This window comes from Avibacterium volantium, assembly GCF_049366555.1.
Lineage (GTDB): Bacteria > Pseudomonadota > Gammaproteobacteria > Enterobacterales > Pasteurellaceae > Avibacterium > Avibacterium volantium_A.
Map to the genome: position 1 here is coordinate 1 of NZ_JBMMGT010000016.1, position 53,140 is coordinate 53,140.

Sequence of the window (53,140 nt, forward strand, 5' to 3'; positions counted from 1 at the left end):
AATCATACTCCCCTTTTATCTTTCAATAATTTTATCGACAAATTGTTTTTTTCAACATTTCTGAATTTTTTGCAATATTTTGTGTTGCCACTTGTTTACCGTATTTATTTTCTTCATCTTGCACTTGCTGGGCAAGTTTTTCATCTTGAATGTTAAATACCGGCGCATATTGCACATTTTCTGGCGCATTTTTAGAATAAATTGTTGCGCCTGCGATGCTTGCATAATATTCATTATTGGCTTGATCAATGTAATAAGTACGAGAATCTGTCAGATCCACGCCATAATGCGATTTAAACCCACGACAAATCCCAGCGCCCGATTTAAATACCGTGTGAGCAACACGATTTTCGCCAACTTCATACACTTCAAACTCAATGCTTTTCGCTAGCTTTTCCGCATCGCTCATTTTCTTTGGATTAAGTTGTTTTGATTCTTCCTTGCTCACATAAGTTTGATTTTCTGGCTCACTTTCAGAAAAACGAAAAACTTCCACATAACCAGAAGGCTCTGCCGTTTCTTCAACAGCCATAATAGTATGGCTAAAAAAGCTAAGGAAGATAGCCGTTGCTATATTTAACTTTTTCATTTTGTTACCAAATATTTTATTCAATTTCATATAGTTCCAAAGGCAAACCATCAGGATCTTGAAAAAAGGTAAATTGTTTACCCGTTAATTCGTCCACTCTGATAGGTTCACAAAAAATGTTATGTTGGGCTAAATATGCCACAACTTGATTAATATTTTTTACTTTAAATGCCAAATGGCGTAAACCGCAAGCCTCTGGTCTTGTTGGTCTGGCTGGCGGATTTGGAAAGGAAAACAGCTCAATTTGACTGCCATCGGGCAAGGCGAGATCCAACTTATAGCTTTGTCGCTCCGCCCGATAGGTTTCTTGAAGCACCTTTGCCTGCAAAATCTGCGTGTAAAAATGTTTAGATTTCGCATAGTCTGACGCAATAATTGCAATATGATGAAAACCTAAAAATAATGAATTCATTTTTCACACAAAATTAAAAGTCTAAAATTTGCAAGCCAATGAATTATTTTGTTTTTAAACTTTTTTCTAAGGTCACAGCAAGTAGCACGCACAGTGCTGCCATAATACCAAGCCCGATTGTAAATGCCATTTACTCCTCCTTTTCCATTATCAATTTCTCTAAATTCTTACGCATAAAATCTGCACTGAATAAACAAGCATAGGCAGAAATAACGAGAAATAGACAATTTAGTACTTTATAGCCTATCACATTCTCTCCATATAGTACTACAGGGGCGGCTAAAATCGCAACTTTTGCAATATCATCAAGGATTTTGCACCAAGATTGTAAACTTTCTTTATTTACTGGTCTTTTAAAAATATTAAACATTACTCGCCCTTTTAGTTACACATTAATCTTAAGTAAACAAGATTATTTTTTCTGCTCCGCCTTTTCCTTTTCTTCTTGTGCATCGCGTGCGGCGCGGATACTTTTTTCAAGAAGTGCGACTCTTGGATCGTTTTCGGGGATTAGGCGTAACATCATCGCCCAAGTTACTGCGGCCATTTTGTATTCTTCGCTTTCAAAATATTGAAATGCGAGTAAACCAAGGGCTTGTAGGTTGCTGTGATCTTTGCGCAGAACGCCTTTGAGCAAATCCATTCCTTTGTTTTTATCCGTTTGGTCATCGGAAAACATTAAAATGCGCGCATAAGAAAGCTGATATTCGATATTTTCAGGGTCTAATTTTACCGCACGGGCGTAGCTGTCATAGGCTAAACGTGCCTTATCCAGATTCATTGCGATTTGTCCAAGCGTCCACCAGTCCGCCGCGTTGTTGGGCTCTTTTTGCAATTTTAAGCGCAATGCGGTAGCGAATTGTTGCAATTCTTGATCGTTCATTGGATTGCTTTCTTCTTCCTTTAAACGTTCATAAAAGTGCGGCAGTTTTTGGTAGGTTTTTTCAAGCATAGCTTCTTGATGCCAAGCGCCTGCTTGCATATAGCCTAGCCCCGCTAAAATTGCTAAGGTTAAAAAGCCCGATACAAACCAAATTTTGCCATAGCGTTTGCCATCTTGCTGAAGTTGTTCATTTTCAGGAATATCTTGCAATAAGGTTTGCTGTAATTCCGTGCGTAACTGCGATGCGTTTTCAATTAAACCTTGCTGTTCATCTTCTTCAATTTCTTTCAAGCGATTGAAATAAAAGGCTTTATTTAGCTTGTTACGCTTGTTGCTGTCAAGCGCTTGTTTGCCTGAAAATAATAAGGGATAAAAACAAATTAGCGCCACAATAAGGGTGATCGCAAAACTGATGAGCCAAAAATTCATTGTTTATTCCTTATCCTTTAATAATTGTTGTAAACGTTGCTGTTCCACTTGGGTTAAATTTTCATCATTAATTTGCACCGCACTTTGTTTTGCCTGTGGTTGTTTTTTCGGTTTACGGCGTAACACTAAAATGCCGCCGAACAGCACAAGGCAAACTGGCACAGCCCAAAGTAACATCGTTGCGGGCGTGAGCGGTGGGTTGTAGGTAACAAAATTGCCGTAACGTTGTACCATATAATCCACCACTTGCTGTTTGCTTTGCCCTTGGCTGAGCAATTCATACACTTTCTCGCGCATATCCACGGCAATGGTGGCGTTGGAATCGGCAATATTATTGTTCTGACATTGCGGGCAACGTAGCTCTTGGGTTAGGCTTTGGTAATCCTGTTCCTGCTGCGCTGAAGCAAAATTTCGCACTTCAATGGCTGCCTTTGCCGTGATGGCACAAAATAAAAGTGCAGTGAAAAAATAAGGAATTTTTCGCATTATTTTTGTTCCATTAATTTTTGATAAATCGGCTGCAAGGTGCTTTGCCATACTTTTTCGTTCACGTCCCCTGCATAGCGATAATGAATGATACCTTTGCCATCAATAATGAAGGTTTCTGGCGCGCCATATACACCTAAATCCAATCCGAAAGATCCTTTTTCATCTTTAATCACAAGCTGATAAGGATTGCCCAAATCTTTCAACCATTTAATGGCTTTGTCCGTTTTGTCTTTGTAATCCACACCGATAATGGTTACCCCTTGTGAATGGAGCTGATTCAAATATTGATGCTCTGCATAGCAAGTGGGACACCACGTTGCCCATACATTCAATAAAATCGGTTTACCTTGTTGGAAAATGCCTTGATCGTGCGTTTTATTCTCAAACAGATCTTGAAAAGTTGCTGCTGGCACGGGCTTGCCCACTAAAGCACTTTCCAAGGCTTTAGGATCATCACCGTTAGAATTCCGTTGTAATTGCACGAAAAAGGCGGTGGTTAGCGCTAAAAATAAAATCAAAGGAATAGCATATTTTTTATTCATCACGACCTTCTTATTCTGTTTGAGCTTTGGTTAATAACTGTTTGAAACGGTAGCGTCTGTCAAGCATACAGAGCAAGCCACCTAACGCCATAAATACGCCGCCGAACCAAATCCAACGGATAAACGGTTTGTAGTATAAACGCAATGCCCACGCGCCATTGCCAAGGCTTTCGCCTAATGCCACATAAAGATCGCGGCTAAAGCCCCAGTCAATCGCGGCTTCTGTCATTGACATTTTACTCACGGTATAAAAACGTTTTTCAGCATACAACGTGGTTTCGTATTTGCCGTTTTTGCTGATTTCAATTTCCGCTTTGCCGCCGAGATAATTCGGGCCATTGGCATCACTAATGCCTTGGAATTTGAAATCATAGCCTGCAATATCAATGCTGTCGCCTACGTTCATTCGCACATCACGTTCAATGCTGTAGTTTTGGCTAAAGGCAATGCCCCAAACGGTCATCGCTACGCCAAGATGCGCCAACACCATTCCCCAGTGGGAACGCGAAAGTTTACTTAGCCCCACAAAGAAATTGTGGCGGTACGTAGCGCGCTGTTGTAATTCATATAATGCCAATACAGTGATAATCACCGACATCATTACGCCAAGCACGGAGGTTGCGGTGATGCGATCTTGTAACCAGTAAGGTAGCACAAAACCAGCAATTAACATCAAAATTAGGCTGATAATCACTGACGTTCTAATGGCAGAAAATTGATCTCTGCGCCATTTCACCAAAGGCCCAATGCCAAGTAATAAGGCAAAAGGGATCATAATGTATAGGAACATTTGATCGAAGAATGGCGCACCAATAGAAATACTGCCCAAGCCAAGTTGTTTATGCACCAAAGGCAATAATGTGCCTAAAAAGACCACTGCAAGTGCGGTCATTAATAAAATATTATTGAGCAATAACATGGTTTCACGGGAATAACGCTCTGCGTTATCTCTTGAGCGAATGCGGTTGCCTTTGTAAGCATACAGACTGAGTGAGCCGCCAATCACCACGATCAAATAAGCCAAAATATAAAGCCCACGAGTTGGATCGGACGCAAAAGCGTGAACAGAAACTAAAATGCCTGAGCGCACAAGGAATGTGCCGAGCAAGCAAAGGGAAAAGGCTAAAATCGCAAGCAATACTGTCCAAGCTTTAAACGAGCCGCGCTTTTCGGTTACCGCAAGAGAATGCAATAGCGCCGTTCCTGCCAACCAAGGCATTAATGACGCGTTTTCAACTGGGTCCCAGAACCACCAGCCGCCCCAGCCGAGTTCGTAATACGCCCACCAAGAGCCGAGAACAATCCCTAAGGTCAAGAAAACCCAAGCTGCCATTGTCCAAGGGCGCGACCATCTTGCCCAGGCGGTGTCTAGTTTGCCTGTCATTAATGAGGCAATGGAAAAGGCAAATGCCACAGAAAAGCCCACATAGCCCATATAAAGTAACGGCGGGTGGAAAATCAAGCCGACATCTTGCAACAGCGGATTTAACTCTCGCCCTTCCACAGGGAAATCAGGGAACGTGCGATCAAATGGATTGGAGGTGAATAAAACAAAAATTAAGAAACCAATAGTAATCACACCCATTACCCCTAGCACGCGCGCGACCGCTTCTTGCGGTAACGGCTTGCTGAAAAAGGCAACCGCTGCACTCCATAAGGTGAGCAACCAAATCCATAGCAATAGCGATCCTTCGTGCGAACCCCACACGGCGGATAAGCGGTAAGCCAACGGCAAGTTGGTATTGGAATTATTCACCACATATTGCACGGAAAAATCGTTAGTGGCGAATAAATAAAATAAACTGGCAAAGGCTAAGGTTAGGCTGAAAAATAGCCCATATGTCATTGGGCGCGCCAATGCCATTAGCTGCGCGTTATTTTTTTCTGCGCCATATAAAGGGAAAAACGCCAATAGCAGGGAAACGCCCAAACTCAAGGCTAACGCATAGTTTCCTAATTCTGCGATCATTATTTACCTTCTTGTTTTTCTTGACGATCACGCTCGCTTTCGCCCGTTAAATCTGAAATACCCATTGGTTTATGCACTTTTTTCATTTGCTCACCTAATTCTGGCGGCACATAATTTTCATCGTGTTTCGCTAACACTTCACTTGCTTCCAACAGCGTTGGTGTTTTTAGCACGCCTTGTGCCACAATGCCCTGCCCTTCACGGAATAAATCGGGCAAAATGCCTTCATATTCCACGGTGATCGAAGGCCCAATATCGTTGAGATCAAACACCACTTTCAGGCTTTTGTCATCACGTTTCACCGTGCCTGCCACAACCATTCCGCCAACACGGATACGTTGCCCTACTTTTGGTTTGGTTTCTGCATCGTCATTTTTACCGTAGATCACTTCCGTTGGAGTGTAAAATAAATCAATATTTTGACGCAACGCATACAGCACCAGTGATGACGCCACCGCCACGCCAATTAACACAAATAACACAATGGTTAAGCGCGATTTACGTCTTGGATTCATAGACTTTCTCCTGTTCTGCGGTTTTGTTCATATTGCGCGCGTTGTTGTTCGCGTTTAATTTCACTAATAAGTTTTTTCTTGCTCATTACCCCTTGCAAGATCAAACCTGCAATGACTAAGAAAGAAACGCCATAAGAAAGCCAAACGTAAAAACCGTAGCCCCCCATATTCAGAAAATCACTCACAGATTCAAAAAACATCATCTTATCCTTATAAAATTAAAAATTCTTGAAAAAACCACCGCACTTTATTTTTACGAAAACGAAAGTGCGGTGCAAATTGGTTAAATTTTTTGCTGACTGACTAACGTTTTCACCCAAGGGCGTTTTTTCTCATCATTTAATAACGCTAAACGGTAACGCACTAAGGTTAAGCAAATGGTTAAGGCCATAAAACCGAAAATCGATAAAATTAATGGAATTAACATTGGCGTGGCGATGGACGGCTTCTCAAATTTCGTGATACTCGCCCCTTGGTGCAAGGTGTTCCACCATTCCACTGAAAAGTGAATAATTGGAATATTGATCACACCGACAATGGATAAAATCGCAGCCGCTTTCATTCCCGTTGTGCGATCTTGGAAAGCGGAATACAGCGCAATCACGCCTAAGTATAAGAAAAATAAGATTAATGATGCGGTGAGCCGTGCATCCCACACCCACCAAGTTCCCCACATTGGCTTGCCCCAAATTGCACCTGTTGCCAAGGCGATAAAGGTGAACACCGTGCCGATTGGTGCCATTGCGATGATAGAAAGATGCGCTTGGCGAATTTGCCACACCAAACCAATCACGCCCGCAATCGCCATTGAAACATAAATGCTCATTGACCAAATCGCCGCTGGAACGTGGATATACATAATGCGAAAGCTGTTGCCTTGCTGATAATCTGCTGGCGCATAGGCCAAGCCCCAAACTAAGGCGGAGCCAATTAATAAGGTTGAAAGCACCACAAACCAAGGAATAAATTTTCCGCATAAATGGTATTGGGTTTCTGATTTGGCATAAGGGTGAAGCCATTTCCACATAATCAATCTTTCCTTTAATCAAAAAATAAAAACTTGTGCCTTATTCAAGGCTAATTCGTAATGCCCCCGCAATGGCAAAAGGCGATAAGGTCAGTGCCGCACATAACATTGCGCCCAAAATAGCAAGTTGCCCGTTATAAGGCAAGGCAAGCGCGGCTGCTTCAAGGACGGACGCAGAAAAAATCAACACTGGAATAAATAAGGGTAAAACCAATAAACTCAGCAACACGCCGCCTTTGCGCAACCCAACAGTGAGCGCCACGCCGATCGCGCCAAGGCAGCTTAAAATTGGCGTGCCGAGTAATAAAGTTAGCATCAACGCCCACCAAATATGGCTATCTAAAGAAAGCAATAACGCCGCAATGGGTGAAAGCAAAATGAGCGGCAAGCCGGTTAATAACCAATGCGCCACTACTTTTGCCAAGGCGGTTAAGGCTAAATGTTGAGAGCTGAGCATTAATTGCTCCAGCGAACCATCAATAAAATCATCGCGAAACAAACGTTCAAAAGAAAGCAAGGCAGAAAGCAGTGCTGCCACCCAAGCCACACCAGGGGCGATTTCTGCCAGCAATTTTGGTTCAGGGCCAATCACTAACGGAAACAGGGTGATAATAATCAAAAAGAACCATAACGGATTGAGAATCTCCGTTTGTTTTCGCATTGCAATGCGTAATTCCCGTTTGATGATTTGCGCAAATATCTGCATAAAAAATTCTCTAATTTTGCACCGCACTTTATCTATGATGAAGCTATTCGCGGTGTGAATAAAATTTATATTTCTCTAAATCCAGCACTTGTAATTGTTCGCTTGGAATTTCTTGGTGGCTAGTTAAAATCACCATTCCGCCTTTTTCCACTTGCTGTTCAAATAAACGCGTTAAAATGCGTACGCCATTTTTGTCAATGGCGGTAAAAGGCTCATCTAAAATCCATAATGGCGCTTGGGAAAGCCACAGACGCGCAAAGGCAATTCGCCGTTGTTGCCCCGCGGAAAGTTGCCCAGAAATAATGTCTTCTCGCCCAATCAACCCCACTTTTTCCAATGCCTGCCAAAGCGCTTCGTCCCCTTGCTGACATTGACTAATGGCTTGATAAAATTTCAAATTTTCCCAAGGGGTGAGTTCTGGCTTAATGCCTGCGTGATGGCCCAAATACAACAGTTGGTAATAATAATCTTCGCGGCATTGTTTGATCGCCCGCCCATTCCAACACACTTGCCCAGCCAAAGGTGGCGCAAGGCCAACTAAAATGCGTAACAAGCTGGTTTTGCCAATGCCGTTATGCCCTTCAATCTGCACAAAATCACCACTTTGCCAAGTGAGCGATAAATCCGTAAACAGGGTTTTATCGCCACGCTGGCAGGCAATTTGTTCGAGCTGTAATTGATTGATTATTGACATAAAATTCACCTATAAGGAAAAGTGCAGTGATTTTATCACAAGGGCGAAACGCCGCGTAGTTATTCGAGCAAAGAAAAACTAACTCTTTTGTAGTATTTATAGGTGGTTATTGATTTAACGCAAAAATTGCTTTTTGCCGTTTTGAGAAAAAAATGTAATAAATTTTATCCACGCCATTTCTAAAAAAGTGCGGTATAAAAAAGTAAACTTTTTACCCAACTCAAAATATTTATCTTTTTATTATCAAAATAATAGTGTATTAATCTAATTCAAATTCTTGCAAATCGTTTACTTTGGATAAAAATGCTAAAATTTTGTTTGACAGTTTATTTTTAACGAGTAAGATAAAACTCGTTTTCAAGAAGGATTATGTTTTATGTTTACTCGTGTTTTGCTCTCACTCCACCTGCTTCTCTCACAGTTTTTGTGCGGCTAGCTTGTGGATGAAAAACACCAAAGTAAAAACTTCCCAAATTTGACCCGCACTTTTAGGCGGGTTTTTTTATATCTTCAAAATGAAAGGACAGATTATGCAAGATCAAGTGATTATCTTTGACACCACCTTACGCGATGGTGAGCAGGCATTGAAAGCCAGTTTAACAGTAAAAGAAAAATTACAAATCGCTTTTGCCCTTGAGCGTCTTGGCGTGGACGTAATGGAAGTGGGTTTTCCTGTGTCTTCCGCGGGGGATTTTGAATCCGTCCGTACCATTGCGGAAAACATTAAAAATAGCCGAGTTTGTGCCTTATCACGCGCGGTAGATAAAGATATTGATGTGGCGGCAGAAGCGTTAAAAGTGGCAGAAGCCTTTCGTATTCATACTTTCATTGCCACTTCTGCCTTGCACGTTGAAGCTAAATTACGCCGCACCTTTGATGATGTGGTAGAAATGGCGATTAACGCCGTAAAACGTGCGCGCCGTTATACCGATGATGTGGAGTTTTCTTGCGAAGATGCAGGGCGTACAGGCATTGATAATATTTGTCGTATTGTGGAAGCTGCCATTAACGCTGGGGCGACCACGGTGAATATTCCTGATACGGTGGGTTATTGCTTGCCGATGGAATATGGCAATATTATCGCCAATGTAATGAACCGCGTGCCGAATATTGATAAAGCGGTGATTTCCGTGCATTGCCACAATGATTTGGGTATGGCAACAGCAAATTCATTAACTGCAGTGCAAAATGGCGCGCGACAAATTGAATGTACGGTAAATGGCATCGGTGAGCGTGCAGGTAATACCGCGTTGGAAGAAGTGGTGATGGCGATTAAAACGCGTCAAGCCTTGTTTGGCGTGGATACGCGCATTAATACGCAAGAAATCCACCGCGTCAGTCAAATGGTTAGCCAATTATGTAATATGCCAATTCAGCCAAATAAAGCCATTGTTGGATCGAATGCTTTCGCCCATTCTTCGGGTATTCACCAAGACGGTATGGTGAAAAATAAAAACACCTATGAAATTATGTCGCCAGAAACTATTGGCTTGAAGAAAGAAAAATTGAATTTGACTGCAAGATCTGGCCGTGCAGCGGTGAAAAATCATATGGATTCAATGGGTTACCAAGAAAACGAATATGATTTAGATAAATTATACGAAGCTTTCTTGAAACTTGCCGATAAGAAAGGACAAGTATTCGATTATGACTTAGAAGCCCTTGCCTTTATTGATATGCAACAAGGCGATGAAGATCGCTTAACCTTAGACGTAATTACTTCACAAATGATCAGCCATTTGCCTGCTTCCGCCTTTGTGCAAGTGGAGCTAGACGGCGAGAAATTAAGCCAAGTATCCAGCGGCGGTAATGGCCCTGTGGACGCGGTATTTAACGCTATCTTGAAAATCACCAATATTGATTTAAAAATGTTGAACTATAACTTAACCGCGAAAGGAGAAGGCGCAGAGGCGCTCGGTCAAGTGGATATTGTGGTGGAACATAAAGGACGCCGTTTCCACGGCGTGGGCTTGGCAACGGATATTGTGGAATCTTCAGCGCGTGCGCTTATCCACGCCATTAATGCGATCTACCGCTCGCATAAAGTAGAAAATTTAAAATTAAGCAAAAATGCAATCAATTAAGGAGTGATGTGATGAAAAATTATAATGTCGCCGTATTAAGTGGCGATGGCATTGGCCCAGAAATTATGGCTGAAGCCATTAAAGTACTTGATGCTGTACAGCAAAAATACGGTTTTCAACTTAACTTTCGCCATTTTGATGTGGGTGGTATCGCCATTGATAAACACGGCACGCCATTGCCAGCAGAAACCTTAAAAGGCTGCGAAGAAAGCGATGCGATTTTATTTGGTTCAGTGGGAGGGCCTAAATGGGAAAACTTACCGCCAAATCAACAACCTGAACGTGGCGCATTATTACCGTTGCGTAAACACTTTGCCCTATTCTGTAACTTACGCCCTGCAACCCTATACAAAGGCTTAGAAAAATTCTGCCCATTGCGTGCAGATATTGCGGCAAAAGGCTTTGATATGGTAACGGTACGTGAATTAACCGGCGGGATCTATTTCGGTCAGCCTAAAGGCCGTGAGGGCGAAGGAAAAAACGAAAAAGCATACGATACGGAAATCTATCACCGCTATGAAATTGAACGTATCGCCAAAGTGGCCTTTGAAACCGCAATGAAACGCACCAAACACGTTACTTCAGTGGATAAAGCCAACGTATTGATCAGCTCTACCCTATGGCGTGATGTGGTAGAAGAAGTGGCAAAAGGCTATCCTGAAGTGAAATTGGATCATATCTATATTGATAACGCCACAATGCAATTAATCAAACAACCTGAATTTTTTGATGTATTGCTCTGCTCAAATATTTTCGGCGACATTATTTCTGATGAATGTGCAATGATCACGGGATCAATGGGAATGCTTCCTTCCGCCAGTCTAAACGAACAAGGTTTCGGTTTATACGAACCCGCAGGCGGCTCAGCCCCTGACATCGCCGGCAAAGGCATCGCCAACCCTATCGCACAAATTCTTTCTGCCGCAATGATGCTGCGTTATAGCTTTAATCTCAATGACGCCGCCACCGCAATAGAAAGTGCGGTGAAAAAAGTGCTAGAAAATGGCTACCGCACGGCAGATCTTGCAGATGAAAATTCGCCTGTTTCAACAGAAGAAATGGGGGATCTAATTGTGGCTCAGATTTAAAAAATCTCCCCCTAACCCCCTCTTTATTAAAGAGGAGGAAAAATGGGGTACTCACTATCTTTTAATTTAACCAAAATAAGAATAGCGCACCTTCGGGTTCCCTTCTGTTTTGCCGGAGTGTGAATGAATTTTTAGGAAAATTTAGTTTGTTTGAGGCACAAAGTGCCGAGTTCTAAATTTTCCGTTAAGAAAATTCATTCTAAGCGAGGAAAAGCAAAACAGCAGGGTGTGCTTTTTTGCCTACTTTTTTGCACAAGCAAAAAAGTAGGTTCACAAAACGAGTAATAAATATGAAAAAAACCCTATACGACAAATTATTCGATGCTCACATCGTTTACGAATCAGAAGGCGAAACGCCGATTTTATACATCAATCGCCACTTAATTCACGAAGTAACCAGTCCACAAGCTTTTGACGGATTGCGTGTCGCCAATCGCCAAGTGCGTCAAGTAGGTAAAACCTTTGGTACAATGGATCACAGCATTTCAACACAAGTGCGTGATGTGAATAAATTAGAGGGACAAGCCAAAATCCAAGTATTAGAACTTGCTAAAAACTGTGCCAGTACAGGGATTGAATTGTTCGATATGAACACCAAGCAACAAGGTATCGTTCACGTTATGGGGCCAGAGCAAGGTTTAACCTTACCGGGAATGACTATCGTCTGTGGGGATTCCCACACCGCCACGCACGGTGCATTTGGCGCATTAGCGTTTGGGATTGGGACATCAGAAGTGGAACACGTTCTTGCTACCCAAACCTTAAAACAAAGCCGTGCCAAAAATATGAAAATTGAAGTGCGTGGCAAAGTTGCCCCAGGGATCACTGCAAAAGACATTGTGCTTGCCATTATCGGCAAAACCACAATGGCAGGTGGCACAGGACACGTTGTGGAATTTTGCGGTGAAGCCATTCGTGATCTTTCTATGGAAGGAAGAATGACCGTCTGCAATATGGCCATTGAACTTGGTGCAAAAGCAGGATTAATCGCACCAGATGAAACGACCTTTGAATACTTGAAAGGCCGCCCTTATGCGCCGAAAGGCAAAGATTGGGACGATGCGGTGGCTTATTGGAAAACTTTGAAAACCGATGAGGGCGCAGAATTTGACACGGTGATCGTATTAGACGCGAAAGATATTTCACCACAAGTAACTTGGGGAACTAACCCAGGGCAAGTGATCGGCATTGATCAAACCGTGCCAAATCCCGCTGAAATGAATGATCCTGTAGTACGCGCCTCTGCCGAGAAAGCCTTGGCTTATATTGGGTTAGAACCGAATGCAGATTTAACTCAAATCCCTGTTGATCAAGTCTTTATCGGCTCTTGTACTAACTCGCGTATTGAAGACTTACGCGCTGCCGCCGCGGTGATGAAAGGGCGTAAAGTTGCCGATAACGTAAAACGCGTGCTGGTGGTTCCGGGATCGGGTCTTGTAAAAGAGCAAGCAGAAAAAGAGGGCTTAGATAAAATCTTTATTGAAGCAGGGGCTGAATGGCGTAACCCCGGTTGTTCAATGTGTTTAGGAATGAATGATGACCAATTAGGCGAATGGGAACGTTGTGCTTCCACCAGCAACCGTAACTTTGAAGGTCGTCAAGGGCGTAATGGCCGCACTCATCTTGTGAGCCCAGCAATGGCTGCGGCAGCAGCGGTGTTTGGTAAATTTGTTGATATTCGCCAAGTGGAATTATATTAAGGAGAAATTATGGCAGGCTTTAAACAACATTCAGGCATTATTGTGCCATTAGATGTGGCAAATGTGGATACCGATGCCATTATTCCAAAACAATTTTTACAAGCCATCACGCGTGTTGGCTTTGGCAAACACTTATTCCACGAATGGCGTTATCTTGATGCTGAGGGCAAACAGCCCAATCCCGAATTTGTACTCAACTTCCCACAATATCAAGGGGCGAGCATTTTGCTCGCGCGTAAAAATTTAGGCTGCGGCTCATCTCGCGAACACGCTCCTTGGGCATTGGCAGATTATGGTTTCAAAGTGATGATTGCACCAAGTTTTGCAGATATTTTCTATAACAACAGCTTAAACAACCATATGTTACCAATCCGTTTAAGCGAAGAAGAAATCGAAGAAATCTTCCAATGGGTGTGGGCAAATCAAGATGCGACCATTGACGTAGACTTAGAAAAAATGACCGTAACCGTAGGCGAAAAAGTCTATCCCTTTGAACTAGACGAATTCCGCCGCCACTGCCTATTAAATGGCTTAGACAACATCGGACTCACCCTCCAACACGAAAACGCCATTGCAGAATATGAGAAAAATATTCCTGCGTTTTTGAGATAAACTTAAGGCTGACACAACGTCAGCCTAATTTTTATCACAGCACTAGCAATCTTAGCCATTTTCACGCATACTTAAATCCAGAATTTTTCATTTGGGTTATGATTTATGCTTAATAAACGTTATTCTTTTGGTTATTTATTTGTAAACACTGCTGTTTCAATTTATTTTTTATCAATATTTCTTTTTAAGCGTAGCTATAACATAGCACCCGCCTTGCTCATTTTAGCGGCACTTATCCTTTTTATAACAAGTAAAGAAAGAAAAAATATCTTTAAATTTAATAACGAACAAAAGACATTAGCGTTCAGTTATTTTTTCTACTTTGCAACACTTGCATTTTCTGTATTATTCCATCACGGAAAATTAAACGAATTAGATAATCCTAGTCGCATTTTGCTATTCTTACCAATCATTCCATTATTAGTTAATTACAAACTTAGCTTTCATATTTTAATAAAAGTTATTTCTTTCTCTGCCTTATTAGCTGGAATTATTGCACTTATTCAGCGTTTTTATCTTGGGCATGAACAAGCATATAACAATGTTATGCATATTCAAGGCGGTGATATGGCTATGAGTTTAGGTGTATTTTCAATTTGTATTAGCTTATATTTTTGGACAAATAAAAATAAGAAATTTGCCCTATTCGTATTATTTTGTGCCTTAATGGGAATGTTAGGAAGCATTTTATCTACCGCTCGTGGTGGCTGGATTGGTGTACCATTTATACTGGCTTTCACCTTATATATTTATCGAAAAAAATTGCCTAAATATTTCTTTCCTATCCTATTTTCTACAATTTCAACGTTTGTTGTTATTGTTTCACTTACCAATACAGGGGGCATTATTAATCGCATCAATGCCGCTAAAGCAGATATTACACAATATGTGAGCAGCGAAAACACTTCTACTTCTGTTGGTGCACGTTTCGATATGTGGAAAGCGTCTTGGATTGCCATTCAAGAAAAGCCAATTTTAGGCTGGGGAAAACAAGGTATTTACGACAAAAAACAAGAACTTGCAAAAGAAGGCATTATTAGTGAATATGCAGCAAGTTTCGTGCATAACCACAATCAATTTATTGATGATACAGTAAAAAAAGGATTAATTGGGCTTATAGCCTTATTATTTGTTTTTATTGTTCCTTTACGCTTTTTTATTAGTAACTTAAAAACAGATAATCCAGAACTATTATGCCTTTCTAGTTTGGGGATCATTCACGTTATATCTACAATATTTTATAATTTCTCACAAAGTTTCTTTAGCCATAACTCAGGAAATATTTTCTATTTCTTTTTGATTGTAATTTTTTATGCGGCCATTAAAGTGGTAAAGAATAAAAATTAAGACATAAAATAATGCCCTATCATAAGGGCATTTTTTAAAAGTGCGGTGTTTTTTTCTATTATTTTTTGCTTTATTTATTATCAACTAAATGCTTTTCATAAGCATACAACGTATTAAACATTAACATCGCAACGGTCATTGGGCCAACGCCGCCTGGCACTGGGGAGATGTAACCGGCTCTTTCTTTTGCTTTGTCAAATTCCACATCACCAGAAAGTTTGCCGTCCACACGGTTAATTCCTACATCAATCACCACTGCACCTTCTTTAATCCATTCGCCGGGGATAAATTGTGGCTTTCCTACGGCGACCACTAGAATATCCGCTTGTTTCACGTGGTGTTCTAAATCTTTTGTGAAACGATGCGTTACCGTAACAGTACAGCCTGCAAGTAATAGCTCTAATGCCATTGGACGCCCTACAATGTTGGACGCTCCCACAATCACGGCGTGCTGACCATAAAAATCAATGCCTGTAGTTTCTAACAGTTTAATGACACCGTAAGGAGTGCAAGCACGCAGTGTGGGAATACGCTGGCATAAACGCCCCACATTATATGGGTGGAAGCCATCTACATCTTTGTTCGGTGAAATGCGTTCAATAACAGAAGTGCTATTAATATGAGCAGGTAAAGGCAGCTGAACTAAAATACCATCTATTAGTGGATCTGCATTTAGCTCATCGATTAAAGCAAGCAATTCTTGTTCCGATGTACTTTCAGGCAAATCATAAGACTTAGAAAACATTCCTATTTCTTCGCAGCTTTTGCGTTTGCTTGCAACATAAACTTGTGAGGCAGGATCAGCGCCGACTAAAATCACTGCTAACCCTGGTGCGCGTTTGTCTTGTTGGGTATATTGTTGAATTTTTTCAGCAATTTCTGATTTGATTTCTTTAGAGAGAGCTGTGCCAGAGATGATTTGTGCCGTCATTACGTTTTCCTTAAAATGAAATACTGAGAAAGTAAACGTTTGCTATTTTCTCAAAAAAAACATTCCAATGTAAGCCTAATTGAGATAATTTTGAGCGATTAAATAAAAAATAGAAAAAATTCATTGACTGATAATGAAAGCTACTTATAATGCTACACATCTGTCGGCGAGTAGCGCAGCTTGGTAGCGCAACTGGTTTGGGACCAGTGGGTCGTAGGTTCAAATCCTATCTCGCCGACCACTTCTTTTTTATCTATATCCATTTGAAATGCGCCCTTAGCTCAGCTGGATAGAGCAACGGCCTTCTAAGCCGTAGGTCATTGGTTCGAATCCAATAGGGCGCGCCATTATAATCATTTCTTCTTAACAAACTTTTATTTATTCTTGTTTTATATTTATTTTTCTAAAAAATATCCGTACTTTTTGACAAAACAAGCATAACTCATTTTCTAACTTGTTCTTCTTTTATACTGATGATTTTTTTCTAATGTATTATTCCAATGATAAAAAAATCCCCGTAGCTAAAACTACGGGGAGTTGTGCAATAGAAATCTAAAAATCAGAAAAATTTCCACCGCACTTTAAAAATGAGGGTTTGGGACGAATTACATCATACCACCCATTCCACCCATACCGCCCATACCAGCGCCTAGGTCTGCTTTATCTTCTTTTGGAATTTCGGTTACCATCGCTTCAGTGGTAATCATTAATCCCGCGATAGAAGCCGCGAATTGAAGGGCTGAGCGGGTTACTTTTGTTGGGTCAAGGATACCCATTTCCAACATATCGCCGTATTGTTCAGTGCCTGCGTTGTAACCGAAGTTTCCTTCGCCAGATTTCACCGCACTTGCTACCACAGAGGCTTCTTCCCCAGCGTTGGTAACGATTTGGCGTAATGGCGCTTCCATTGCACGCAAGGCAAGTTTGATACCCACATTTTGCTCTTCGTTATCGCCTTTTAAGCTTGCTGCAACTTTGGTTGCTGCACGGATTAAGGCAACACCACCACCAGCTACGATACCTTCTTCCACAGCTGCACGAGTTGCGTGTAAGGCATCTTCAACGCGGTCTTTTTTCTCTTTCATTTCCACTTCAGTTGCCGCACCCACTTTAATTACAGCCACGCCGCCCGCTAATTTTGCCACGCGTTCTTGTAATTTTTCTTTGTCGTAATCGGAAGTACTTTCTTCGATTTGCTGACGAATTTGTGCCACACGACCTTTGATTTGTGCTTCTTCGCCCACACCGTCAATAATAGTGGTATTGTCTTTGTTGATGACCACGCGTTTTGCTTGACCTAAATCTTCTAAAGTCGCTTTTTCTAACTCCATACCGATTTCTTCAGAAATCACAGTACCGGCGGTTAAAATCGCAATATCTTGTAACATTGCTTTACGGCGATCACCAAAGCCCGGTGCTTTTACCGCAGCCACTTTCACGATACCACGCATTGTGTTTACTACAAGGGTAGCAAGGGCTTCGCCTTCCACATCTTCAGCGATGATTAACAATGGTTTGCCCGCTTTCGCAACGGCTTCTAACACTGGCAATAATTCACGAATGTTAGAGATTTTTTTGTCCACTAAAAGAATGAATGGGTTGTCAAATTCTACGGTTGCAGATTCTGGTTTGTTGATGAAATAAGGTGAAAGGTAACCACGATCGAATTGCATACCTTCAACCACTGCCAATTCATCTTCTAAACCTGTGCCGTCTTCTACGGTGATCACGCCTTCTTTGCCCACTTTTTCCATTGCTTCGGCGATTAATTTACCCACAACGTTGTCTGAGTTGGCTGAAATTGTGCCGACTTGTTCGATTTCTTTTGAGCTTTCGCACGGTTTAGAGAGGGTTTTTAACTCCGCCACGACCGCACTTACGGCTTTGTCGATACCGCGTTTTAAATCCATTGGGTTCATACCGGCTGCAACCGCTTTCAAGCCCTCGTTTACGATAGCTTGGGCTAATACGGTTGCCGTTGTTGTACCGTCCCCTGCAGCGTCATTGGCTTTAGATGCCACTTCTTTCACCATTTGTGCGCCCATATTTTCGAATTTATCTTCTAATTCAATTTCACGCGCAACGGATACGCCGTCTTTCGTGATCGTTGGTGCGCCAAAGGCTTTGTCTAAAATCACATTACGCCCTTTTGGCCCAAGGGTTACTTTCACTGCGTCTGCAAGAATGTTTACGCCGTTAAGCATTTTTACGCGAGCATCATTGCCAAATTTAACGTCTTTTGCTGCCATTTTTTATTCCTTCTTAATAATTAATTTTGCTAAAAGTGCGGTGAAAAATAACCGCACTTTTTGATGATTGATTTGGGATTATTCTACGATCGCTAAAATATCGCTTTCAGAAATGATTAACACTTCTTCGCCATCAATTTTTTCTGCTTTCACGCCATAGCCATCATTGAAGATAATGGTGTCGCCAACTTTTACATCTAAAGGCAATACTGTGCCGTTCTCTAAAATGCGACCTTTGCCCACCGCAAGCACTTTTGCACGGGTTGATTTGGTTGCTGCTGAACCTGTTAAAACAATACCACCAGCGGAAAGGGTTTCCACTTCTTCACGTTTGATGATCACACGATCGTGTAATGGACGAATATTCATTGTAATTTCCTTCTTAGGTTGAGGGGTTAAAACAAAAAAGTATCTTCAATATGGGGCAGGATTTTTTCCTTTCAAGAGAATAACAAAAAATTTTTTGCAAAAACAGGTAAAAAAGCCCGCACTTTTGAGATAGAGATGAGAATAATTTTTATTTACTTGATGAGTTTTTTTCGGTAAAGTCAAGGCTAGCTAAAACGGAGCTTGGCTAAAAAGTTTCAGCTAAATTTAAAAAGCGTTTTTCACTGAATTAAACAGGAAACATTTCGTTTTCTACGCAAAGTGCGGTGCAAAAACGCGGAGATTTTAACCAATCACTCAACTTTAACCACGGAGAACGTGCAATGAAAAAAACATTATCTGCTTTGGCCTTATTAACCACGTTTGCAGCACCTGCTTTCGCCGCCAACGAAGTGAATGTATATTCTTATCGCCAACCTTATTTGATCGAACCTATCTTGAAACAATTTGAGCAAGAAACGGGCGTGAAAGTGAATTTTATTTTTGCCGATAAAGGCTTAGTTGAACGGGTAAAACGTGAAGGTGAGCTTAGCCCTGCAGATGTGCTATTAACCGTGGATATTAGCCGTGTGATGGAAATTGTTAATGCAGGGTTGGCTCAATCGATCCAATCTTCTGTATTAGAAAGTAATATTCCTGCAAAATTCCGTGATAGCCAAGGCAAATGGTTTGCGCTAACCAGCCGCGCGCGCGTGGTGTATTCATCGAAAGATCGAGTGGGTAAATTGCCAGCAAGCTTCACTTACTACGATTTAGCCAAACCTGAATTAAAAGGCAAAGTTTGTGTGCGTTCAGGCAAACATTCTTACAATGTTTCGTTAATTGCTTCAATGATTGCTCACGATGGCGTAGAAAAAGCCAAAGATTTCTTAACAGGATTAAAAGCGAACTTGGCACAAAAACCACAGGGCGGCGACCGTGATCAAGTGAAAGCCATTAAAGAAGGCGTATGCGATTATTCATTAGGCAATAGCTATTATTACGGCAAAATGCTTGAAGATGAAAAACAAAAAAGCTGGGCGGAAGCGGCTTACATCAACTATCCAAACCAAGAAACCGTGGGAACACATATGAACATCAGCGGTGTGGTAGTGGCAAAATATGCACCAAATAAAGACAATGCGGTGAAATTAGTGGAATTTTTAAGTGGCGATAAAGCACAGCATCTCTATGCAGAGCTAAACCACGAATACCCAGTAAAACCGTCTGTACAAAAATCTAAATTGGTGCAATCTTGGGGTGAATTTAAACAAGATAATCTGCCATTAGAAAAAATCGCAGAAAACTATGAAAATGCGTTGAAATTAATCGATGAAGTAAAATTTGATCTGTAATAGATCCAATCTATGCTAGCCTATACCCATCAGGGATAGGCTAGTTTTATTTTGATTATGGATAATTTCGCAAAACATAAAAATTTTTTCGCAAAAAGCACCGCACTTATCGCATTGTTGGCGGTATTGGGGTTCTTCTTGCTGCCGATTATCGCCTTGTTGCTTTCGGCGTTTGAAGGCTCATTACACAGTTTGCAACATTTATGGCAAACGGTGTTTACCGACTATTTATTGAACTCTCTAAGCTTGGTATTCGGCACAACTGCGCTCAGTTTATGCTTTGCCTTGCCCTGCGCATTTTTGGTGTCGCGCTATCATTTTATTGGCAAAACGCTGTTGCAATGGCTACTTTGCCTGCCCCTTGCCATTCCTGCGTATTTATCTGCCTATCTTTACACGGATTTTTTAGACTATCCCGGTATTGTGCAACAAAGTTTACGCATTTGGTTTGATTGGCAAAGCAAGCAAGATTATTGGTTTCCTTCCATTCGCAGTCTAGGCGGTGCTTGCTTTATTTTGGCGTTGTCGTTGTATCCTTATATTTTCTTATTAGTCAGAATGGCGTTGATGGAACAAGGCGACAATTTACAGCAAAGCGCAAAACTGTTGGGCGCAAGCCGTTGGCGTGTGTTTTACAAAATTACCTTTGCTCTTATACGCCCTGCTATTGCGGTGGGTTGTGCCTTGGTGGCAATGGAAACCCTGGGCGATTTTGGCACAGTGGCATTTTTTGCCATTCCTTCGCTCACCACGGCAATTTACGACACTTGGCTTGGCTTTGGCGATTTGCAAGCCGCAGCGCAGATTTCTCTGTTTATGCTCGGGTTGTTAGTGCTATTTATCAGCATTGAGCGTTATGCACGCCGCCAGCAGCGCTATTATCAACGTTCAGGACAGCGCCCTGCGCAAACCCAACGGCTCAATGGATTAGGCTGGGGATTACTGTTATTCAGCACGCTGTTAATTATTCTTGCCTTTTTTATCCCGCTCTTTCATCTGAGTTATTGGTCAATTATCTATTTTGAACAAGCGTGGACAGCGGATTTCTGGCAATATAGCCAAAACAGCTTGCTGGTTTCTGGGCTAGCAATGATCATCTGCGTATGCTTAGCGTTATTAATGCACTTTTGGGCAAGGTTACGTCCAACGCCTTTGGCTAAAATAGCCGTGCGCTTTTCTGCGCTAGGTTACGCTATTCCTGGAACAGTTTTGGCAATCGGCTTGTTAATCCCATTTACCTTTGCCGATCATCAACTTAACCGCTTGTTAAAATGGCTTGATTTGCCAATGCTTGGCTTGGTGTTTTCAGGCTCCATTTTCGCCTTGGTGTCCGCTTATGTAATCCGCTTTTCAGCAATGGCATTGGGCAGCTTAGAAACAAGCTTGAGTCAAATTCCGCCGTCTTTAGATATGGCAGGCAGAATGTTAGGCTATAAATCTTGGGGAATTTGGCGCAAAATCCACTTACCTCTAATGCGTAAAGGCATTTTCACTGCATTATTGCTGGTTTTTATTGAAAGTATGAAAGAACTCAATGCGTCTTTATTGTTGCGTCCGTTTAATTTTGATACGCTCGCCACCCACGTTTTCACCTTTACTTCAGATGAACAGCTTGAACGCGCCGCCTTGCCTGCCTTAGTGCTTATTTTAGTGGGGATTATTCCCGTGTTGATTTTAACTCGATCTTTACTGCAATCAGGGAAAAAAGCTTAATAATGAATACCTTAGATATTACCCGTTTAACCTGCTGCTATAACAATCAGCCCATTTTGCAAGATCTTAATTTATCCATTGAAAATGATGATATTGTGTGTTTGCTCGGCGCTAGTGGCTGCGGAAAAACCACCTTACTCAAAGCCATTGCTGGATTAATCCCACTGAGCGCAGGTAATATTCGTTTGCAAGACAAAGAAATTCAACATCTTGATGCGAATGAGCGAGAAATAGGGCTGATCTTTCAAGATTATGCCCTTTTTCCCCATTTAACCGTGGCAGAAAATATTCTATTTGGTTTGCATCAAATAAATAAAAGCGAGCAAGCAAAAACCTTACAAAAAATGACCGCACTTGTGCATTTGCAAGGGTTAGAAAAACGCTATCCCCACGAGCTTTCGGGCGGGCAACAACAGCGCGTTGCCATTGCCCGCGCGCTAGCTTGTCAGCCCAAATTATTATTGCTTGATGAGCCTTTTTCTAACATTGACAGCCAAGTTCGTCATCAAATGATCGAAGAAATTCGCTATATTCTCAAACAACAGCATATTCCCGCCATTTTCGTTACCCATAGCAAAGAAGAAGCCTTTCTCTTTGCGGATAAATTAGCGGTAATGAACCAAGGAAAAATCTGCCAAATCGGCGCGCCAAGCACGGTTTATCAACAGCCAAACAGCCCTTTTGTCGCCAACTTTTTGGGAGAAATGAATTATCTGCCTTGCCAGCCTATTGATGATCAGCATTGCCAATCGCTACTTGGCGTGCATTTGTGTTCCACCCATCAATCACAAAAAGCACCGAGTTATCTCGCAATCCGCCCCGAACAGCTACAATTACGCGTGGCAGATACCCCAACACAAGCCAACGGCATTATTCGCCAACAACGCTTTCTAGGCGCTTATTATAAATATCAAGTGGAAATGGCTGGCTTACAACTCATCATTACAAGCCAACAATCTTTGCCCCTAGGTGCGAGGGTTCAAGTATTATATGAGAAAGAAAGTGGAGTAATCTTTGCTGAAAAATAATGCGTTGAAAATTAGAATATTATATAGGCTATAAAAAGTAAAAGCCTTGAAATTTCTTTCAAGGCTTTAAAATCTGGTGGAGATAATCGGGATCGAACCGACGACCTCTTGAATGCCATTCAAGCGCTCTCCCAACTGAGCTATATCCCCGTAAATATGTCGCTTATAATAATTAGCGGAATGAATGCTGTCAATATTAAATTCACTGTATTCATTCGCTAGATTAAATATTAAGCGTCTTACATTAGGCGTGTTATGCCTTGATGAAATCAATCGCTTTTTGAATGCGGGCGAGGGAGCGATCACGTCCGATGCCAACTAGGGTGACGTCCATTGACGGAGATTGCCCTGCGCCTGTTACGGCAACACGCAATGGCATTCCTACTTTCCCCATTCCTACGCCGAGTTCTTCAGCTGTTTGTTCAATGGCTTGGTGAATTGGCTCAGCCGTCCATTGAGACAGTGCGGTCAATTTTTCTTTGACTTTTTCAAGTGCTTCAACCGCTCCAGATTTAAAGTGTTTTTTCACCGCACTTTCGTCAAAATGATCAAAATCTTCAAAGAAGTAACGGCTTGTAGTTGCCATTTCTTTTAAGGTCTTACAGCGCTCACCGAGCATGATAACAATTTCGCTTAATGCTGGTCCATTGCTGGTATCAATGCCTTGGTGTTGATAATGCCAAGCAAGGTGTTTAGCCACATATTCAGGCGGCAATTCACGAATATAATGATGGTTTAACCATAACAATTTTTCTGTGTTAAATGCGCTGGCAGATTTGCTTACCTGAGTTAATTCAAACAACTTGATCATTTCTTCTACGGAGAAAATCTCTTGGTCGCCGTGTCCCCAACCTAAGCGTACTAAATAGTTGAGCAATGCTTCAGGAAGAAAGCCATCATCACGATATTGCATAACGCTCACTGCGCCGTGGCGTTTAGACAATTTCTGTCCGTCATCACCTAGGATCATTGAAACGTGTGCATAGGTTGGAATTGGCGCATTTAACGCTTTCAAAATATTAATTTGGCGTGGGGTATTATTGATGTGGTCTTCGCCGCGTACAACGTGTGTAATACCCATATCCCAGTCATCAATCACCACGCAGAAGTTATATGTTGGTGAACCATCAGTACGGCGGATAATTAAATCATCAAGCTCACTGTTACTAATCTCAATGCGTCCACGCACGGCATCATCAAATACCACGGAACCTTCTTGTGGATTTTTGAAACGCACAACGTGAGAGGCATCAGGATCTTCAGGCGCGTGATGTAAGCAATAACCATCATAGCGTGGTTTTTCTTTATTTTTCTCTTGCTCGTTGCGTAAATTTTCTAAGCGCTCTTTAGAACAATAGCAACGATAAGCCAAGCCCTGTTCAAGCATTTGATCAATCACTTGATTATAACGATCAAAACGTTTCGTTTGGTAATAAGGGCCATGATCCCAAGCTAAATTAAGCCATTCCATTCCTTCCAAAATTGCTTGGGTGGCTTCTGGCGTAGAACGTTCTAGATCGGTATCTTCAATGCGTAATACAAATTCACCTTGGTTATGTTTTGCAAATAACCAAGAATATAATGCAGTTCTTGCGCCACCGACGTGCAAATAGCCTGTTGGGCTAGGCGCAAAGCGAGTACGAACTTTCACGGACGGATCTAAATTAAATAGCGGTTCTGCTTTCATTTTATTTATAACCTTTGTTTACAGTAAAATTAAATCAGCGGTATTGTACTATGAGTTCATCTAATTCACGATAAAAAAAGCAAGTTTATGTTTATTTTTACAACACTTAAACAAAAATATGCAAAAACTTATTGACTGTGTTTTGAGAACACTTATAATGCCAACCCACAACACAAGGGCGATTAGCTCAGTTGGGAGAGCACCTCCCTTACAAGGAGGGGGTCACTGGTTCGAGACCGGTATCGCCCACCACTTTTTTAAGGACTTGTGTTGTAACGCTTAAACTAACGTGGGCGATTAGCTCAGTTGGGAGAGCACCTCCCTTACAAGGAGGGGGTCACTGGTTCGAGACCGGTATCGCCCACCACGCTAGTTTAAGTTCCCAGTTTAACTTTTCACAAAGTTAAATCCGATAGCTAGAAATAGCATTCTGTCGGGCGATTAGCTCAGTTGGGAGAGCACCTCCCTTACAAGGAGGGGGTCACTGGTTCGAGACCGGTATCGCCCACCACTCTTTTTCTTTTATAACTCTATTACATCTGAAAACTTTATAAGTTTTTGTTATATTTCTTATTCAACAATAAAAATCTCTTTCAATTTAATTTACTAATTAAGTTTATCCAATTAAAAGAGATCTAAATTATTTCTAATTCATTAACAGTATTATCCAATATGGAATTGCTTCGCTACTTTTCTCAATAACAAGAATATCCAAGGCCACAATACGCCAGTGGTAATTGCGCCAAAAATCTCTTGCCAATTAAAGACCGCACTATGCAAGAATAGCTCAACGATAAAAATTCCTATTCTGACACCAAAAACAGCGAGAATAACAAATATTCCTTGCATCCATAAAGATAAATTCCGAATTAATACGCTATTCACCGCAAGCAAATAAGCAAAAACAGAAAGCACTAACGCGTGGATTCCCAAGGTTGAACCGAGTACAAGATCCCAAGCTATTCCCATAAGAAATGCTGTACCGACACTAATTTTTGAAGGCATTGCTAAGATCCAATAAGTTAAGACCAGCAATAACCACGCAGGCTTGAAATTATGCAGGCTAGTTGGCCAAGGTGCAATTTCTAACACCATTGCAATTAAAAAGGTGGATACAATAAACAATAATTGTAAAACAGCACGACCTCGCATTAATCTTCCTCTCGATAATGTTGCAATTCAGGATCAACAGGTTCAGAAGGCATTTCCATTTGTTCCGTATGAATCTCCTCTAAAGTTGGAGTTGATGGTTTTTCTTCTGGCTCTTCCGCTGTCATAGACGGTTGCACAATTTCTTGCTTTTTCTGAGTTTCAAGACGCTGACGAACAGCTTTGCGCACATCTTCTGGCGTACTAGAATTTACTTTACGCATATCTTCATTGGTTGGCCATAAAAGTAAGACATAACGTAAACGCTCAATCGATGCGAGTGGTTTCGCTGTGATAGTAGCGAAATAATTCTTTCCATCACGCGATACATTTTCCACAATGGCGACAGGGTAGCCTTCAAGGAAACGTCCACCTAGCCCAGATGTAACCAGTAAATCCCCTTTCACAATATCCACTGAGCGTGGCACGTTGTCTAGGGTGAGCTCATCACTGTGCCCTGTACCGCTGGCGATCACACGAACATCATTACGCAATACTTGCACAGGAATGGAATGGGTAACGTCCGTTAGTAACAGCACGCGACTGGTGTTGCTTCCTACAGAAATAATCTGCCCTACTACGCCTTTTTCATCAATAACTGGTTGCCCCACATAAGCACCGTCATTTTCCCCTTGGTTAATGACCACTTGCTGGCGATAAACATCAGTTTCTGCGGTTAAAACCTCAGCGATTTTTTTGTATTCATCGGTGCGCAATGGCGAATTTAGCAATAAACGTAAGCGTTGGTTTTCTACTTTCAGTTGATCCAATAACAGTAAGTCGGCATTTTTTTCGCGCAGTTGTTCTCTTAGGACTTTGTTTTCGATTTGTAATTTGTTGGTATCAACAAGATTGTAAGACACACCGTCTAATACGGTTCTAGGGGTGTTGGCAAGATAATAAACGCCACCGATTGCCGTTTCCATTATGCTACGTGCTTTTATCATTGTGTTGGTTTGCCCATCAAATAAAATCAGCACAATAGAAGCAATCACGGCAAAAATTAAACGAATGCCAAGGTAGGGAGCTTTTCCAAAGATCGGTTTCATTAATATGGCTCAGAAAGAAGTGCGGTCAAATTTTTAGCATTTTTTGACCGCACTTTTATAACATTGCAAATTAAATATCGTCACTGAAAATATCAGCACCGTGCATATCTAATGCTTCGCCACCACCACGAGCAACACAGGTCAGTGGATCATCAGCAACAATCACAGGCACGCCAGTTTCTTTCGATAATAAAATATCAATATTACGCAATAACGCACCACCACCTGTTAGCACAATACCGCGTTCAAAAATATCCGCTGCGTGTTCTGGCTGACATTCTTCAAGCGCAGTACGCACTGCAGTAACAATGCCGTTTAATGGCTGTTGAATCGCTTCTAACACATCGCGTGAGTTTAAGGTAAAGGTTCTTGGCGCGCCTTCGGCAAGGTTATGGCCGTGAACTTCCATTTCTTTAATTTCATCACCTTCTTGAATATATGCCGTGCCGATCTCTTCTTTAATGCGCTCTGCGGTTGGTTCGCCAATAATAGAACCAAAAGTGCGGCGCACATAGGCGATAATGGCTTCATCAAAACGGTCGCCACCAATGCGCACAGAAGAAGAATAAACGATGCCGTTTAAAGAAATCACCGCGACTTCCGTTGTACCGCCACCAATATCAATCACCATTGATCCTGTTGCGGTGGAAACAGGCAATTTAGCCCCGATTGCCGCAGCCATTGGCTCTTCAATTAAGTACACTTCGCGCGCACCTGCACCTAAGGCAGATTCTTTAATTGCACGGCGTTCCACTTGGGTTGCGCCTGCTGGCACGCAGACTAAAACTCGCGGGCTTGGACGCATAAAGTTGCCGCTATGTACTTGTTTAATGAAGTATTGCAACATTTTTTCGGTTACCGAGAAATCCGCGATAACGCCATCTTTCATTGGGCGAATGGCTAAAATGCTTTTCGGTGTACGGCCGAGCATTAATTTTGCTTCTTTCCCTACTGCCGCAATGCTTTTCATCGATCCTGCACGGCCTTGACGAATTGCCACCACAGAAGGTTCATTTAGCACGATTCCTTGCCCTTTCACATAAATTAATGTGTTCGCTGTGCCTAAATCAATAGAAAGATCGTTTGAGAATAAACCACGAATTTTTTTAAATAACATAAGAATTCCGTTAAAGTAACTGTATAAAAAACACTCACGCGTAAGTGTGAGAAAAATTGCGCTAAATGTATCAAAAAATCAGCATTGATGACAGAAATTTTTTATCAAATCTGCTGAAAAAATTACTGCACTTTTATTTTGTTCTTTTTACTTTGCAAGAATTTGTTTTAAAAACCGTGCGGTGTGCGAACCTTTCACATTCGCCACTTGCTCTGGTGTGCCTGTGGCGATAATTTCTCCGCCGCCGCTTCCCCCTTCTGGGCCAAGGTCCACAATCCAGTCTGCAGTTTTAATCACATCTAAATTATGCTCAATCACCACAATGGTGTTGCCCTGATCACGCAAGCGATGTAGCACTTCAAGGAGCTGTTTAATATCCGCAAAATGTAAGCCAGTTGTGGGTTCATCAAGAATATACAAGGTTTTTCCTGTATCACGTTTTGATAACTCGGTCGCCAATTTCACCCGTTGCGCTTCACCGCCAGATAAGGTGGTGGAAGATTGCCCTAGACGAATATAGGATAGCCCTACGTCCATCAAGGTTTGCAATTTGCGCGCAATTTGTGGAATGGCATCGAAAAATTCTCGCGCTTCTTCCACGGTCATATCCAACACTTGATTAATGGTTTTGCCTTTGTAGCGAATTTCCAAAGTTTCGCGATTGTAGCGTTTGCCTTTACACTGATCGCAAGGCACATACACATCGGGCAAGAAGTGCATTTCGACTTTGATCACACCGTCCCCTTGGCAGGCTTCGCAACGTCCACCACGCACATTGAAACTAAAGCGCCCTGGGTTATAACCACGCGCACGGGATTCTGGCACGCCTGCGAATAATTCGCGAATTGGCGTGAATAATCCTGTGTAAGTAGCAGGATTGGAGCGTGGCGTGCGTCCAATTGGGCTTTGATCAATATCAATCACTTTGTCAAAAAATTCTAATCCTTGAATGGATTTATGTGGTGCAGCTTGCGCATTTTCCGCACGGTTTAAAGCACTTTGCGCGAGTGGGAATAGGGTATCGTTAATCAGCGTAGATTTGCCCGACCCCGATACGCCTGTTACACAAGTAAACAAGCCCACAGGGATTTCTAAATTGACATTTTTCAGATTATTGCCCGCAGCGCCTTTGAGTTTTAAGATTTTTTCTTTATCAAGTGCGGTGCGTTTTTTTGGAATTTCTATTTTTTCTTTCCCAGATAAGAATTTCCCCGTCAGTGAGTTTGGATTTAGCATAATTTCTTGCGCTGTACCTTGAGCCACCACGCTGCCGCCGTGCACGCCAGCACCCGGGCCAATATCAATAATATGATCTGCCGCTAGAATAGCATCTTCATCGTGTTCCACCACAATCACCGTGTTACCTAAATTTCTTAGGTGAATCAAGGTGTTAAGTAAGCGTTCATTATCTCGTTGATGCAAGCCAATGGAAGGCTCATCAAGCACATACATCACACCAACCAAGCCCGCACCAATTTGGCTAGCTAGACGAATACGTTGCGCTTCACCACCAGAAAGAGTTTCGGCAGAACGAGAAAGAGAAAGATAATTCAGCCCCACATTGACCAAAAATTGCAACCGCTCTTTGATTTCTTTGAGAATTTTATCGGCAATTTGTGCGCGCTGTCCGCTTAGAGTAAGGCTATCCACAAAGTTAAAGGCTTCACCAATGCTCTTTTCGGAAACTTCAGGTAGATTTGTTTCGCCAATAAAAACATTGCGCGCTTCAGGGCGTAAACGCGAGCCACCGCAATCTTTACAAGGACGCGTGCTGATATTTTTCGCCAATTCTTCACGCACTGACATTGATTCTGTTTCTTTATAACGGCGCGCCATATTATTGAGAATGCCTTCAAAACTATGGCGGCGTAGCACCACATCACCACGGTCATTCATATACTGGAATTCAATTTCTTCTTTACCTGAACCGTGCAAAATAATGTGTTGAATTTTTTTAGGTAAATCTTCAAACGGGCTTTCCACGTCAAAACCATAATGTTTGGCGAGAGAAGTCAGCATCTGGTAATAATAGAAATTACGCCGATCCCAACCTTTAATCGCCCCACCTGCTAAGGAAATGCTTGGATTTTGCACCACGCGTTTTTCATCAAAATATTGCTGAACCCCCAAGCCATCACAAGTCGGGCAAGCCCCGGCTGGGTTATTAAAGGAAAACAAGCGTGGCTCAAGTTCAGGCACGGAATAACCACAATGCGGACAAGCAAAGTTTGCGGAAAACAGCAATTCTTCCGCTTTCGGATCGTCCATATTCGCCACCACTGCCGTGCCGCCAGAAAGTTCTAATGCTGTTTCAAAGGATTCCGCTAAACGGGTTGCCAAATCTGGACGGACTTTAAAGCGATCCACCACCACTTCAATGGTGTGCTTTTTCTGTAATTCTAATTTTGGTGGCTCAGAAAGATCGCAAATTTCCCCATCAATTCTGGCGCGGATATAACCTTGCGCGGCAATATGCTCTAAAATTTTAATATGTTCCCCTTTGCGATCTTTCACCACAGGGGCAAGCAACATCATTCGGCTTTCTTCCGGTAATGCCAGCACCTTATCCACCATTTGACTAATGGTTTGCGCCGCCAACGGAATATGATGATTTGGGCAGCGCGGTTCGCCCACACGAGCAAATAGCAAACGCAAATAGTCGTGAATTTCCGTGATCGTACCCACCGTAGAACGTGGATTGTGCGAGGTGGATTTTTGTTCAATGGAAATCGCAGGGGATAGCCCTTCAATATGATCCACATCTGGCTTTTCCATTAACGATAAAAACTGGCGCGCATACGCAGAAAGGGATTCCACATAACGGCGTTGCCCTTCGGCATAAAGGGTATCAAAGGCCAGTGAAGATTTCCCCGAGCCAGAAAGCCCTGTAATCACAATCAATTTATCACGCGGAATAGTCAGATTAATATTTTTTAAATTATGGGTTCTCGCCCCACGCACTTCTATTTTTTCCATAATCGTTTCGTCTGTTCAAGCAATTTAAGGTAATTTTGCGATCATTATCGCATAATCTGAAATAACTGTGCAAATATCCAGTTGATTTGTCTGGAACTAATAGCTTTTTCTCTTTTTTTAGGGCAAAATAGCGAAAATTTTATCGTAATTAACATCAGACAGAGGAATTTATGGCTGGAGTAAACAAAGTTATTATCGTAGGAAACCTAGGAAACGATCCTGAAATTCGCACAATGCCAAATGGCGAAGCTGTGGCGAACATTAGCGTAGCAACCAGTGAAAGCTGGATGGATAAAAATACCGGTGAACGCCGTGAAATCACTGAATGGCATCGCATTGTGTTCTATCGCCGTCAAGCTGAAATTGTGGGTGAATATTTGCGCAAAGGTTCAAAAGTTTATGTTGAAGGGCGTTTAAGAACGCGCAAATGGCAAGATCAAAATGGCCAAGATCGCTACACCACGGAAATCCAAGGCGATGTGCTACAAATGTTAGACAGCCGCGCAGAACGTGGTCAAGGCGGCTATGCACCGCAAGGCGGGGGATATGCCCAACAAGGTGGTGGCTATGCAGCTCAACAAGGGGGCAATCAATATGCTCAACCTACACAGCCTGCATATCAAGCACCAAAAGCTGCACCACAACCAACACCCGCGCCGCAGCCAGTGATTGATGACGTTCCATTAGATGATGATATTCCTTTCTAATTCACACCAAACTGCTTGGTGAATACCAAGCAGTTTTTGTTTAGTTTTAGTTAATATGGCATTTTATTACTTTCATCTCTTACATTTGCTGGATTACTAAAACTATTTTCTACCTAGAAATTATTTGATAGTAAAATCACTAATCTACAGCTTCCCTTATTATCCATAAACAAATAAAGCCTGATCGTAGTGGGTACACTAATGCTTATCTAGTTATAATATGTTTAATGTAAAGCCTATTTAGCATTAACTACAATATACGTTTTACTGAGAATCCTAGTTGTGAATAATCTTTAAAATTAAATAAAACGTTATTTATACAATCCTAAAAATGGATTTTGAACCATACATTATTTTCACTTGACGAATCAGGTAGGTAAAAATGAGCCTTTTCACCCTTTTTTATATGTTCTGTGCGTATTTGCTCGGTTCAATTTCGAGCGCCATTTTATTTTGTCGCCTAGCAGGCCTACCTGATCCGCGCACCACAGGCTCACACAACCCTGGTGCAACTAACGTACTACGCATCGGCGGGCGTTGGGCTGCCTTAGCAGTGCTGATTTTTGATATTCTAAAAGGAATGCTTCCTGTATGGGCGGGCTATTATCTTGGCTTAACCCAATTTCAGTTAGGCATGGTTGCACTGGCCGCTTGCTTAGGACATATCTTCCCCATCTTCTTTAAATTTAAAGGCGGAAAAGGCGTTGCCACCGCATTTGGCGCAATCGCCCCTATCGGCTGGGGCGTGGATCTGTGGATGCTCGGCACTTGGCTTGCGGTATTCTTGCTCACGGGCTATTCATCTTTAAGTGCCGTTATCGCCGCGATCACCATTCCTTTTTATGTATGGTGGTACAAACCTGAATTCACCTTCCCAGTGGCGCTAGTCTGCTGCCTGCTCGTTTACCGCCACCACGACAATATCCAACGCCTATGGCGTGGGCAAGAAGACAAGGTTTGGGGTAAGTTCAAGAAAAAATCGTAAAAAAAACCACCGCACTTATTTTTCTTTACGGTGTTGTGCTTTCAATAACACAATAATTTCTTTTAAGGATTCAATTTCTTTGTCTTTTTGTTCTAATAGTTGATCTTTATAACTTAACGCTAATTTGAGTTTTTCATTTTCAATGGTAACCGCTTCGCTTGTACCATAATAATTTGAGCTAAGTTGGCTATTCTCACTAATTAAAAAGCAAATATTACGATCATCTTTGACCAATTCAGAAATATCCATATCAAAAATTTGTGCAATTTTCTTTAATTTTTCGTAATGTAATTGCGTTTCTCCACGCTCAATTTTTGCATAACCACTTGGTGATAAGTTCATTTTTTCTGCCATTTCTTCTTGCGACCAATGATTCATTTCTCGTATTAATCTAATTTTCTCGTGTATCGCCATTGTCTGCTCCATTTGTTCAATTCTAGCTCAAAATGAGTAGAAAACAGTCTTTTTGATATATGGTTTTTTACTATATGAGTTTTGTAGAATTTCATCGTTCTAAAAACAGACATTTTACATCTTTAATGAGGTTTATCTATGAAAAATTTATTAAAAGTGGCGTTATTAGCCACAACATTAGGCTTGACAGGGTGTGCTACGATTGTGAGTAAAAGCACTTATCCTGTTTCTATCCAATCAGTCCCTGAGGGCGCAAATTTTACGATTACAAATAGAGAAGGGAAAATCGTCAGCCAAGGTATTACCCCACAAGTGGTTAAATTGAAATCTGGCTCTGGTTATTTTAAACCTGAAAAATACCTCATTACTTTTGATAAAAAAGGTTTTACAAAAGAAACAATCGAAATTCAAGCGACGTTAGATGGTTGGTATTGGGGAAATTTTGCGATAGGTGGACCATTAGGATTACTTGTCATTGATCCGATAACAGGGGCTATGTATCGCTTACCTGAAAATGTTGTAGCGACTTTAAATAAAGGTAAAGGAAGAGCATTGACAGTGATTGATATTCGTACACTCTCGGAAGAACAACGTAATAAACTTCAAAAAATTAATTTATAAATATGAATAGGGGAAATGTTATGAAAAAATATTTGGTGGCTACATTACTTTCTAGTACAGCATTATTTGCCCAAGCTGAAGGTTTTTCTGGCTTCTATGTGGGGGGTGAAGTCGATTTTAATAAACAGTCTTTTTCTATACCTTGGGAAGAACTTGATTATAACTATTATGATGGTAATTATACGGGCTCTAGTTCTCGCTCTGTTGGTGCGGGCGTTGTTGGTGGCTATATGTTTGATTATGGCAATAATTTTGTTGGTATTGTTGAGGGGAAAATTAGTTTTCCGAATAATAAAACAGAAGATGATTTGGGCAATGAAATCGCCAAAGAGAATTTCCGCGTAGGCGTACATTATTTGCAAGGCTATCAACTTGATCGTTTCTTGCCTTATGTCAAAATTGGGGTAGAAGCAGGCAGTTTCACGATGAATGAAGATAATCCAGAGTTTAGGAATAGCAATGTTTACTTTGAAAATCACGGTGCGGTTGGATTTAGTTACGGTTTTGGCGTAAAAACAAAAATTACAGATAATTTCGTTGCAGGACTTGATTACAGTAGAGTAACGTTAAAAGCTAAAAATAGTATTGAATTTAAGAGCAATACCATCGGTGTAAACTTTAGCTATTTATTTTAATTAAGGTTAAATGGTGCATAAAATGAAAAAAATTCTTTCAGTTTTAATGGTAGTTGGCACGTTGATTTTAACGGGCTGTGCGAAAGTGCCTATGGCTTCAGAGGCAGAAGATGTGCAAGCCAAGCGGTTTGATACCCCTAATAAAGCAATGTCTGGGTTGTATATTTATCGTGATTCCACATTTGGGGCGGCATTAAGAAAAAATCTTTATATTGACGATAAATTTATCGGGCAATCTGCTCCTAAAGTTTATTTTTATAAGTTAGTTACGGCTGGAAAACATAAAGTTTCTACTGATTCAGAATTTGGTAATAACGATTTATATATTACAACAGAAGGCGGAAAGAACTATTTTATTCGGCAGTATATAAAAATGGGCGTTTTTGTTGGTGGGGCAAACCTTGAACAGATTGATGAAGAAAAAGCAAAAGCGGCTATTAAAAAGCTAAAACTTGCTCGTCCACTACAATAATGACTCTCCTAAAAGCCATCAATAGATGGCTTTTGCTTTTTTAAAACTCCACAAAAAACCACCGCACTTACGATACGGTGGTTTCTTATATTAAGCGTTCAGGATTTTTTGAATTTCAGCCATACTCAAATGATATTCGTGCGGGCAATTACGCCAAGCTTCAAGCATTTTGATGTATTTATCCCACATTGGGGTTTGAGAATCACAACCGTGTTCGCATTGCATAAATTCTGAGTATTTGCCTTCTGTACTGGTGATAAAACGTAAGTAATTGAGGTATTTTTTCTCACGCACAGCACAATAACCGGCAAATTGTAAACGGTGTGGCGTAACAGCAGATTTGTCGCCGAGATTATTATAAGAAACGTGCAAGGCGTGGTACATTTCCAGCGTGTCGCGCACAGTTTGGCATTCTTGTTCTGAAAGGTTAGAGAACTCTTTGTCTAACTCTTTTAATTCTAAGCCAAATCCGCCTTTCACGATCGTCTCCAAGCGTGTATATTGCGTCGCATTATTTGGATCTAATAAGCCCATTAATTTATATTGATTGGCTAAGATCAAACGCTGTGTTGAGGTCATTTCCATTTTTCATTCCTTCTTATTTTTAGTCTTTAGTCAATTTCTTTTAGTTCGTCAGCCGATAATGCGGGCGTTTCACTGCTCACATTGCCATCTTTAACATGATATTCCAAATTTTGGAAATAGGCTTCACGGAAGGTAACATAAGGATCTTGTGCTTGTTGTAAAAGGGCGTCTTTATCAAGCAGTTTGGCACGACTATCAATGCCTTGAATGCCCCATTTTAATAATCCCCAAGGGCCAAGCAAAGATAGCATTGGGTAGGTAGTATCGACTAAATTGCCTAGATCTTGGCGTGGCGTTGCAGGTCCATACATTGGTAACATCACATAAGTACCCGTTTCGACACCATAAGCACCTAATGTATCACCGAAGCGGCGTTTTTCTTCCACGCGTAATGGTGGGCTTGCACTTGCCCAGTCAATCAAGCTGCCTAAGCCGAAAATACTGTTAATCCAGAAGCGATTGAAATGCACCATTGCTTTTTTAAATTCACCTTGCAATAGGCGATTGACGAAACTGGCTGGCTCATCAAGGTTATTCGCCACATTAATAATGCCCGTTTTCACTGGCTGCGGCACATAGTTTTTCCAGCCTTTTGCAACAGGTTTAAGAAGATAAGGATCAGCGACATGATAGTTAAAATCAAACATTGCGCGGTTAAAGCCCTCTAAAGGATCTTTGCGCTCACCAGTTTGCGGATCAATGGTCGCACAGCCTGTCAGCATTGCAGAACCCAACACCACGCTGGCAAGTAATACGGATTTTTTCATAAATAAGCCTTGTTACTTAAAATAAGGTACATTGTAAACAACTTGGTGAAAATCTACAAAATAAATCAGAGAAAAATAAATCGCTTGCATTACATTGATTATTTATGCAAAATTAATGAATAAATATATTATTCATTCCTTACGAATTTGCTTGAATATTGCGCTATTGTCTTTTAGAATGAGCCAGTTTAGCCCGTGAGCTAACCACCAATGCAATTTAGTGCAAACGCCAAACCAAAGACCAAACCAAAGTGCGGTGTTTTTTTGCTAAATTTCGGTTAATGAGCATTCGTAAGTGTTCACCTACAATTAAGGAGTTTTTTATGTCTAGTCCAGCAATTTTAGTCTTGGCTGACGGCAGCGTTTTCCACGGCACCTCTATTGGCGCAAGTGGCACAACCATTGGCGAAGTGGTGTTTAACACGTCAATGACCGGTTATCAAGAAATCTTGACCGATCCTTCCTATTTCCAACAAATCGTTACTCTAACCTATCCCCATATTGGCAACACTGGCACCAATAATGAAGATCAAGAAAGCAATGCGGTGTACGCCAGCGGATTAATCATTCGCGATTTACCTTTGTTACACAGCAATTTCCGCGCCAATCAAAGCCTTGCCGATTACCTAAAAGCCAATAACGTGGTGGCCATTGCAGATATTGATACACGCCGTTTAACCCGTTTATTGCGTGATAAAGGCGCAATGGCTGGCTGCATTATGGCAGGCGAAATTGATGAACAAAAAGCCCTGACGCTTGCCCAAAGTTTTGGCTCAATGGCAGGCAAAGATTTAGCCCAGCAAGTTACCTGCCAAGCGCCTTATGAATGGACACAAGGGGAATGGCAATTAGGCAAAGGCTATAATCCACAGCCAGAGCAGAAATATCATATTGTCGCTTATGATTTCGGTGTCAAACACAATATCCTCAGAATGTTGGCAGAACGTGGCTGTAAAATCACTGTGGTACCAGCCAAAACTTCTGCCGAACAAATGCTGGCTTACCAACCAGACGGCATTTTCTTATCCAATGGTCCAGGCGATCCTGAACCCTGTGATTACGCCATCAGCGCTATCCAAACCTTAATCGCAAGCAAAAAACCAATTTTCGGCATTTGCTTAGGTCACCAATTATTAGGCCTCGCGGTGGGCGGAAAAACCAAAAAAATGCCATTTGGCCACCACGGCGCCAACCACCCTGTGCAGGATCTGGATACGCAAAAAGTGTTCATCACTAGCCAAAACCACGGTTTTGAAGTGGACGAACACAGCCTACCAAAAAACGTGAAAATAACCCACCGCTCTTTATTTGATGATTCCGTGCAAGGCATTGAGCTAACCGACCAAGTGGCATTTTCTTTCCAAGGCCACCCCGAAGCCAGCCCCGGCCCAAATGATGTAGCATATTTGTTTGATAAGTTTGTGGCGGCGTTAGAACAAGCTAAACAAAAATAAAACTAATAATGAGCCACAAAGCTGGATTAACAATCCATACACAACGTTAAAAATATTATAAGAGAAACCAAAATGCCAAAACGTACAGACATAAAGACAATATTAATTATCGGTGCAGGCCCGATTGTGATTGGGCAGGCGTGTGAATTTGATTATTCGGGCGCGCAGGCGTGCAAAGCGTTGTGTGAAGAAGGTTATAAGGTGGTGTTAGTCAATTCTAATCCAGCCACCATTATGACCGATCCTGATATGGCGGACGTGACCTACATTGAGCCAATTACTTGGCAAACAGTGGAAAAAATCATTGAGAAAGAGCGTCCTGATGCCATTTTGCCAACAATGGGCGGACAAACCGCGCTGAATTGCGCCTTAGATCTGTCCAAAAATGGCGTGCTAAAAAAATACGGTGTGGAACTGATCGGTGCAAGTGAAGATGCTATTGATAAAGCGGAAGATCGCGGGCGCTTTAAAGAAGCAATGGCGAAAATCGGCTTAAATACACCAAAATCCTTTGTCTGCCATACCTTTGATGAAGCTTGGGCGGCACAGGCGGAAGTGGGCTTCCCAACCCTAATTCGTCCCTCTTTCACAATGGGCGGTTCAGGCGGTGGGATCGCCTATAACCGTGATGAATTTGTCGCTATTTGTGAACGTGGTTTTGATGCCTCGCCAACCCACGAATTACTTATCGAACAATCGGTGTTAGGCTGGAAAGAATACGAAATGGAAGTGGTGCGTGATAAAGCGGATAACTGCATTATCGTCTGCTCCATTGAGAATTTTGACCCAATGGGCGTGCATACGGGGGACTCCATCACCGTTGCCCCCGCACAAACCCTCACCGATAAAGAATATCAAATTATGCGTAATGCCAGCCTTGCGGTGTTGCGTGAAATCGGCGTGGATACGGGCGGTTCAAACGTGCAATTTGCCATTAATCCTGCCAACGGCGAAATGATCGTGATCGAAATGAACCCGCGTGTGAGCCGTTCTTCTGCCCTTGCCTCGAAAGCCACAGGCTTCCCCATCGCAAAAGTGGCAGCAAAATTAGCGGTGGGCTATACGCTCAATGAATTGCGGAACGACATCACGGGCGGGCTAATTCCTGCCTCTTTCGAGCCGTCCATTGATTATGTCGTAACCAAAGTGCCACGTTTTGCCTTTGAAAAATTCCCGAAAGCGGACGATCGCCTCACTACGCAAATGAAATCGGTCGGCGAAGTGATGGCAATGGGACGCACTTTCCAAGAAAGCTTACAAAAAGCCTTGCGTGGTTTGGAAACGGGCATTTGTGGGTTTAATTTGCTTTCCGAAGCCCCTGAGAAAATCCGCACCGAGCTAGGTAATCCCGGCCCGAACCGCATTCTTTACGTTGCCGATGCCTTTGGTGCGGGCTTTAGTTTGGAAGAAGTGCATCATTATTCCAAAATCGACCCGTGGTTCTTAGTGCAAATTCAAGATTTGGTGCAAGAAGAATTGGCACTTGAGCAAAAAACACTAGATCAGCTCGATTATGCAGAGCTTCGCCGCCTAAAACGCAAAGGTTTCTCCGACAAACGTATTGCTCAGTTGGTGAAAAGCACGGAAAGTGCGGTGCGAAATTTACGCAAATCTTTCAATCTTCACCCTGTTTATAAGCGCGTGGATACTTGTGCAGGCGAGTTTAAATCCGACACCGCATACCTTTATTCCACCTATGAAGAAGAATGCGAAGCCAATCCTTCTGATCGTAAAAAAATTATGATCTTAGGTGGGGGGCCGAACCGCATCGGGCAAGGTATTGAGTTTGATTATTGCTGTGTACACGCCGCCCTTGCCTTGCGTGAAAGCGGCTTTGAAACCATTATGGTGAACTGCAACCCTGAAACGGTTTCCACCGATTTTGACACCTCAGATCGCCTTTATTTTGAGCCGCTCACCCTTGAAGATGTGTTAGAAATCATTCACGTTGAACAGCCTTATGGAGTGATCGTGCATTATGGCGGTCAAACCCCATTGAAACTTGCCAATGCTTTAGCGGAAAATGGCGTGAATATTATCGGCACGTCCGCAGACAGCATTGACGCAGCCGAAGATCGCGAGCGCTTCCAACAAATTTTACAACAGCTCGGTTTAAAACAGCCAAACAACCGCACCGCACGCAATGCCATTGATGCGGTGAAATTGGCGGAAGAAGTGGGCTATCCGCTAGTGGTGCGCCCTTCTTATGTGCTAGGCGGACGAGCAATGCAAATCGTGTATAACGTGGACGAACTCAATCAATATATGCGTGAGGCGGTGCAAGTGTCGGACGACAGCCCAATTTTGCTTGATCACTTCTTAAATAACGCCATTGAAGTGGACGTAGATTGCATTTGCGACGGCAGCCAAGTGGTGATCGGTGGCATTATGCAGCATATTGAACAAGCGGGGATTCACAGCGGTGATAGCGCTTGCTCTCTGCCGCCTTATTCCTTAAGCACAGAAATTCAAGATGAAATCCGCCGTCAAACGGCGGCAATGGCAAAAGCCTTGAACGTGGTGGGCTTGATGAACGTGCAATTTGCCGTGCAAGATGGCGTGATTTATGTGTTAGAAGTGAATCCACGCGCCAGCCGTACTGTGCCGTTTGTGAGCAAAGCCACAGGGCGACCATTAGCCAAAATCGCCGCGCGTGTAATGGCAGGAATGAGCCTAAGCGAACAGCAAATTCAAGGCGAAATTCAACCGCACTTTTATGCAGTGAAAGAAGCGGTTTTCCCATTCATCAAATTCCCAGGGGTAGATACCATCTTAGGCCCTGAAATGCGCTCTACTGGCGAAGTGATGGGCGTGGGCGAAACCTTTGCTGAAGCCTTCATCAAAGCCCAACTCGGCGCAGGCGAACGCATTGCGAAAACCGGTAAAGTATTCCTTTCTGTGGATAACAAAGACAAAGCACGTTTATTGCCAACCGTCCAACGCTTGCAAGAACAAGGCTACGGCTTATGTGCCACCATCGGCACAGCGAACTTCCTGCGCGAAAACGGTATCTTCGCACAAATCGTCAATAAAGTGCGTGAAGGCCGCCCACATATTGTGGACGCGATCAAAAACGGCGAAATCGCTATGGTGATAAACACTGTAGGCAGCCTGCCTGAAAGTGTGGAAGACAGCCACTCTATTCGCCGCAGCGCATTACAACAAAAAGTGTTTATCCAAACCACTCTCGCCGCTGCCGAAGCCTTAGTGGAAAGTGTGAAGAATTTAGATGATTACAAGGTTTACGCCTTGCAAAACTTACATTAAGCAAAAGGGCAAATGCCAAAAAAGTAAAGTGCGGTGTAAAATTCGCGAGTTTTTTATAAATAAAAAGGCTGGGAAACCAGCCTGTTTTTCGTTGGGAGAATTTATTCTGCGATATTTTCATACCCTAATTCTTTTGAAATTGCCCTTGCTACGTTTTGAATTTTATTTAGCAGATAAGGAATACCAATCTGACGCAGTTTATAAGATGAAAGTGATACTGAAACTGCGTAATCTACAATTCCGTGGTAATTAAAAACTGGGCAAGCCACGCAAACCACACCGATTTCATTCTCTTCTCTATCCATTGCGAATTGTTCTTGTCGAATATCATTTAGCTCTTTTTCCATTAAATGAATATCCGTGACGGTGTTGCTGGTAAGCTGCTTGATATTATGTTTTTGTTGTTGCCAATAATGGGCGAGATAATCTTCATTCTTTTCGTAAGCAAGGTAAAGTTTGCCCATTGCTGAACAGTAAAGCTGCAATCGTTGTCCGATATAGGCTTGGGTTCGTAGCATACCTGTGGTGGGTTCAAGTTTATAGATCATAATGGCGTGATCATCTTCTCTTTTAGAGAAATTGACGGTTTCGCCAAGGCTAAGGTTAAGCTCTTCTAAATAAGGTGCTGCAACATTAATAATGTTTAACGAAGCAAGCATTTTTTGCCCTATTCCTAAGCATTTTGTTGTTAAACGATAATTTCCTGCAATTCCTGATGGTTGTACATAGCCTTCGGTTTGCAATCCTTGTAATAAACGATGTACGGTACTTTTATTTAACTGTGAAATTTCAGCTAATTTTGCAAGTGGGCATCCATTTGGAAAGTCGCTCAAAATATCAATTAAACGAAGCCCTCGAATGAGGCTTTGATTGCCACCAACTTTATCTTCAGACATAGTGATTCTCCAAGCTATTTTTAAGCATTTAGTCTAACAAACTTACTATACCCTCTCCATTTCATATTGTGGAATAAAATTTCAAATAAATGAGAGATTGATCACAAATTGAGAAAAAATATTTTAACTAATTGATTTTAATAGTTTTTTATTTTTTGTGGAAGATTGACTTTATTTTGCTTAATAATGTAATTTATGGAACATAATTTCACAATATGAAATAAGAGGTCGTTATGTTAGTTTCCTATGAAGATTTAAAAGCTGAATTTAAACGCGTTTTACTTGCACGCAATGTGCGTGAGGAAATTGCGGAAGAATGTGCCACAGTGTTTGCTGATACCACACAGGCCGGTGCTTATTCCCACGGTGTGAACCGCTTCCCACGTTTTATCCAACAATTAGAAAATGGTGATATTGTGCCAGAAGCTGTGCCAACAAAAGTATTGTCGTTAGGCGCGATTGAGCAATGGGACGCTCATCAAGCCATCGGTAATTTAACGGCGAAAAAAATGATGGATCGTGCAATGGAAATTGCGGATCAATATGGTATTGGGGTTGTTGCATTGCGTAATGCAAACCACTGGATGCGTGGCGGAAGTTATGGTTGGCAAGCCGCAGAGAAGGGCTATATCGGTATTTGTTGGACAAATGCGTTAGCGGTTATGCCACCTTGGGGAGCAAAAGAATGCCGTATTGGTACAAACCCACTGATTATTGCCGTGCCAACGAACCCAATTACGATGGTCGATATGTCTTGTTCTATGTATTCCTATGGAATGTTAGAAGTTCATCGCCTAGCAGGTCGCCAAACCTTTGTTGATGCAGGATTTGATGATGATGGTAATTTGACCCGTGATCCTGCTACGGTTGAGAAAAATCGTCGTTTATTACCAATGGGCTTTTGGAAAGGATCTGGGCTTTCAATCGTGTTAGATATGATTGCCACTTTACTTTCTAATGGCTTATCCACCGCTGCCGTTACAGAAGATAAAGATGACGAATATTGCGTCTCTCAAGTCTTTATTGCCATTGAGGTTGATCGCTTAATTGATGGGAAAACGAAGGATGAAAAACTTAACCGCATTATGGAATATGTGAGAACTGCGGAACGTGCTGATCCTGATGTTGCAGTTCGCCTCCCTGGACACGAATTCACAACGATTTTAGCGGAAAATAAAGCAAAGGGTATTCCTGTTGATGATACTGTATGGGCGAAGTTGAAAGCATTATAGTGTGATGAGTGAATAAAAGGAGTGAGCAATGTACTTTGGGCATATTAATCATTTCAATGCAAAGGCTTTTCCAGAGTCCATTCAGATTGCATTGGCGTATTTGAAAAATACTGATTTTGATCAACTGCCAGCAGGGCAATATCTAATTAAAGAGCGGTTGATTTTTGCACAGGTTTTGGATTTGGAAACTAAACCCAAAGCAGAAATCTTGCCCGAAGTACATCGCCATTATCTTGATGTGCAATATTTACACTGCGGACAAGAGCGGATTGGTGTGGCTCCAGATCTGGGCAGTAATCCTATTGCTCAGGAATATAATCCAGAACGCGATATTCTTTTTTATCAATCAGCAGAAAATGAGAGTGAATTGGTGATGAGAAAAGGTAATTTTGCGATTTTCTTCCCTGAAGATGTTCACCGCCCTGCTTGTATTGATGAACAATCGTGCCATATTCGCAAAGTGGTTGTGAAAATCGCGTTGAGCGAGATTTGAGGTGAAAAATGAAATCTCTCGTTAATGTTATAGCTAAAATACTCAGCATTACTGTTGTGGCTATCCTTGCTACTATGTCGTGCTTGGTTTTCCTCAATGTGGTATTACGCTATGGTTTCAACAGTAGCATTAATATTACAGAAGAAGTTTCCCGTTATTTATTCGTGTGGCTCACATTTCTAGGTGCAATTCTTGCGTTTAATGACAATCAACACGTCAGCGTTACTATTCTAACCAGCAAACTTTCAGCATATAAACGCCATTGTTTAAGTCTAGTTACTGACGGTGCGATGTTGTTCTGTTGCTATTTGATAGTTGTCGGTGGCTGGACACAATTTCAGCTTAATCTAAGTAATTTAGCACCAATTTCAGGATTGCCACAAGGGATCACCTATCTCGCCAGCGTTGTAGCGGGAGTGTTTATTGGGGTGTTACTTATCACGCGTATTTGTGCGAATGCGAGTTTGTTAGTGAAAGGAGAAATTCAATGACCGTTATTATCTTCCTTTCTGTGTTACTTGGTGCCATCATTTTAGGCATTCCTGTTGCCTTCTCTTTATTAATTTGTGGCATTGCCTTGATGATTCATTTAGATTTATTTGATGCACAAATCTTGGCACAACAAATTGTGAGTGGTGCAGATAGCTTTTCATTAATGGCGATCCCATTCTTTATTCTTGCCGGTGAAATTATGAATGAAGGGGGATTATCAAAACGAATTATTGATTTGCCAATGAAATTGGTTGGGCATAAACGCGGTGGTCTAGGTTTTGTAGCGATTTTAGCGGCGATGATTATGGCGAGCTTATCAGGTTCTGCCGTGGCTGATACCGCAGCCGTTGCTGCAATGCTCTTGCCAATGATGAAGACAACCGGTTATCCCTTAGGGCGTTCAGCTGGTTTAATTGGTACCGCTGGTATCATTGCGCCAATTATCCCGCCATCAATTCCGTTCATTGTGTTTGGCGTAGCGAGCGGTGTTTCCATCACCAAGCTCTTTTTAGCAGGTATTTTCCCAGGCGTGTTAATGGGGAGTTGTTTAGCGGCACTTTGGTGGTGGCAGGCTAAACGCTTAAACCTAATGACATTCTCTAAAGCAACCAAACAAGAACTCTGTATTTCCTTTAAAAATAGTATATGGGCATTGCTATTACCCGTTATTATCATTGGTGGTTTCCGTCTTGGTATTTTTACCCCAACGGAAGCGGGAGCTGTTGCGGCATTTTATGCTTTATTTGTGGCAATCTTTATTTATCGAGAACTGAAAATTAGTGCATTGTACAAAGTGCTACTTTCAGCAGGTAAAACCACAGCAGTAGTAATGCTGTTAGTTGCAGCGGCAAATGTTACAGGTTGGCTAATCACCATCGCAGAATTACCACAAATGATTACAGAATTATTAGAGCCGTTAATTGAATCCCCAACGTTACTACTTATTGTCATTATGCTTGTAGTTTTTGTTGTCGGAATGGTAATGGATCTTACGCCAACCGTCCTTATCTTAACCCCTGTGCTAATGCCTCTCGTTGAAGAAGCAGGCATTGATCCTGTGTATTTTGGCGTATTGTTTATCTTAAATACCTCTATTGGTTTAATTACACCACCTGTGGGCAATGTATTGAATGTAATTACTGGCGTGTCAAAACTTCCTTTTGACGAGGCGGCCAAAGGTATCTTGCCTTATATGCTAATGATGATTGTCTTATTATTTGCCTTTATTTTTGTTCCATCACTTATTTTGACACCACTTTCGTGGATGCAACCTTAATCAAAATCCAAGGAGATTATTATGAAACTATTTAATTTAAAAACCTTAGCCACATTAGTGACTAGCGCAGTGATGTTGACTTCAACTGCAGTTAATGCTGCAACCACATTACGTTTTGGTTATGAAGCACCGCGTAGTGATACTCAACATATTGCTGCGAAAAAATTTAATGAGCTATTAAAAGAGAAAACAAAAGGTGAATTGAAATTAAGCCTATTTCCTGACAGCACCTTAGGTAATGCGCAAACAATGATTAGCGCAGTGCGTGGCGGTACCATTGATATTGAAATGTCTGGTTCACCAAACTTTACTGGGCTAGAGCCAAAATTAAACGTGATTGATATTCCATTCATCTTTAAAGATCGCGAACACGTTTATAAAGTGCTTGATGGTGAAATTGGACAGGGTTTATTAAAAGACCTTGAAGCACAGGGGCTAAAAGGTTTAGCGTTCTGGGACGTGGGTTTCCGTGCTTTCTCAAACTCAAAACATCCTGTCACGAAACCTGAAGATATTAAAGGGCTAAAAGTGCGTACTAACCAAAATCCGATGTATATTCAGGCCTTTACACTGCTAGGAGCAAACCCAGTACCAATGCCGCTTTCAGAGCTTTATACCGCTCTTGAAACTCGCGCGGTAGATGCACAAGAACATCCAATTGGCATTTTCTGGTCTGCTAAACTTTATGAAGTGCAAAAATATTTGAGCCAAACCAATCACGGTTACACTCCATTAATCGTTGTAATGAATAAAGCAAAATTTGATGGGCTTAGCGCTGAGTTGCAACAAGCTATCTTAGATGCCGCAAAAGAAGCGGGGCAATATCAACGCGACCTTAATGTCAAAAATGAGCAAGAAATCGTAGCTAATTTACGGAAAGCAGGTGTTGAAGTGATTGAGAAGGTTGATACCGCACCGTTCAAAGCCATTATCGAAGCGGATGTGCGTAAATCATTTATCGACAAACACGGTGATCAACTCGTGAAAGAAATTGATGCGTTAGCACAATAATCAAAGTGCGGTCGAAATTTTCGAGATTTTTCGACCGCTTTTTATCTTTGGGAGAGCATAAATGACTTACTATTTAGGCATCGATTGTGGTGGCACTTTTATTAAAGCCGCATTATTTGATGAATTCGGCACGATGTTGGCTTGTGTGCGAGAAAACGTACCACTCATCAGTGAACAAGCAGGGTATGCTGAGCGTGATATGCCGCAGTTATGGCAAATTTGTGCCAAGGTAATCAAGAAAACCATTGAACAAAGTGGAGTATCTGCCACAGAAATTAAAGGTGTAGGAATTTCTGCACAAGGGAAAGGGGCATTCTTGTTAGATCAGCAAAATCAACCTCTTGGGCGTGGAATTCTTTCCTCAGATCAACGTTCACTAGACATCGTCAAACAATGGCAACAAGCAGGTATCCCAGAACAGCTTTATCCAATAACACGCCAAACTTTATGGACTGGACACCCCGTTTCGATTTTACGTTGGCTTAAGGAAAATGAGCCTGAACGTTATGCCAATATCGGTGCCGTGTTGATGTCACACGATTATTTGCGTTTCTGTCTAACTGGGGAGCTATTTTGCGAAGAAACCAATATTTCAGAATCCAATTTATACAATATCAACACCCAGCAATACGATCCTGAATTAGCCAAATTACTTGGCTTGCCGGGGATTACGGAAAAATTTCCGCCGATCGTCAAAGCAAATCAAATTGCTGGTTATGTCAATGAACAAGCAGCACAACTAACCGGATTAGCACAAGGCACCCCCGTAGTGGGCGGGCTGTTTGATGTGGTTTCTACGGCACTTTGTGCGGGTTTAGATGATGAAACGAAATTAAATGTGGTGCTAGGAACTTGGTCTGTAGTGAGTGGGGTAACGGATCATATTGATGATCGCCAAAGCCTTCCATTTGTCTATGGACGCTATGCGCAAGAAGGAAAATTTATTATCCACGAAGCTAGCCCAACATCGGCGGGTAATCTTGAATGGTTTGTAAAAGAGTGGGGAAATCTCAGCTATCAGGCGATCAATGATGGTATTGATGAATTACCTATAACCGAAAGTGCGGTGCTTTTTGTGCCATTTTTATATGGTTCAAATGCAGGGCTAGGAATGAAATCAGGATTCTATGGGATCCAATCCCATCATAACAAAATGCATCTGTTTCAAGCTATCTATGAAGGGGTGTTATTCAGTATGAAGTACCACCTTGATCGAATGTTGCAACGTTTTCCAAATACGCAAGTGTTACGCATTACCGGTGGGCCAGCCAAATCGCAAGTATGGATGCAAATGCTCGCTGATCTCACGGGAATGAAAATTGAAGTTCCAGCCATTGAAGAAACAGGGTGCCTTGGTGCGGCAATGATGGCAATGGAGGGGACTCAAGGGCGTGCAATGCCATTCACTGCGAAACAACAATGCTTTATACCAAATACGCAAAACTTTGCTATTTATCAGAAAAAATATCAGCGTTATCAACAGTTTGTTTCCGCATTACAATCTTTGTTATAAATCAAAGTGCGGTCAAAATTTCACTAATTTTATTAGGAAAACAAAATGAGAAAACACAAATTAGGCATTTATGAAAAAGCCTTACCTAAACATATCAGCTGGCAAGATAGACTTTCCATCGCCAAAGCCTGTGGCTTTGATTTTGTGGAAATCTCCATTGATGAAAGCGATGAACGCCTCAGCCGCTTAGATTGGACAAAAGCACAGCGCCTTGAACTGGTGCAAACTATCATCAATACCGGCGTGACGATTCCCTCTATGTGCCTTTCAGGGCATCGCCGCTTTCCTTTTGGCAGCCACGATGAAGCTACACGCCAAAAAGCCTATGAAATCATGGAAAAAGCGATTCAACTGGCGGTAGATATTGGTATTCGCACCATACAACTGGCAGGCTATGATGTGTATTACGAAGAGCAAGATGAAGGTACGCTTGAGCGCTTTCAGCAAGGAATGGAATGGGCGGTTGAGTTAGCAGCAAGTAATCAAGTAACCCTCTCTATGGAAATTATGGATACGCAATTTATGAGCTCCATTACGCGTTGGAAAAAATGGGATGACATTATTCGCTCCCCTTGGTTTACCGTGTATCCAGACCTCGGCAACCTGTCTGCCTGGAATGACAATGTGGTAGAGGAATTGAAATTAGGCATCGACAAGATTTCTGCGATTCATTTGAAAGATACTTATAAAGTCACAGAAACCTGTGCAGGGCAATTCCGTGATATGCCATTTGGTGAGGGCTGTGTGGATTTTGTGACCTGCTTTAAAACCCTTGCTGAACTTAATTATCGAGGTGCTTTCTTGATTGAAATGTGGACAGAAAAAGCCCAAGAGCCGATTGAAGAAATCATCAAAGCACGCCGTTTTATTGAACAAAAAATGCAAGAAGGAGGCTTCCCATGCTAGCGGAATTACGCGAAAAAGTCTTACAGGCCAACTTGGCTTTACCAAAACACCATCTAGTCACTTTCACTTGGGGAAATGTCAGTGAAATTGACCGCACTTCAGGATTAGTGGCGATTAAACCTTCGGGTGTAGATTATGAAACCATGACCGCCGATGATATTGTGATTGTGGATGTGAATACAGGCGAACGCGTGTGGGGAACGAAAAAACCGTCCTCTGATACCGCAACGCATTTGGAATTATATCGCCAATTTCCTGAAATTGGTGGCATTGTGCATACCCATTCGCGCCACGCCACCATTTGGGCACAAGCAGGGTTAGATTTAATTGCCGCGGGCACCACACACGCCGATTATTTCTATGGCAGTATTCCTTGTACAAGAAAAATGACGCCAGAAGAAATTGCAGGCGAGTATGAACTGGAAACCGGCAAGGTGATTGTCGAAACCTTCCGTAATCGCAAAATTGAGGCGAAAGATGTCCCTGCTGTATTAGTCCATTCCCATGGCCCTTTTGCTTGGGGAACTGACTCAGATAATGCCGTACATAATGCGGTGGTGTTAGAAGAAATTGGTTATATGAATTTATTCAGCCGCCAACTTAACCCGAATTTAACGCCAATGCAGCAAGAATTATTGGATAAACATTATCTCCGTAAACACGGTAAGAATGCGTATTATGGGCAATAAGAAGGGGACAATGATGGCAAAACCTTTATTACAAATCGCACTTGATGCGTTAAATCTAGAAAAAGCACTTATAGATGCTAAGCAAGCAGCCCCTTTTGTAGATGTGATTGAAGTTGGGACGATTTTAGCTTGTGCGGAAGGGATGAGAGCAGTCAAAGTTTTGAGGGCTCTTTACCCTGATCATATTATTGTTTGCGATCTGAAAACCACTGATGGTGGTGCAATTCTTGCTAAAATGGCTTTTGAAGCAGGTGCTGACTGGCTCACAGTCTCTGCTGCCGCACATCCAGCAACTAAGGCAAGCTGTAAGCAAATTGCGGATGAATTTAATGCAGCTCATCCAGCACTTAAAGTGAAAAAAGAAATTCAAATAGAGCTTTATGGTAATTGGACATTAGAAGATGCAAAGCAATGGCTAGCTCTCGGAGTCACCCAGGCGATTTATCATCGTTCAAGAGATGCAGAATTAGCCGGAAAAAGCTGGACAGCAGAGGATCTTCAATTAATGAAACAGCTTTCTTCTCTTGGTTTTGCTGTCTCTATTACTGGTGGAATCGTGCCGCAAGACATTCATCTTTTTAGAGAGATTAACAACGTGAAAGCCTTTATTGCTGGTAGAGCATTAGTCGGAGAAAAAGGCCAAGCAACTGCAGAGGCAATATTGGCAGAAATTGATCATTACTGGTCTTAATGATTGATTTTTATTCTTCACAAGAAACCAAACATCAATGTTTGGTTTCTTTTTGAATCACGATAAAACCTAGAAAAACTAATCAAATTAATTGCTATTTTTTCACAATAAATGGAGTAGAATAGCCCCAATCCCTTTTACATTTGATAACTTTATAATTAGGAGAACAAAAATGTCGAATCGAAAAGAGTTAGCGAATGCTATTCGTTTTTTAAGTATGGATGCGGTGCAGAAAGCCAAATCAGGGCATCCGGGCGCGCCGATGGGAATGGCGGACATTGCCGAAGTATTATGGCGTGATTTTTTAGTGCATAATCCAACCAATCCAAAATGGTCAAACCGCGATAGATTTGTGTTATCAAATGGACACGGTTCAATGTTAATTTACAGCCTTTTACATTTAACGGGCTATGATTTAACCATTTCAGATTTACAACAATTCCGTCAATTACATTCTAAAACCCCTGGCCACCCAGAATATGGCTATGCACCTGGTGTAGAAACCACCACAGGGCCATTAGGTCAGGGTATTACCAATGCGGTAGGAATGGCGATTGCCGAGAAAACTTTAGCGGCACAATTTAACCGCCCAGGCCACGATGTTATCAACCACTACACTTACGCGTTCTTAGGCGATGGTTGTTTAATGGAAGGGATTTCTCACGAAGCTTGCTCATTAGCTGGAACCTTAGGTTTAGGCAAATTAATTGCGTTCTATGACGACAACAATATTTCTATTGATGGTGAAGTGGACGGCTGGTTCACCGATAACACCAAAGAACGTTTTGAAGCCTATAACTGGCAAGTGATTGGTCAAATTGATGGACATAATCCAGAAGCCATTGCGGAAGCCATTAAACAAGCGCAAGCAGAAAAAGCGCGTCCAACCTTGATTATCTGTAAAACTACCATTGGTTTTGGTTCACCAAACAAAGCCGGCTCGCACGACAGCCACGGTGCGCCATTAGGTGATGAAGAAATCGCTTTAACGCGTAAAAATTTAGGTTGGAACTACGCACCGTTTGAAATTCCTACGGAAATTTATGCCCAATGGGACGCCAAAGAAAAAGGCAAACAAGCAGAGCAAGCGTGGAATGAAAAATGGACAGCATATAGCCAAGCCTATCCAGAATTAAGCGCAGAGCTTGAACGCCGTTTAAGTGGTGAATTGCCAGCAAATTGGGCGCAAGAAAGCCAAGCGTTTGTTGAAAAATTACAAGCTAACCCAGCAAGCATTGCAAGCCGCAAAGCATCACAAAATGCCATTGAAGCCTATGCGCCATTACTGCCAGAGTTTTTAGGTGGTTCGGCAGACTTAGCGGGATCAAATTTAACTCTCTGGTCTGGCTCTCGCCCAATTCGTGCAACGGAAAATCAAGATGGAAACTACATTAACTACGGCGTGCGTGAATTTGGTATGTCTGCCATTATGAACGGAATTGCCTTACACGGCGGCTTCATTCCTTATGGCGCAACCTTCTTAATGTTTATGGAATATGCCCATAATGCCGTGAGAATGGCGGCGTTAATGAAACAACGCGTGCTTTTCGTGTACACCCACGATTCTATCGGCTTAGGGGAAGACGGCCCGACACACCAACCAGTGGAGCAAACAGCGTCTTTACGTTTAATTCCAAATTTAGAAACGTGGCGTCCGTGTGACCAAGTGGAATCGGCGGTTGCGTGGAAAGCTGCGATTGAGCGTAAAGATGGCCCGAGTGCGATGATTTTCAGTCGTCAAAATCTTACTCAAATGGACAGAACGCCTGCACAATTGGCTGATGTGGCGCGCGGTGGTTATATCTTAACCGATAGCGAAGGTACACCAGATTTAATCTTCATTGCGACAGGTTCTGAAGTAGAATTAGTGGTGAAAGCGGCGGACCAACTTCGTCAAGAAGGCAAAAAAATCCGTGTGGTATCAATGCCTTCCACTAACGTGTTTGACAAACAAGATGAAGCCTACCGCGAAAGCGTATTACCAAGCAGCGTAACCAAACGTGTTGCAGTTGAAGCGGGCATTAGTGAGTTCTGGTACAAATACGTTGGCTTCGGCGGACGCATTGTGGGAATGAACACCTTTGGTGAATCTGCCCCAGCCGGTGAATTATTCAAACTATTTGGCTTCACCGTAGAAAACGTAGTGGCTAAAGCGAAAGAAATTTTATAATTTTCCACCGCACTTTATGTTGATAAAAACCTTGGGTTTTCGCCCAAGGTTTTTTTGTTTTTGGTAGGATAATAGCATAGAAACAATTTTAATAATATTTTGAAAACTCACTTCGAGCTTTATTTAAAAGAATTCGAATAGTATTAAGTTTTCTATTTTAAACAATTAGTTAAAGCAACCTTGATCTAGCTATCGAATACAACCTATCAATTTTTTTAACTCGGGTTAACAAGTTGCTCAGCTAATTCTAACGCATCGACTGGCCAAAAGCATTCAGGGCGAGGTCGTTTTACAGAAGGAAGATCCATAGAAGGGCGACAGTTTAAAATCGCTGTTAGCCATTGTTCTGGAATGGCTTTAATGCCATAAACTGCTCCCAGTAGTGCGCCACAAATGGCGGCGTTGGTATCCGTATCCCCACCACGCATTACGGTATCAATCACACTGCTTTCAAGACTTTCAGCGTGTTGCAACTGCCATAGCATATTGTGAAAGGCAATGATCACCCAACCCTGTTGAGTAATGTAATCTTTTGGTGGGGCAATCTCTGATTCTTCAATAGCTTGGAGTAATAAATCGTCGACTGCCAACGCCTGAGCCCAATGTTTGATTTTAATAAACAACGTCTTAGCATCGGTATTTTGATTAATGGCTTCGGCGATAGCCATTAGTGCATTTGCTTGTAAGCAAACAGGATTCGGATGAGTCAGTTGAGCATCTTGTATTGCTCAGTCTGCCACGGTTGCCAGTGGATAATTTGCCCTAAAATCCCTAAAGGACTAATGCGCATCAAAGCGCCATTCGCTTGACTATTGGGATTTTTTCTCCCTAACAGCGCAGAAGCAATGGTCATTCCACAATCAAATGGTTGCGAATTAAGCCAAAACAGATAAGCATTTTGCATCGCTTTCGCATTATAAGTACCTGTTTTCACTAAGTAGCGTGCTAGCAATAAAGCCATTTCAGAATCATCTGTCGGTTGACCTGCAATGGTATCCCAAGTGCCGCCATCTTATAATTTGCGAACACCATTGGGGTATTTTTTGCAAATTATTTCTGGCGATAAAAATTCTACCAAACTACCTAGTTCATCACCTGCCAGCTGTCCTAATAAACAGCCTTATGCGCGTTGGATTTTTTCTTGCATTGTTGCTTAAA

50 protein-coding genes, 6 tRNA genes and 1 pseudogene are annotated in these 53,140 nt (G+C 42.0%); 30 read left to right on the top strand and 27 right to left on the bottom strand.

Annotation, left to right across the window (positions count from 1 at the left end):
- Positions 1 to 31: 31 nt before the first annotated feature.
- From ACLS0A_RS06525 to ccmA, 12 genes are all read right to left on the bottom strand, one after another.
- A complete protein-coding gene (locus ACLS0A_RS06525; protein WP_126371411.1) occupies positions 32 to 589 on the bottom strand; it encodes a hypothetical protein in 558 nt (185 codons plus the stop codon).
- A 16-nt stretch (positions 590 to 605) separates the two neighbouring features.
- Positions 606 to 1,001, bottom strand: coding sequence for a VOC family protein (locus tag ACLS0A_RS06530; RefSeq protein WP_416082790.1), 396 nt, complete (start codon positions 999 to 1,001; stop codon positions 606 to 608).
- A 130-nt stretch (positions 1,002 to 1,131) separates the two neighbouring features.
- Positions 1,132 to 1,371: a hypothetical protein gene (locus tag ACLS0A_RS06535; protein ID WP_416082791.1), complete on the bottom strand. Its 240-nt coding sequence runs from the start codon at positions 1,369 to 1,371 to the stop codon at positions 1,132 to 1,134.
- Positions 1,372 to 1,413: 42 nt separating this feature from the next.
- Positions 1,414 to 2,313, bottom strand: a complete 900-nt coding sequence (gene ccmI / locus ACLS0A_RS06540; RefSeq protein ID WP_416082792.1) for a c-type cytochrome biogenesis protein CcmI — start codon at positions 2,311 to 2,313, stop codon at positions 1,414 to 1,416.
- Between the two features lie 3 nt (positions 2,314 to 2,316).
- A complete protein-coding gene (locus tag ACLS0A_RS06545) occupies positions 2,317 to 2,799 on the bottom strand; it encodes a cytochrome c-type biogenesis protein (protein WP_416082793.1) in 483 nt (160 codons plus the stop codon).
- Entirely contained in the window at positions 2,799 to 3,344 is a 546-nt protein-coding gene (locus ACLS0A_RS06550) for a DsbE family thiol:disulfide interchange protein (protein WP_416082794.1), read from the bottom strand. Before ACLS0A_RS06550 ends, ACLS0A_RS06545 begins: the two co-directional genes overlap by 1 nt.
- 10 nt (positions 3,345 to 3,354) lie before the next feature.
- The gene (locus tag ACLS0A_RS06555) at positions 3,355 to 5,313 is read right to left on the bottom strand and encodes a heme lyase CcmF/NrfE family subunit (protein WP_416082795.1); all 1,959 of its coding nucleotides are present in this window, start codon (positions 5,311 to 5,313) and stop codon (positions 3,355 to 3,357) included.
- On the bottom strand, positions 5,313 to 5,828 hold the full coding sequence (ccmE, locus tag ACLS0A_RS06560; protein WP_103854200.1) for a cytochrome c maturation protein CcmE: 516 nt from the start codon (positions 5,826 to 5,828) through the stop codon (positions 5,313 to 5,315). Before ccmE ends, ACLS0A_RS06555 begins: the two co-directional genes overlap by 1 nt.
- Positions 5,825 to 6,028: a heme exporter protein CcmD gene (gene ccmD / locus ACLS0A_RS06565; protein ID WP_416080907.1), complete on the bottom strand. Its 204-nt coding sequence runs from the start codon at positions 6,026 to 6,028 to the stop codon at positions 5,825 to 5,827. Before ccmD ends, ccmE begins: the two co-directional genes overlap by 4 nt.
- Before the next feature lie 83 nt (positions 6,029 to 6,111).
- Positions 6,112 to 6,855: a heme ABC transporter permease gene (locus ACLS0A_RS06570; RefSeq protein ID WP_416082796.1), complete on the bottom strand. Its 744-nt coding sequence runs from the start codon at positions 6,853 to 6,855 to the stop codon at positions 6,112 to 6,114.
- Positions 6,856 to 6,895: 40 nt separating this feature from the next.
- Entirely contained in the window at positions 6,896 to 7,561 is a 666-nt protein-coding gene (gene ccmB / locus ACLS0A_RS06575) for a heme exporter protein CcmB (protein WP_416082797.1), read from the bottom strand.
- A 43-nt stretch (positions 7,562 to 7,604) separates the two neighbouring features.
- Entirely contained in the window at positions 7,605 to 8,255 is a 651-nt protein-coding gene (gene ccmA, locus ACLS0A_RS06580; protein ID WP_416082798.1) for a cytochrome c biogenesis heme-transporting ATPase CcmA, read from the bottom strand.
- Between the two features lie 530 nt (positions 8,256 to 8,785).
- On the opposite strand from ccmA, the gene leuA reads away from it, so the two are divergent.
- The 5 genes from leuA to ACLS0A_RS06605 all read left to right on the top strand — a co-directional run bounded on the left by leuA (position 8,786) and on the right by ACLS0A_RS06605 (position 15,086).
- Positions 8,786 to 10,339 (top strand): 2-isopropylmalate synthase, encoded by a 1,554-nt coding sequence (leuA, locus tag ACLS0A_RS06585; RefSeq protein ID WP_416082799.1) that lies wholly within the window; start codon positions 8,786 to 8,788, stop codon positions 10,337 to 10,339.
- 11 nt (positions 10,340 to 10,350) lie between these two features.
- Complete coding sequence (gene leuB / locus ACLS0A_RS06590; protein ID WP_416082800.1) at positions 10,351 to 11,427, top strand: 3-isopropylmalate dehydrogenase; 1,077 nt, start codon at positions 10,351 to 10,353, stop codon at positions 11,425 to 11,427.
- 290 nt (positions 11,428 to 11,717) lie between these two features.
- Positions 11,718 to 13,127, top strand: coding sequence for a 3-isopropylmalate dehydratase large subunit (leuC, locus tag ACLS0A_RS06595; RefSeq protein ID WP_416082801.1), 1,410 nt, complete (start codon positions 11,718 to 11,720; stop codon positions 13,125 to 13,127).
- A 9-nt stretch (positions 13,128 to 13,136) separates the two neighbouring features.
- Positions 13,137 to 13,739, top strand: a complete 603-nt coding sequence (gene leuD, locus ACLS0A_RS06600) for a 3-isopropylmalate dehydratase small subunit (protein ID WP_416082802.1) — start codon at positions 13,137 to 13,139, stop codon at positions 13,737 to 13,739.
- Between the two features lie 105 nt (positions 13,740 to 13,844).
- Positions 13,845 to 15,086 (top strand): O-antigen ligase family protein, encoded by a 1,242-nt coding sequence (locus ACLS0A_RS06605; RefSeq protein WP_416082803.1) that lies wholly within the window; start codon positions 13,845 to 13,847, stop codon positions 15,084 to 15,086.
- A 70-nt stretch (positions 15,087 to 15,156) separates the two neighbouring features.
- Here the strand turns inward: ACLS0A_RS06605 and folD are convergent, their stop codons facing one another.
- Entirely contained in the window at positions 15,157 to 16,017 is an 861-nt protein-coding gene (gene folD, locus ACLS0A_RS06610) for a bifunctional methylenetetrahydrofolate dehydrogenase/methenyltetrahydrofolate cyclohydrolase FolD (protein ID WP_416082804.1), read from the bottom strand.
- A 164-nt stretch (positions 16,018 to 16,181) separates the two neighbouring features.
- Between folD and ACLS0A_RS06615 the strand changes: the two genes are divergently transcribed.
- Both ACLS0A_RS06615 and ACLS0A_RS06620 read left to right on the top strand, forming a co-directional pair.
- Positions 16,182 to 16,258 (top strand) — tRNA-Pro (locus tag ACLS0A_RS06615).
- A gap of 29 nt (positions 16,259 to 16,287) precedes the next feature.
- Positions 16,288 to 16,364, top strand: a tRNA-Arg gene (locus ACLS0A_RS06620).
- A 258-nt stretch (positions 16,365 to 16,622) separates the two neighbouring features.
- Here the strand turns inward: ACLS0A_RS06620 and groL are convergent.
- Positions 16,623 to 18,266 carry a chaperonin GroEL gene (gene groL / locus ACLS0A_RS06625; protein WP_416082805.1) on the bottom strand — a complete coding sequence of 548 codons (1,644 nt, stop codon included), beginning with the start codon at positions 18,264 to 18,266 and terminating at the stop codon, positions 16,623 to 16,625.
- Between the two features lie 78 nt (positions 18,267 to 18,344).
- Positions 18,345 to 18,635 carry a co-chaperone GroES gene (locus tag ACLS0A_RS06630; RefSeq protein ID WP_017806817.1) on the bottom strand — a complete coding sequence of 97 codons (291 nt, stop codon included), beginning with the start codon at positions 18,633 to 18,635 and terminating at the stop codon, positions 18,345 to 18,347.
- A 341-nt stretch (positions 18,636 to 18,976) separates the two neighbouring features.
- Between ACLS0A_RS06630 and ACLS0A_RS06635 the strand changes: the two genes are divergently transcribed.
- Genes ACLS0A_RS06635 through ACLS0A_RS06645 form a run of 3 tightly spaced genes read left to right on the top strand, consistent with a single transcriptional unit; the run spans position 18,977 to position 22,728 of the window.
- Complete coding sequence (locus tag ACLS0A_RS06635; protein ID WP_416082806.1) at positions 18,977 to 19,987, top strand: Fe(3+) ABC transporter substrate-binding protein; 1,011 nt, start codon at positions 18,977 to 18,979, stop codon at positions 19,985 to 19,987.
- 57 nt (positions 19,988 to 20,044) lie between these two features.
- Positions 20,045 to 21,700: an ABC transporter permease gene (locus ACLS0A_RS06640; protein ID WP_416082807.1), complete on the top strand. Its 1,656-nt coding sequence runs from the start codon at positions 20,045 to 20,047 to the stop codon at positions 21,698 to 21,700.
- A 2-nt stretch (positions 21,701 to 21,702) separates the two neighbouring features.
- Positions 21,703 to 22,728 (top strand): ABC transporter ATP-binding protein, encoded by a 1,026-nt coding sequence (locus ACLS0A_RS06645; RefSeq protein WP_416082808.1) that lies wholly within the window; start codon positions 21,703 to 21,705, stop codon positions 22,726 to 22,728.
- Between the two features lie 74 nt (positions 22,729 to 22,802).
- On the opposite strand, the gene ACLS0A_RS06650 is transcribed toward ACLS0A_RS06645, so the two are convergent.
- Positions 22,803 to 22,878 (bottom strand) — tRNA-Ala (locus tag ACLS0A_RS06650).
- A gap of 103 nt (positions 22,879 to 22,981) precedes the next feature.
- The gene (gltX, locus tag ACLS0A_RS06655; protein WP_416082809.1) at positions 22,982 to 24,415 is read right to left on the bottom strand and encodes a glutamate--tRNA ligase; all 1,434 of its coding nucleotides are present in this window, start codon (positions 24,413 to 24,415) and stop codon (positions 22,982 to 22,984) included.
- 176 nt (positions 24,416 to 24,591) lie between these two features.
- On the opposite strand from gltX, the gene ACLS0A_RS06660 reads away from it, so the two are divergent.
- The 3 genes from ACLS0A_RS06660 to ACLS0A_RS06670 all read left to right on the top strand — a co-directional run bounded on the left by ACLS0A_RS06660 (position 24,592) and on the right by ACLS0A_RS06670 (position 24,926).
- Positions 24,592 to 24,667 (top strand) — tRNA-Val (locus ACLS0A_RS06660).
- 39 nt (positions 24,668 to 24,706) lie between these two features.
- Positions 24,707 to 24,782 (top strand) — tRNA-Val (locus tag ACLS0A_RS06665).
- A 68-nt stretch (positions 24,783 to 24,850) separates the two neighbouring features.
- Positions 24,851 to 24,926, top strand: a tRNA-Val gene (locus tag ACLS0A_RS06670).
- A 152-nt stretch (positions 24,927 to 25,078) separates the two neighbouring features.
- Here the strand turns inward: ACLS0A_RS06670 and mreD are convergent.
- From mreD to uvrA, 4 genes are all read right to left on the bottom strand, one after another.
- The gene (gene mreD / locus ACLS0A_RS06675) at positions 25,079 to 25,567 is read right to left on the bottom strand and encodes a rod shape-determining protein MreD (RefSeq protein ID WP_103855256.1); all 489 of its coding nucleotides are present in this window, start codon (positions 25,565 to 25,567) and stop codon (positions 25,079 to 25,081) included.
- Positions 25,567 to 26,613 carry a rod shape-determining protein MreC gene (mreC, locus tag ACLS0A_RS06680; protein ID WP_126371369.1) on the bottom strand — a complete coding sequence of 349 codons (1,047 nt, stop codon included), beginning with the start codon at positions 26,611 to 26,613 and terminating at the stop codon, positions 25,567 to 25,569. Before mreC ends, mreD begins: the two co-directional genes overlap by 1 nt.
- 70 nt (positions 26,614 to 26,683) lie before the next feature.
- Positions 26,684 to 27,730: a rod shape-determining protein gene (locus ACLS0A_RS06685; RefSeq protein WP_416082810.1), complete on the bottom strand. Its 1,047-nt coding sequence runs from the start codon at positions 27,728 to 27,730 to the stop codon at positions 26,684 to 26,686.
- A 147-nt stretch (positions 27,731 to 27,877) separates the two neighbouring features.
- Complete coding sequence (gene uvrA / locus ACLS0A_RS06690; RefSeq protein WP_416082811.1) at positions 27,878 to 30,706, bottom strand: excinuclease ABC subunit UvrA; 2,829 nt, start codon at positions 30,704 to 30,706, stop codon at positions 27,878 to 27,880.
- Between the two features lie 170 nt (positions 30,707 to 30,876).
- On the opposite strand from uvrA, the gene ssb reads away from it, so the two are divergent.
- Together ssb and plsY are read left to right on the top strand one after the other, a co-directional pair.
- Complete coding sequence (ssb, locus tag ACLS0A_RS06695) at positions 30,877 to 31,413, top strand: single-stranded DNA-binding protein (RefSeq protein ID WP_416082812.1); 537 nt, start codon at positions 30,877 to 30,879, stop codon at positions 31,411 to 31,413.
- A 382-nt stretch (positions 31,414 to 31,795) separates the two neighbouring features.
- A complete protein-coding gene (plsY, locus tag ACLS0A_RS06700; protein ID WP_416082813.1) occupies positions 31,796 to 32,398 on the top strand; it encodes a glycerol-3-phosphate 1-O-acyltransferase PlsY in 603 nt (200 codons plus the stop codon).
- A 15-nt stretch (positions 32,399 to 32,413) separates the two neighbouring features.
- On the opposite strand, the gene ACLS0A_RS06705 is transcribed toward plsY, so the two are convergent.
- Positions 32,414 to 32,812 carry a helix-turn-helix domain-containing protein gene (locus ACLS0A_RS06705; RefSeq protein ID WP_126370792.1) on the bottom strand — a complete coding sequence of 133 codons (399 nt, stop codon included), beginning with the start codon at positions 32,810 to 32,812 and terminating at the stop codon, positions 32,414 to 32,416.
- Positions 32,813 to 32,950: 138 nt separating this feature from the next.
- Here ACLS0A_RS06705 and ACLS0A_RS06710 point away from each other — a divergent pair, with 138 nt between their 5' ends.
- From ACLS0A_RS06710 to ACLS0A_RS06720, 3 genes are read left to right on the top strand one after another with little or no spacing between them, the layout of a single operon-like run.
- Positions 32,951 to 33,433 carry a hypothetical protein gene (locus ACLS0A_RS06710; protein ID WP_126370790.1) on the top strand — a complete coding sequence of 161 codons (483 nt, stop codon included), beginning with the start codon at positions 32,951 to 32,953 and terminating at the stop codon, positions 33,431 to 33,433.
- A 20-nt stretch (positions 33,434 to 33,453) separates the two neighbouring features.
- Complete coding sequence (locus ACLS0A_RS06715) at positions 33,454 to 34,068, top strand: outer membrane protein (RefSeq protein ID WP_416082814.1); 615 nt, start codon at positions 33,454 to 33,456, stop codon at positions 34,066 to 34,068.
- 22 nt (positions 34,069 to 34,090) lie between these two features.
- Positions 34,091 to 34,540, top strand: a complete 450-nt coding sequence (locus tag ACLS0A_RS06720; RefSeq protein ID WP_416082815.1) for a DUF2846 domain-containing protein — start codon at positions 34,091 to 34,093, stop codon at positions 34,538 to 34,540.
- Positions 34,541 to 34,630: 90 nt separating this feature from the next.
- Here ACLS0A_RS06720 and ACLS0A_RS06725 read toward each other — a convergent pair whose 3' ends face one another.
- Entirely contained in the window at positions 34,631 to 35,125 is a 495-nt protein-coding gene (locus ACLS0A_RS06725; RefSeq protein ID WP_416082816.1) for a YfbU family protein, read from the bottom strand.
- 26 nt (positions 35,126 to 35,151) lie between these two features.
- Positions 35,152 to 35,892 (bottom strand): MlaA family lipoprotein, encoded by a 741-nt coding sequence (locus ACLS0A_RS06730; protein ID WP_416082817.1) that lies wholly within the window; start codon positions 35,890 to 35,892, stop codon positions 35,152 to 35,154.
- Between the two features lie 323 nt (positions 35,893 to 36,215).
- Between ACLS0A_RS06730 and carA the strand changes: the two genes are divergently transcribed.
- Together carA and carB are read left to right on the top strand one after the other, a co-directional pair.
- Positions 36,216 to 37,346: a glutamine-hydrolyzing carbamoyl-phosphate synthase small subunit gene (carA, locus tag ACLS0A_RS06735; protein WP_416082818.1), complete on the top strand. Its 1,131-nt coding sequence runs from the start codon at positions 36,216 to 36,218 to the stop codon at positions 37,344 to 37,346.
- A gap of 72 nt (positions 37,347 to 37,418) precedes the next feature.
- Entirely contained in the window at positions 37,419 to 40,613 is a 3,195-nt protein-coding gene (carB, locus tag ACLS0A_RS06740) for a carbamoyl-phosphate synthase large subunit (protein WP_423105273.1), read from the top strand.
- Between the two features lie 101 nt (positions 40,614 to 40,714).
- Here carB and ACLS0A_RS06745 read toward each other — a convergent pair whose 3' ends face one another.
- On the bottom strand, positions 40,715 to 41,509 hold the full coding sequence (locus tag ACLS0A_RS06745; RefSeq protein WP_416082820.1) for an IclR family transcriptional regulator: 795 nt from the start codon (positions 41,507 to 41,509) through the stop codon (positions 40,715 to 40,717).
- A 233-nt stretch (positions 41,510 to 41,742) separates the two neighbouring features.
- Between ACLS0A_RS06745 and yiaK the strand changes: the two genes are divergently transcribed.
- The 10 genes from yiaK to tkt all read left to right on the top strand — a co-directional run bounded on the left by yiaK (position 41,743) and on the right by tkt (position 51,982).
- Positions 41,743 to 42,741 (top strand): 3-dehydro-L-gulonate 2-dehydrogenase, encoded by a 999-nt coding sequence (gene yiaK, locus ACLS0A_RS06750; protein WP_330934090.1) that lies wholly within the window; start codon positions 41,743 to 41,745, stop codon positions 42,739 to 42,741.
- A gap of 28 nt (positions 42,742 to 42,769) precedes the next feature.
- Positions 42,770 to 43,234, top strand: a complete 465-nt coding sequence (locus ACLS0A_RS06755) for a YhcH/YjgK/YiaL family protein (protein ID WP_416082821.1) — start codon at positions 42,770 to 42,772, stop codon at positions 43,232 to 43,234.
- An 8-nt stretch (positions 43,235 to 43,242) separates the two neighbouring features.
- Entirely contained in the window at positions 43,243 to 43,725 is a 483-nt protein-coding gene (locus ACLS0A_RS06760) for a TRAP transporter small permease subunit (protein WP_416082822.1), read from the top strand.
- Positions 43,722 to 45,002, top strand: a complete 1,281-nt coding sequence (locus ACLS0A_RS06765; protein WP_103853532.1) for a TRAP transporter large permease subunit — start codon at positions 43,722 to 43,724, stop codon at positions 45,000 to 45,002. The genes ACLS0A_RS06760 and ACLS0A_RS06765 overlap by 4 nt, the downstream gene beginning before the upstream one ends.
- Positions 45,003 to 45,023: 21 nt before the next feature.
- Positions 45,024 to 46,013 (top strand): TRAP transporter substrate-binding protein, encoded by a 990-nt coding sequence (locus ACLS0A_RS06770; protein WP_416082823.1) that lies wholly within the window; start codon positions 45,024 to 45,026, stop codon positions 46,011 to 46,013.
- Between the two features lie 61 nt (positions 46,014 to 46,074).
- Positions 46,075 to 47,526: an FGGY-family carbohydrate kinase gene (locus tag ACLS0A_RS06775; RefSeq protein ID WP_416082824.1), complete on the top strand. Its 1,452-nt coding sequence runs from the start codon at positions 46,075 to 46,077 to the stop codon at positions 47,524 to 47,526.
- A gap of 45 nt (positions 47,527 to 47,571) precedes the next feature.
- On the top strand, positions 47,572 to 48,432 hold the full coding sequence (locus ACLS0A_RS06780; RefSeq protein ID WP_416082825.1) for an L-ribulose-5-phosphate 3-epimerase: 861 nt from the start codon (positions 47,572 to 47,574) through the stop codon (positions 48,430 to 48,432).
- Complete coding sequence (araD, locus tag ACLS0A_RS06785; protein ID WP_416082826.1) at positions 48,426 to 49,121, top strand: L-ribulose-5-phosphate 4-epimerase; 696 nt, start codon at positions 48,426 to 48,428, stop codon at positions 49,119 to 49,121. The genes ACLS0A_RS06780 and araD overlap by 7 nt, the downstream gene beginning before the upstream one ends.
- Before the next feature lie 13 nt (positions 49,122 to 49,134).
- Complete coding sequence (locus tag ACLS0A_RS06790) at positions 49,135 to 49,812, top strand: 3-keto-L-gulonate-6-phosphate decarboxylase UlaD (RefSeq protein WP_416082828.1); 678 nt, start codon at positions 49,135 to 49,137, stop codon at positions 49,810 to 49,812.
- A gap of 157 nt (positions 49,813 to 49,969) precedes the next feature.
- Positions 49,970 to 51,982, top strand: coding sequence for a transketolase (tkt, locus tag ACLS0A_RS06795; protein ID WP_416082829.1), 2,013 nt, complete (start codon positions 49,970 to 49,972; stop codon positions 51,980 to 51,982).
- Between the two features lie 215 nt (positions 51,983 to 52,197).
- On the opposite strand, the gene ACLS0A_RS06800 is transcribed toward tkt, so the two are convergent.
- Both ACLS0A_RS06800 and ACLS0A_RS06805 read right to left on the bottom strand, forming a co-directional pair.
- A complete protein-coding gene (locus ACLS0A_RS06800) occupies positions 52,198 to 52,650 on the bottom strand; it encodes an ADP-ribosylglycohydrolase family protein (protein ID WP_416082827.1) in 453 nt (150 codons plus the stop codon).
- 38 nt (positions 52,651 to 52,688) lie between these two features.
- Positions 52,689 to 52,979, bottom strand: a pseudogene (locus ACLS0A_RS06805) (ADP-ribosylglycohydrolase family protein); the annotation flags it as partial.
- Positions 52,980 to 53,140 lie beyond the last annotated feature (161 nt).

Bases quoted from the DNA above. Each gene is read 5' to 3' on its own strand.
- ACLS0A_RS06525 (WP_126371411.1), bottom strand. From the start codon at position 589: ATGAAAAAGTTAAATATAGCAACGGCTATCTTCCTTAGCTTTTTTAGC.
- ACLS0A_RS06530 (WP_416082790.1), bottom strand. From the start codon at position 1,001: ATGAATTCATTATTTTTAGGTTTTCATCATATTGCAATTATTGCGTCA.
- ACLS0A_RS06535 (WP_416082791.1), bottom strand. From the start codon at position 1,371: ATGTTTAATATTTTTAAAAGACCAGTAAATAAAGAAAGTTTACAATCT.
- ccmI (WP_416082792.1), bottom strand. From the start codon at position 2,313: ATGAATTTTTGGCTCATCAGTTTTGCGATCACCCTTATTGTGGCGCTA.
- ACLS0A_RS06545 (WP_416082793.1), bottom strand. From the start codon at position 2,799: ATGCGAAAAATTCCTTATTTTTTCACTGCACTTTTATTTTGTGCCATC.
- ACLS0A_RS06550 (WP_416082794.1), bottom strand. From the start codon at position 3,344: ATGAATAAAAAATATGCTATTCCTTTGATTTTATTTTTAGCGCTAACC.
- ACLS0A_RS06555 (WP_416082795.1), bottom strand. From the start codon at position 5,313: ATGATCGCAGAATTAGGAAACTATGCGTTAGCCTTGAGTTTGGGCGTT.
- ccmE (WP_103854200.1), bottom strand. From the start codon at position 5,828: ATGAATCCAAGACGTAAATCGCGCTTAACCATTGTGTTATTTGTGTTA.
- ccmD (WP_416080907.1), bottom strand. From the start codon at position 6,028: ATGTTTTTTGAATCTGTGAGTGATTTTCTGAATATGGGGGGCTACGGT.
- ACLS0A_RS06570 (WP_416082796.1), bottom strand. From the start codon at position 6,855: ATGTGGAAATGGCTTCACCCTTATGCCAAATCAGAAACCCAATACCAT.
- ccmB (WP_416082797.1), bottom strand. From the start codon at position 7,561: ATGCAGATATTTGCGCAAATCATCAAACGGGAATTACGCATTGCAATG.
- ccmA (WP_416082798.1), bottom strand. From the start codon at position 8,255: ATGTCAATAATCAATCAATTACAGCTCGAACAAATTGCCTGCCAGCGT.
- leuA (WP_416082799.1), top strand. From the start codon at position 8,786: ATGCAAGATCAAGTGATTATCTTTGACACCACCTTACGCGATGGTGAG.
- leuB (WP_416082800.1), top strand. From the start codon at position 10,351: ATGAAAAATTATAATGTCGCCGTATTAAGTGGCGATGGCATTGGCCCA.
- leuC (WP_416082801.1), top strand. From the start codon at position 11,718: ATGAAAAAAACCCTATACGACAAATTATTCGATGCTCACATCGTTTAC.
- leuD (WP_416082802.1), top strand. From the start codon at position 13,137: ATGGCAGGCTTTAAACAACATTCAGGCATTATTGTGCCATTAGATGTG.
- ACLS0A_RS06605 (WP_416082803.1), top strand. From the start codon at position 13,845: ATGCTTAATAAACGTTATTCTTTTGGTTATTTATTTGTAAACACTGCT.
- folD (WP_416082804.1), bottom strand. From the start codon at position 16,017: ATGACGGCACAAATCATCTCTGGCACAGCTCTCTCTAAAGAAATCAAA.
- groL (WP_416082805.1), bottom strand. From the start codon at position 18,266: ATGGCAGCAAAAGACGTTAAATTTGGCAATGATGCTCGCGTAAAAATG.
- ACLS0A_RS06630 (WP_017806817.1), bottom strand. From the start codon at position 18,635: ATGAATATTCGTCCATTACACGATCGTGTGATCATCAAACGTGAAGAA.
- ACLS0A_RS06635 (WP_416082806.1), top strand. From the start codon at position 18,977: ATGAAAAAAACATTATCTGCTTTGGCCTTATTAACCACGTTTGCAGCA.
- ACLS0A_RS06640 (WP_416082807.1), top strand. From the start codon at position 20,045: ATGGATAATTTCGCAAAACATAAAAATTTTTTCGCAAAAAGCACCGCA.
- ACLS0A_RS06645 (WP_416082808.1), top strand. From the start codon at position 21,703: ATGAATACCTTAGATATTACCCGTTTAACCTGCTGCTATAACAATCAG.
- gltX (WP_416082809.1), bottom strand. From the start codon at position 24,415: ATGAAAGCAGAACCGCTATTTAATTTAGATCCGTCCGTGAAAGTTCGT.
- mreD (WP_103855256.1), bottom strand. From the start codon at position 25,567: ATGCGAGGTCGTGCTGTTTTACAATTATTGTTTATTGTATCCACCTTT.
- mreC (WP_126371369.1), bottom strand. From the start codon at position 26,613: ATGAAACCGATCTTTGGAAAAGCTCCCTACCTTGGCATTCGTTTAATT.
- ACLS0A_RS06685 (WP_416082810.1), bottom strand. From the start codon at position 27,730: ATGTTATTTAAAAAAATTCGTGGTTTATTCTCAAACGATCTTTCTATT.
- uvrA (WP_416082811.1), bottom strand. From the start codon at position 30,706: ATGGAAAAAATAGAAGTGCGTGGGGCGAGAACCCATAATTTAAAAAAT.
- ssb (WP_416082812.1), top strand. From the start codon at position 30,877: ATGGCTGGAGTAAACAAAGTTATTATCGTAGGAAACCTAGGAAACGAT.
- plsY (WP_416082813.1), top strand. From the start codon at position 31,796: ATGAGCCTTTTCACCCTTTTTTATATGTTCTGTGCGTATTTGCTCGGT.
- ACLS0A_RS06705 (WP_126370792.1), bottom strand. From the start codon at position 32,812: ATGGCGATACACGAGAAAATTAGATTAATACGAGAAATGAATCATTGG.
- ACLS0A_RS06710 (WP_126370790.1), top strand. From the start codon at position 32,951: ATGAAAAATTTATTAAAAGTGGCGTTATTAGCCACAACATTAGGCTTG.
- ACLS0A_RS06715 (WP_416082814.1), top strand. From the start codon at position 33,454: ATGAAAAAATATTTGGTGGCTACATTACTTTCTAGTACAGCATTATTT.
- ACLS0A_RS06720 (WP_416082815.1), top strand. From the start codon at position 34,091: ATGAAAAAAATTCTTTCAGTTTTAATGGTAGTTGGCACGTTGATTTTA.
- ACLS0A_RS06725 (WP_416082816.1), bottom strand. From the start codon at position 35,125: ATGGAAATGACCTCAACACAGCGTTTGATCTTAGCCAATCAATATAAA.
- ACLS0A_RS06730 (WP_416082817.1), bottom strand. From the start codon at position 35,892: ATGAAAAAATCCGTATTACTTGCCAGCGTGGTGTTGGGTTCTGCAATG.
- carA (WP_416082818.1), top strand. From the start codon at position 36,216: ATGTCTAGTCCAGCAATTTTAGTCTTGGCTGACGGCAGCGTTTTCCAC.
- carB (WP_423105273.1), top strand. From the start codon at position 37,419: ATGCCAAAACGTACAGACATAAAGACAATATTAATTATCGGTGCAGGC.
- ACLS0A_RS06745 (WP_416082820.1), bottom strand. From the start codon at position 41,509: ATGTCTGAAGATAAAGTTGGTGGCAATCAAAGCCTCATTCGAGGGCTT.
- yiaK (WP_330934090.1), top strand. From the start codon at position 41,743: ATGTTAGTTTCCTATGAAGATTTAAAAGCTGAATTTAAACGCGTTTTA.
- ACLS0A_RS06755 (WP_416082821.1), top strand. From the start codon at position 42,770: ATGTACTTTGGGCATATTAATCATTTCAATGCAAAGGCTTTTCCAGAG.
- ACLS0A_RS06760 (WP_416082822.1), top strand. From the start codon at position 43,243: ATGAAATCTCTCGTTAATGTTATAGCTAAAATACTCAGCATTACTGTT.
- ACLS0A_RS06765 (WP_103853532.1), top strand. From the start codon at position 43,722: ATGACCGTTATTATCTTCCTTTCTGTGTTACTTGGTGCCATCATTTTA.
- ACLS0A_RS06770 (WP_416082823.1), top strand. From the start codon at position 45,024: ATGAAACTATTTAATTTAAAAACCTTAGCCACATTAGTGACTAGCGCA.
- ACLS0A_RS06775 (WP_416082824.1), top strand. From the start codon at position 46,075: ATGACTTACTATTTAGGCATCGATTGTGGTGGCACTTTTATTAAAGCC.
- ACLS0A_RS06780 (WP_416082825.1), top strand. From the start codon at position 47,572: ATGAGAAAACACAAATTAGGCATTTATGAAAAAGCCTTACCTAAACAT.
- araD (WP_416082826.1), top strand. From the start codon at position 48,426: ATGCTAGCGGAATTACGCGAAAAAGTCTTACAGGCCAACTTGGCTTTA.
- ACLS0A_RS06790 (WP_416082828.1), top strand. From the start codon at position 49,135: ATGGCAAAACCTTTATTACAAATCGCACTTGATGCGTTAAATCTAGAA.
- ACLS0A_RS06800 (WP_416082827.1), bottom strand. From the start codon at position 52,650: ATGGCTATCGCCGAAGCCATTAATCAAAATACCGATGCTAAGACGTTG.